The 56900-nt window shown below is 63.5% G+C and carries 54 protein-coding genes; 28 read left to right on the plus strand and 26 right to left on the minus strand.

All coding sequences use genetic code 11. From position 1 onward, the window contains the following. The first annotated feature begins 19 nt into the window (after positions 1-19). Genes U5A67_RS07215 through U5A67_RS07235 form a run of 5 tightly spaced genes read left to right on the plus strand, consistent with a single transcriptional unit; the run spans position 20 to position 4461 of the window. Positions 20-952 (plus strand): VOC family protein, encoded by a 933-nt coding sequence (locus U5A67_RS07215; protein WP_321813525.1) that lies wholly within the window; start codon positions 20-22, stop codon positions 950-952. After that, positions 949-1314 (plus strand): Rieske (2Fe-2S) protein, encoded by a 366-nt coding sequence (locus U5A67_RS07220; RefSeq protein ID WP_321813526.1) that lies wholly within the window; start codon positions 949-951, stop codon positions 1312-1314. The genes U5A67_RS07215 and U5A67_RS07220 overlap by 4 nt, the downstream gene beginning before the upstream one ends. A 12-nt stretch (positions 1315-1326) precedes the next feature. Beyond that, positions 1327-2490 (plus strand): alpha/beta hydrolase family protein, encoded by a 1164-nt coding sequence (locus U5A67_RS07225; RefSeq protein WP_321813527.1) that lies wholly within the window; start codon positions 1327-1329, stop codon positions 2488-2490. A gap of 56 nt (positions 2491-2546) precedes the next feature. Then, positions 2547-3680 carry an FAD-dependent oxidoreductase gene (locus tag U5A67_RS07230; protein ID WP_321813528.1) on the plus strand — a complete coding sequence of 378 codons (1134 nt, stop codon included), beginning with the start codon at positions 2547-2549 and terminating at the stop codon, positions 3678-3680. Between the two features lie 28 nt (positions 3681-3708). Beyond that, positions 3709-4461 carry an SDR family oxidoreductase gene (locus tag U5A67_RS07235; RefSeq protein ID WP_321813529.1) on the plus strand — a complete coding sequence of 251 codons (753 nt, stop codon included), beginning with the start codon at positions 3709-3711 and terminating at the stop codon, positions 4459-4461. A gap of 64 nt (positions 4462-4525) precedes the next feature. Here the strand turns inward: U5A67_RS07235 and U5A67_RS07240 are convergent, their stop codons facing one another. The 3 genes from U5A67_RS07240 to U5A67_RS07250 all read right to left on the minus strand — a co-directional run bounded on the left by U5A67_RS07240 (position 4526) and on the right by U5A67_RS07250 (position 7600). Beyond that, entirely contained in the window at positions 4526-5545 is a 1020-nt protein-coding gene (locus U5A67_RS07240; protein ID WP_321813530.1) for a dihydrodipicolinate synthase family protein, read from the minus strand. Between the two features lie 29 nt (positions 5546-5574). Further along, positions 5575-6585 (minus strand): NAD(P)-binding domain-containing protein, encoded by a 1011-nt coding sequence (locus tag U5A67_RS07245; protein WP_321813531.1) that lies wholly within the window; start codon positions 6583-6585, stop codon positions 5575-5577. Positions 6586-6685: 100 nt separating this feature from the next. Further along, positions 6686-7600, minus strand: a complete 915-nt coding sequence (locus tag U5A67_RS07250; protein WP_321813532.1) for a LysR family transcriptional regulator — start codon at positions 7598-7600, stop codon at positions 6686-6688. Between the two features lie 104 nt (positions 7601-7704). On the opposite strand from U5A67_RS07250, the gene U5A67_RS07255 reads away from it, so the two are divergent. Together U5A67_RS07255 and U5A67_RS07260 are read left to right on the plus strand one after the other, a co-directional pair. Next, positions 7705-8037, plus strand: a complete 333-nt coding sequence (locus tag U5A67_RS07255) for a DUF2322 family protein (RefSeq protein WP_205982939.1) — start codon at positions 7705-7707, stop codon at positions 8035-8037. A 54-nt stretch (positions 8038-8091) separates the two neighbouring features. After that, the gene (locus tag U5A67_RS07260) at positions 8092-8925 is read left to right on the plus strand and encodes an AraC family transcriptional regulator (RefSeq protein WP_321813533.1); all 834 of its coding nucleotides are present in this window, start codon (positions 8092-8094) and stop codon (positions 8923-8925) included. Here the strand turns inward: U5A67_RS07260 and U5A67_RS07265 are convergent. After that, positions 8915-9565 (minus strand): LysE family translocator, encoded by a 651-nt coding sequence (locus U5A67_RS07265; RefSeq protein ID WP_205982941.1) that lies wholly within the window; start codon positions 9563-9565, stop codon positions 8915-8917. The two genes, U5A67_RS07260 and U5A67_RS07265, sit on opposite strands and share 11 nt — an antisense overlap. A 192-nt stretch (positions 9566-9757) precedes the next feature. On the opposite strand from U5A67_RS07265, the gene U5A67_RS07270 reads away from it, so the two are divergent. Beyond that, the gene (locus tag U5A67_RS07270) at positions 9758-10321 is read left to right on the plus strand and encodes a GNAT family N-acetyltransferase (RefSeq protein ID WP_321813534.1); all 564 of its coding nucleotides are present in this window, start codon (positions 9758-9760) and stop codon (positions 10319-10321) included. A 3-nt stretch (positions 10322-10324) separates the two neighbouring features. Here the strand turns inward: U5A67_RS07270 and U5A67_RS07275 are convergent, their stop codons facing one another. Then, entirely contained in the window at positions 10325-12157 is a 1833-nt protein-coding gene (locus U5A67_RS07275; protein WP_321813535.1) for a sulfatase-like hydrolase/transferase, read from the minus strand. A 145-nt stretch (positions 12158-12302) separates the two neighbouring features. Between U5A67_RS07275 and U5A67_RS07280 the strand changes: the two genes are divergently transcribed. Both U5A67_RS07280 and alr read left to right on the plus strand, forming a co-directional pair. Beyond that, positions 12303-13316 carry a LysR family transcriptional regulator gene (locus U5A67_RS07280; protein ID WP_321813536.1) on the plus strand — a complete coding sequence of 338 codons (1014 nt, stop codon included), beginning with the start codon at positions 12303-12305 and terminating at the stop codon, positions 13314-13316. Between the two features lie 146 nt (positions 13317-13462). After that, the gene (gene alr, locus U5A67_RS07285) at positions 13463-14575 is read left to right on the plus strand and encodes an alanine racemase (RefSeq protein ID WP_321813537.1); all 1113 of its coding nucleotides are present in this window, start codon (positions 13463-13465) and stop codon (positions 14573-14575) included. Positions 14576-14633: 58 nt separating this feature from the next. On the opposite strand, the gene U5A67_RS07290 is transcribed toward alr, so the two are convergent. Next, complete coding sequence (locus tag U5A67_RS07290; protein WP_241024052.1) at positions 14634-14975, minus strand: carboxymuconolactone decarboxylase family protein; 342 nt, start codon at positions 14973-14975, stop codon at positions 14634-14636. A 211-nt stretch (positions 14976-15186) separates the two neighbouring features. Beyond that, the gene (locus tag U5A67_RS07295) at positions 15187-16644 is read right to left on the minus strand and encodes a PLP-dependent aminotransferase family protein (RefSeq protein ID WP_205985431.1); all 1458 of its coding nucleotides are present in this window, start codon (positions 16642-16644) and stop codon (positions 15187-15189) included. 217 nt (positions 16645-16861) lie between these two features. On the opposite strand from U5A67_RS07295, the gene U5A67_RS07300 reads away from it, so the two are divergent. The 4 genes from U5A67_RS07300 (at position 16862) to U5A67_RS07315 (ending at position 21388) form a co-directional block, all read left to right on the plus strand. Further along, positions 16862-17992 (plus strand): mandelate racemase/muconate lactonizing enzyme family protein, encoded by a 1131-nt coding sequence (locus U5A67_RS07300; RefSeq protein ID WP_321813538.1) that lies wholly within the window; start codon positions 16862-16864, stop codon positions 17990-17992. Between the two features lie 130 nt (positions 17993-18122). After that, complete coding sequence (locus U5A67_RS07305; protein WP_321813539.1) at positions 18123-19175, plus strand: ABC transporter substrate-binding protein; 1053 nt, start codon at positions 18123-18125, stop codon at positions 19173-19175. A gap of 87 nt (positions 19176-19262) precedes the next feature. Continuing rightward, the gene (locus U5A67_RS07310) at positions 19263-20399 is read left to right on the plus strand and encodes a porin (protein ID WP_321813540.1); all 1137 of its coding nucleotides are present in this window, start codon (positions 19263-19265) and stop codon (positions 20397-20399) included. Between the two features lie 80 nt (positions 20400-20479). Then, on the plus strand, positions 20480-21388 hold the full coding sequence (locus U5A67_RS07315) for a LysR substrate-binding domain-containing protein (protein ID WP_321813541.1): 909 nt from the start codon (positions 20480-20482) through the stop codon (positions 21386-21388). Positions 21389-21437: 49 nt separating this feature from the next. Here the strand turns inward: U5A67_RS07315 and U5A67_RS07320 are convergent, their stop codons facing one another. The 4 genes from U5A67_RS07320 to fae all read right to left on the minus strand — a co-directional run bounded on the left by U5A67_RS07320 (position 21438) and on the right by fae (position 25151). Continuing rightward, a complete protein-coding gene (locus tag U5A67_RS07320) occupies positions 21438-21866 on the minus strand; it encodes a PAAR domain-containing protein (RefSeq protein WP_321813542.1) in 429 nt (142 codons plus the stop codon). Between the two features lie 264 nt (positions 21867-22130). Beyond that, positions 22131-23585 (minus strand): NAD-dependent succinate-semialdehyde dehydrogenase, encoded by a 1455-nt coding sequence (locus U5A67_RS07325; protein ID WP_321813543.1) that lies wholly within the window; start codon positions 23583-23585, stop codon positions 22131-22133. Continuing rightward, positions 23582-24601, minus strand: coding sequence for an aldo/keto reductase (locus U5A67_RS07330; RefSeq protein WP_205985439.1), 1020 nt, complete (start codon positions 24599-24601; stop codon positions 23582-23584). The genes U5A67_RS07325 and U5A67_RS07330 overlap by 4 nt, the downstream gene beginning before the upstream one ends. A gap of 28 nt (positions 24602-24629) precedes the next feature. Continuing rightward, positions 24630-25151 carry a formaldehyde-activating enzyme gene (gene fae, locus U5A67_RS07335; RefSeq protein ID WP_205985440.1) on the minus strand — a complete coding sequence of 174 codons (522 nt, stop codon included), beginning with the start codon at positions 25149-25151 and terminating at the stop codon, positions 24630-24632. A gap of 302 nt (positions 25152-25453) precedes the next feature. Between fae and U5A67_RS07340 the strand changes: the two genes are divergently transcribed. From U5A67_RS07340 to U5A67_RS07360, 5 genes are all read left to right on the plus strand, one after another. Then, positions 25454-26503 (plus strand): ABC transporter substrate-binding protein, encoded by a 1050-nt coding sequence (locus U5A67_RS07340; RefSeq protein ID WP_321813544.1) that lies wholly within the window; start codon positions 25454-25456, stop codon positions 26501-26503. A 45-nt stretch (positions 26504-26548) separates the two neighbouring features. After that, on the plus strand, positions 26549-27514 hold the full coding sequence (locus U5A67_RS07345; protein WP_205985442.1) for an ABC transporter permease: 966 nt from the start codon (positions 26549-26551) through the stop codon (positions 27512-27514). 45 nt (positions 27515-27559) lie between these two features. Further along, positions 27560-28384 carry a betaine/proline/choline family ABC transporter ATP-binding protein gene (locus U5A67_RS07350; RefSeq protein ID WP_321813545.1) on the plus strand — a complete coding sequence of 275 codons (825 nt, stop codon included), beginning with the start codon at positions 27560-27562 and terminating at the stop codon, positions 28382-28384. 7 nt (positions 28385-28391) lie between these two features. Beyond that, positions 28392-29558 carry an MFS transporter gene (locus U5A67_RS07355; RefSeq protein ID WP_321813546.1) on the plus strand — a complete coding sequence of 389 codons (1167 nt, stop codon included), beginning with the start codon at positions 28392-28394 and terminating at the stop codon, positions 29556-29558. Positions 29559-29702: 144 nt separating this feature from the next. Next, on the plus strand, positions 29703-30581 hold the full coding sequence (locus U5A67_RS07360) for a LysR substrate-binding domain-containing protein (protein ID WP_321813680.1): 879 nt from the start codon (positions 29703-29705) through the stop codon (positions 30579-30581). On the opposite strand, the gene U5A67_RS07365 is transcribed toward U5A67_RS07360, so the two are convergent. From U5A67_RS07365 to aldA, 4 genes are all read right to left on the minus strand, one after another. Next, positions 30554-32236, minus strand: coding sequence for a GMC family oxidoreductase (locus U5A67_RS07365; protein ID WP_321813547.1), 1683 nt, complete (start codon positions 32234-32236; stop codon positions 30554-30556). The two genes, U5A67_RS07360 and U5A67_RS07365, sit on opposite strands and share 28 nt — an antisense overlap. An 18-nt stretch (positions 32237-32254) precedes the next feature. Beyond that, entirely contained in the window at positions 32255-33472 is a 1218-nt protein-coding gene (locus U5A67_RS07370) for a mandelate racemase/muconate lactonizing enzyme family protein (protein ID WP_321813548.1), read from the minus strand. 13 nt (positions 33473-33485) lie between these two features. Continuing rightward, positions 33486-34847, minus strand: a complete 1362-nt coding sequence (locus tag U5A67_RS07375) for an MFS transporter (protein WP_415767785.1) — start codon at positions 34845-34847, stop codon at positions 33486-33488. Positions 34848-34962: 115 nt separating this feature from the next. Continuing rightward, complete coding sequence (aldA, locus tag U5A67_RS07380; protein WP_321813549.1) at positions 34963-36384, minus strand: aldehyde dehydrogenase; 1422 nt, start codon at positions 36382-36384, stop codon at positions 34963-34965. A gap of 389 nt (positions 36385-36773) precedes the next feature. On the opposite strand from aldA, the gene U5A67_RS07385 reads away from it, so the two are divergent. The 4 genes from U5A67_RS07385 to U5A67_RS07400 are packed head-to-tail and all read left to right on the plus strand — an operon-like array spanning position 36774 to position 38880. Next, positions 36774-36956 carry a hypothetical protein gene (locus tag U5A67_RS07385; RefSeq protein WP_205985449.1) on the plus strand — a complete coding sequence of 61 codons (183 nt, stop codon included), beginning with the start codon at positions 36774-36776 and terminating at the stop codon, positions 36954-36956. Positions 36957-37015: 59 nt separating this feature from the next. Then, complete coding sequence (locus tag U5A67_RS07390; RefSeq protein WP_415767793.1) at positions 37016-37198, plus strand: DUF6726 family protein; 183 nt, start codon at positions 37016-37018, stop codon at positions 37196-37198. A gap of 13 nt (positions 37199-37211) precedes the next feature. Then, positions 37212-38048, plus strand: coding sequence for a hypothetical protein (locus U5A67_RS07395; RefSeq protein WP_321813550.1), 837 nt, complete (start codon positions 37212-37214; stop codon positions 38046-38048). A 55-nt stretch (positions 38049-38103) separates the two neighbouring features. After that, entirely contained in the window at positions 38104-38880 is a 777-nt protein-coding gene (locus U5A67_RS07400) for a flagellar basal body L-ring protein FlgH (RefSeq protein WP_321813551.1), read from the plus strand. 85 nt (positions 38881-38965) lie between these two features. On the opposite strand, the gene U5A67_RS07405 is transcribed toward U5A67_RS07400, so the two are convergent. Then, a complete protein-coding gene (locus U5A67_RS07405) occupies positions 38966-39757 on the minus strand; it encodes a response regulator (RefSeq protein WP_205985452.1) in 792 nt (263 codons plus the stop codon). A gap of 116 nt (positions 39758-39873) precedes the next feature. Next, positions 39874-40446, minus strand: coding sequence for a hypothetical protein (locus tag U5A67_RS07410; protein ID WP_205985453.1), 573 nt, complete (start codon positions 40444-40446; stop codon positions 39874-39876). A 436-nt stretch (positions 40447-40882) separates the two neighbouring features. On the opposite strand from U5A67_RS07410, the gene U5A67_RS07415 reads away from it, so the two are divergent. From U5A67_RS07415 to U5A67_RS07425, 3 genes are all read left to right on the plus strand, one after another. After that, positions 40883-41692, plus strand: coding sequence for a lysozyme inhibitor LprI family protein (locus tag U5A67_RS07415; protein WP_205985454.1), 810 nt, complete (start codon positions 40883-40885; stop codon positions 41690-41692). Positions 41693-41781: 89 nt separating this feature from the next. Next, on the plus strand, positions 41782-42531 hold the full coding sequence (locus U5A67_RS07420) for a response regulator (RefSeq protein ID WP_205985455.1): 750 nt from the start codon (positions 41782-41784) through the stop codon (positions 42529-42531). Continuing rightward, positions 42528-43793 carry an ATP-binding protein gene (locus tag U5A67_RS07425; RefSeq protein WP_321813552.1) on the plus strand — a complete coding sequence of 422 codons (1266 nt, stop codon included), beginning with the start codon at positions 42528-42530 and terminating at the stop codon, positions 43791-43793. The genes U5A67_RS07420 and U5A67_RS07425 overlap by 4 nt, the downstream gene beginning before the upstream one ends. A 50-nt stretch (positions 43794-43843) precedes the next feature. Here the strand turns inward: U5A67_RS07425 and U5A67_RS07430 are convergent, their stop codons facing one another. Continuing rightward, the gene (locus tag U5A67_RS07430; protein ID WP_321813553.1) at positions 43844-44785 is read right to left on the minus strand and encodes a tyrosine-protein phosphatase; all 942 of its coding nucleotides are present in this window, start codon (positions 44783-44785) and stop codon (positions 43844-43846) included. Positions 44786-45239: 454 nt separating this feature from the next. On the opposite strand from U5A67_RS07430, the gene flhC reads away from it, so the two are divergent. Next, entirely contained in the window at positions 45240-45839 is a 600-nt protein-coding gene (flhC, locus tag U5A67_RS07435) for a flagellar transcriptional regulator FlhC (protein WP_205985458.1), read from the plus strand. A gap of 15 nt (positions 45840-45854) precedes the next feature. On the opposite strand, the gene U5A67_RS07440 is transcribed toward flhC, so the two are convergent. Continuing rightward, a complete protein-coding gene (locus tag U5A67_RS07440; protein ID WP_321813554.1) occupies positions 45855-46154 on the minus strand; it encodes a hypothetical protein in 300 nt (99 codons plus the stop codon). Between the two features lie 214 nt (positions 46155-46368). Between U5A67_RS07440 and U5A67_RS07445 the strand changes: the two genes are divergently transcribed. Next, positions 46369-46869, plus strand: coding sequence for a hypothetical protein (locus U5A67_RS07445; RefSeq protein ID WP_321813555.1), 501 nt, complete (start codon positions 46369-46371; stop codon positions 46867-46869). Between the two features lie 25 nt (positions 46870-46894). Here the strand turns inward: U5A67_RS07445 and U5A67_RS07450 are convergent, their stop codons facing one another. From U5A67_RS07450 to U5A67_RS07480, 7 genes are all read right to left on the minus strand, one after another. After that, positions 46895-47809, minus strand: coding sequence for an ABC transporter ATP-binding protein (locus U5A67_RS07450; protein ID WP_205985461.1), 915 nt, complete (start codon positions 47807-47809; stop codon positions 46895-46897). A gap of 61 nt (positions 47810-47870) precedes the next feature. Continuing rightward, positions 47871-48848, minus strand: coding sequence for an ABC transporter permease (locus U5A67_RS07455; protein WP_321813556.1), 978 nt, complete (start codon positions 48846-48848; stop codon positions 47871-47873). 63 nt (positions 48849-48911) lie between these two features. Further along, positions 48912-49943, minus strand: coding sequence for an ABC transporter substrate-binding protein (locus U5A67_RS07460; protein ID WP_321813557.1), 1032 nt, complete (start codon positions 49941-49943; stop codon positions 48912-48914). A gap of 65 nt (positions 49944-50008) precedes the next feature. Beyond that, positions 50009-51829, minus strand: a complete 1821-nt coding sequence (gene atzF / locus U5A67_RS07465) for an allophanate hydrolase (protein ID WP_321813558.1) — start codon at positions 51827-51829, stop codon at positions 50009-50011. Beyond that, positions 51820-55422, minus strand: coding sequence for a 5-oxoprolinase/urea amidolyase family protein (locus U5A67_RS07470; RefSeq protein WP_321813559.1), 3603 nt, complete (start codon positions 55420-55422; stop codon positions 51820-51822). Before U5A67_RS07470 ends, atzF begins: the two co-directional genes overlap by 10 nt. Then, a complete protein-coding gene (locus tag U5A67_RS07475; RefSeq protein WP_321813560.1) occupies positions 55422-56075 on the minus strand; it encodes an urea amidolyase associated protein UAAP2 in 654 nt (217 codons plus the stop codon). The genes U5A67_RS07470 and U5A67_RS07475 overlap by 1 nt, the downstream gene beginning before the upstream one ends. 9 nt (positions 56076-56084) lie before the next feature. Then, the gene (locus U5A67_RS07480) at positions 56085-56852 is read right to left on the minus strand and encodes an urea amidolyase associated protein UAAP1 (protein WP_321813561.1); all 768 of its coding nucleotides are present in this window, start codon (positions 56850-56852) and stop codon (positions 56085-56087) included. Positions 56853-56900 lie beyond the last annotated feature (48 nt).

The raw sequence follows: 56900 nt of genomic DNA on the forward strand, positions 1-56900 counted from the left end.
ACGAAAAGGATTCCTTATCATGCAGATTGTTGGACTCGAATATCTCGTCTTCGGTATCGACGACATGGCAGGTGCGCGCCAGTACCTGCACGACTACGGCCTGAGCGAAGTCGAATACGATCCCGTACATGGCGGCGTATTCAGCGCGCTCGACGGAACCGGCCTCGTGATGCGTCCCGCCGATGACCCGCGCCTGCCGCCGCTGCCGCCCAAGGCGGCCACGCCAAGCCTGCGCGAAACGGTCTACGGCGTCGACAACGCGGATACGCTCGCCACGATCCGCACGCATCTGGAAGCGGAACGCGACGTGCAGGTGGACGCGGACGGCACCGTGCACTGCATCGACGATGCGGGCTTCGGCGTGGCGTTCGTGGTCACGAAGCGCCGCGCGTACGAAGCGCGTTACCTGGGCTTCAACGTGCCCGGCCAGGCACCGGGCCGCGCGCCCAACGACTGCGCCGCGAACCCCGATGAAGTCATCAAGCCGCGCACGCTCTCGCACGTGGTCTATTTTGTCGAAGACGTGAAGAAAGCCGAAGCGTTCTATGCGCGCCTGGGCTTTATCGTCACGGATAGATTCAATCATCTCGGGCCGTTCATGCGCCCTGCGGGCACGAACGATCACCATACGCTCTTCATGATCGAGAGCCAGAACGATCACATGATCGGCTGCAATCACTTCACCTTCCATCTGGGCTCGCCTGCCGAAGTGCTCCAGCACGGCTGGAACTTCGTGAAGAAAGGCTACAAGAGTTTCTGGGGCCCCGGCCGCCATATTCTGGGCAGCAACTTCTTCTGGTACTTCAACAGCCCGTTCGGCGCGACCATCGAATTCGATGCGGATATGGATCTGCACGACGCGAGCTGGACGCCGCGCGCCGTCGATCCGGGCTCGGACAACTCGCAGATTTTCCTGTTCGACGCCCGCAACAAATGGGCGCCCGGCGAATGAGTGAGCCTGCCGAAGAACGCCTGCTCTGCAAGCTCGACGACCTGCCCGACGGCAGCTCGCGCGGCCTGCTGCGTGAAGGCTTCGACGATCGTCTGTGTGTGGTGCGTCAGGGCGATGAAGTGTTTGTCTGGCTCAACGACTGCCCGCACGAACATCGGCCCATGGAATATCGCCAGGACCGCTTTCTCTCCGGCGACGGCCAGCACATCGTCTGCTACGCGCATTCGGCGCATTTCGATATCCGCACGGGTCTGTGCTTCGCAGGCCCTTGCACCGGCAAATCACTCGTAAAAGTACCCGCGCGCGTCGTCAACGGCGAAGTGTGGATCGCCGCCGACCTGCCCTCGGTCTTCGACATTTAAACGGAAATCACCATGTTCCAGTACTTCCCCACCAATTACGTGTGGAGCCTTTCGACGATGATCGCGCTCACGCACGGCGGCAATATCGGCGAAGTCGATGCGATGTGCGCGCCGCTGCGCGACGCCGCGACGGCCGGCGACGATCCCGGCACGGTTGCATTCTATGAAGCATGGAAGGCCGGCGCGGACCAGCTTTCCGCACTCGCCCATGAAGATCTCGCGCAAGGCCATCAACTCTCTGCAGGCGAGAAATATTCGCGCGCTGGTCTTTATTACGGCGTGGCCGAACGCATGCAGGCACATGGCTTCGAAGCGCGCCTGGCGATCTATCGCCGCTCGCTCGAACAATTCGAACTCGGCCGCACGCTCGGACGCGAGAATTGCGTACGCGTGGAAATCCCGTATGGCAATACGCATCTCGCCGCGCTTTATGTGCGGGCGGAAGGCCTGCAACCCGGCCAGCGTGCGCCGATCGTCGTCGTCATGAACGGTCTCGATTCGACCAAGGAAATGCTGCAAAAGAGCGTGATGGGCACGATGTTCGCGCGGCGCGGCGTTTCCGCATTGTTCGTCGATCAACCGGGCACGGGCGAAGCGCTGCGTCTGCAGGCATTGCCTGCAGTCCACAACACCGAAGTCTGGGCTGCGCCGATTATCGACTGGCTCGAACAGCACGCGGATGTGGACGCGAAGCGCATCGGCGCGCTGGGGGTTTCGCTGGGCGGTTATTACTGCCCGCGCGCAGTCGCCTTCGAGCCGCGTTTCGCGTGCGGCGCGGTCTGGGGCGCGAATCACGACTGGCGCGCGGTGCAGCAGGCCCGCCTGAATCGCGAAGGCGAAAATCCCGTGCCGCACTACTGGAAGCATGTGCAATGGGTCTTCGGCGCGAAAGATCAGAATGAGTTTTTCGCCAAGGCCGAAAACATGCATCTGAACGGCGTGCTCGATCGCATCCGCGTACCGTTTCTCGTCACGCACGGCGAAAACGATCGTCAGATTCCGCTCAAGTACGCGCACGAAACCTTCGAACAACTGATTAATAGTCCGAAGAAAGATTTGTTTATCTTCACGGCGCGCGAAGGCGGCGTCGAACATAGCTCGCTCGACAATCCGCTCAATGCCGGCAACCGCATCGCGGACTGGCTCGCGCAGCAACTGGGCGGCACGCTCGTCTGAGCGCGGCGCACACATACCAACAAGCCAGAACGCAACGATTAAAACAGAGAGACACCATGGCACTCGTCAACAAGGTCCTGATCGTCGGTGGCGGCATCGGCGGCATGTGCGCGGCGCTCATGCTGCGTCGCCAAGGCATTGACGTCGATCTCGTCGAACTCAATCCCCAATGGGCGCCCGACGGCGCGGGCATCACCATCAGCGGGCCGACGCTGCGCGCGCTGCGCGAAATTGGCGTACTCGACGACGTGCTGCGCATTGGCGGCTCGTGGCGCAACGTCGACATCTGCGACGCCAGCGGCCAGCTCACGGCCACCGTGCCGATCGCGCCGGCGCTGGGCGCGGAAGATCTGCCGGGCGCCGCGGGCATCATGCGCAGCGCGCTGGCCGCGATCCTCGCCGAAGCCACGCGCCGTGCAGGCACGAATGTGCGCCTGGGCGTAAGCTTCGAAACGCTCACGCAGGACGCGGACGGCGTGGAGGTCGTGTTCACCGATGGCAGTCGCACGCGCTACGATCTGGTGATCGGCGCGGACGGCGTGAACTCCGTCGTGCGCCGTCACGTGAAGCCCGATTTCGCGGGCCCGCGCTTTACCGGCCAGGGATCGTGGCGCGCCGTGGTGCCGCGCGAGCGCGAGAATTCGACGATCTACATGGGCAAGACCACCAAGGCCGGCATGAACCCGATCAGCGCGACGCAGTGCTATCTGTTCGTGCTCGACAAGCGCGAAGGCATGGATTTCATCACGCCCGACAAATGGCCGCAGATGCTTGCCGAACTGCTCGAAGAATTCGACGGGCCGCTCGCCTCGCTGCGCGAAGGGCTGCTCGACGGCTCGCTCGAAGATCACCGCGTTTTGTACCGGCCGCTGATGGGGCATATGATCGACGGTCCGTGGCATCGCGGGCGCGTCGTGCTGCTCGGCGACGCCGTGCACGCCACCACGCCACATCTGGCTTCGGGCGCGGGCATCGCCGTGGAAGGCGCGCTCGTGCTCGCGGCGGAACTGGCGCGGCGTCACTCGCTCGAAGGCGCGCTGCTGGCCTATGCGGGCCGTCATTACGATCGCGCGCGGCTGGTGGTGTCGTCGTCGGGGCGTCTGGGCGAGATCGAACAGACGGGCGGCTCGCGCGACGAACACACACGCATCATGTTTACCGCGTTGCAGGCGCTGCGCGATCCGATCTGAACCGCAACTTGAATCGATGGAATTCGACATGACCGATTTCTCCGCGAACAACGGCCGCGTCGCGGTCGTCACCGGGGCGGCAGGCGGCCTGGGCGAGGCCTTCGCGCTGCGCCTGGCCGCCAGCGGCCACACGCTCGTGCTGACCGATCGCGCACCCTGCGATGCGCTGGCTACACGCATCGATTCGGCGGGCGGGCGCGCTACCGCCCTGCCCTGCGATCTGGGCGAACCCGACGACATTGCGCACTTCACGAAGCGCGTAATCGACGCGACCGGCCGCGTGGATGTCCTCGTCAACAACGCGGCCTTCATGCCGATGGCGCCGCTCGCGAATATCAGCGCGGCGCTGTGGCGGCAGATCATGACCGTCAATGTGGATGCGCCCTTCCTGCTCGCGCAGGCGTTTTCCGTGGGCATGATCGAGCGTGGCTGGGGGCGCATCGTCAATCTCGCTTCCAGTACCGTGTGGGGACCGCCGCCCGGCATGAGCGCTTACGCGAGCAGCAAGATGGCGGTGATCGGCCTGACGCGCGCGCTGGCTTCGGAACTGGGCACGCATGGCGTGACCGTCAACGCGATCTCGCCTGGCCTGACGCGCCACCCCGGCAGCGCGGCGAACCTGCCGCCCGAAGCCTTCGATGCCGTGCGCGCGCGTCAATTCATTCCGCGCACGGAAGAACCGGACGATCTCACCGGCGCGCTGGCCTTTCTCGTTTCCGACGATGCACGGTTCTACACCGGTCAGGTAATGAATGTCGATGGCGGCGGTTTTGGTTTCTAATCCGATGCCATGGAAACGACGCCTTGGAAACAGGCGTCGCTTCACTGCATTCAGACTGCTTCGATCAGCAAGGATGACGCCCGATCATGAAATCGGCATCCGCATCTGACGTGACCGGCAAACCGGAAGCCGTGAGACCCTGGCGCAGCGACTTCATGAACCGGTCCGGCACGCGCATCGCCGGACCACGCAACGGGCCGCCGTTGAAGCCCGCAAGCCAATCCTGATACTTCCACATCGTACGATTGAGCACGCCCGTCCCGCCCGCATAGGATTGCGCTGCCGCACCATTGGCCGAGCGCGCCGGATTGACTTTCCAGTAGAGCGCCATCGCTTCGTCCCAGCGGCCCGCGCGCGCCAGTTCGAACGCGTTCGGATAGTAATCGCTCATCCACGCCGTATTGCTCGTGCCCGAGAATTGCAGATCCATCAAACTCATTAGCGGAATCGCATCACCTTCAATCGGACAACTAATTACTACGTCATCACGAAAGTGGTGATACATTTCGCACAATCCCGCCGGTAACGGAAAACCCTGCTCCGCCTTGATCGCAGCGATATTCGGGCACGCCTCCAGGATCTGCTTCACGAGTGCAACGGACATCCCCGCCGGATGCACGCGCTCGAAGCCCCAAAGCGGAATCGGAAACAACATCACGGCGAGATTCGTCGCATCGCAGAACGCTTTCGTGTAATCGAAAATCTCCTGTTCCGAAGTCGGCCAGAATTGCGACGGATAGGAAAGCAGCACGATATCCGCGCCCGCTTTTTCCGCGAGTTGCGCGGCTTCGATGTTCTCGGCCAGCGTGCCGAATGCCGCATGAAAGAACAGCCCGAGTCGCGAACCCGCCGTTTCGCGCGCCCACGCCGTAAATTGCGCGTTTTCTTCGGGGCTGATTGCCACCTCGCTGCACAACAGCGTATAGCGGTAGCCCAGTTCGATGGTGCGTTCGATATCGTGGCGAATGCCGTGTTCGTTCAGACGTTTCAGATCGGCGCTATAACTGGGAATGGTTACCGCCGAACAGCCCGTGAGATGCTCGCGCGCCCACTCACGCGCTTCGTGCTTTTGATAAACCGCCATCGTGTGTCTCCTGATGTGAATTGAAGCGATTATTTCGCCACCGGCGCGATGCTGGTCGGCAAGGCAATACCCGCGCCGGCTTCGAGCGCCCGCGCGTAGATCATTTCGGCGATCACCACGTCCTGCAGCGCCGATCCAACCGATTTGTAAAGCACGATGTCGCCCGCCTCGCGGCGCGCGTTCAAGCTGCCCGCCGCAAGTACCGACAGCGGCGCAAGCTTCGTCGAGATGTCGATGCCCGCGCGCGCCGCCGCGATGCCGTCGCCGGTGTCGTGCGCGACTTCGTCGGGCACATCGGCGACGATGCAGGCCGCACGCGCGAGCGTGGTTTCGTCCACTTCGCGTTGCTCCGGCAAGGTCGATCCCAGCGACACCACCGTTGCGCCCGCCGCCAGCCAGGCGCCGTTGAGCACGGGCGTTTCGTCGCGGCTGCGCGCGGCGCAGAGCACCACATCGGCGTCGCGCACGGCGGCTTGCGCGGACTCGGCGGCGGCGATCTCCACGCGCGTCGCGAACGAAGCCGCGAAGCGCTCGCGGCTCGCGGGCGTCGGACTGAATACACGCGCCGACTGCACCGCGCGCACGGCAAGCAGGCAGTCAAGCGCGCCGCGCGCCTCGAATCCCGAGCCGATCACGGCCACACGCAGCGGCCGCGCCGGCGCCAGCAGATCGACCGCGAGCGCGGCCGTCGCGGCAGTGCGCAGGCCCGTCACGCGATTGCCGTCGATCAGCGCGCTGAGCGCCATCGTGTCGCGATCGAACAAGGCAATGAGGTAGCTGGCGAGCCGCGCGCGCGTATTCGCGGCGATGAGCTTGCAGCCCATATGGCGGCCGGAACTGGAGACGGCCGTGAGGCTGCGCAGCCAGATGCCGTCGCCGCGCGCCATGCTGCGCGGCGGCACGGCGGCGGGCGCGACCGGCGAGCCGTAAGCGCGCGCGAGCGCCGCTACGGCCGTGGGCCAGTCGGCGAGCGTGGCGACATCGGCATCGCCTAGAAACAGGGTGGAAGCGGCTGGGAGAGCCGTGGCGGAATCGTGCATGGCGCTGGTATCGGAGTGAATGACCAGCCCACTATAGGGATCGGGCGCGACGCGAGGCAGGCCGCTGGATCGAAAGCAGCTATGCCTGAAATCGATGGATTCAGGCCGCGCCGTCGAGGCTTCCGGCCACGCTCACGATCAGTCTGCGCACCGCCTGGGTGGCGCGCGTGGCGGGCCGCTGCGGCGATTCGGCCAGCACCACGAAGCGCTCGAGCGCAGGATCGACGATGCAGGCGGAGGCCAGCGCCTCGCCCAGTTGCCCCGGCAGCACCGAGGCGATCGCGAAGCCGCCGCCCGCCGCGCACAGCGCGTATTGCAGATCGACGGAATCCGCTTCCACGGCCACGTTCAGCGCGAGCGCATGGTCGGCGGCCAGGCGGTCGAGGCGCGCACGCAGCCGGTGCGGGCGGCTTGGCAGCACGAGCGGCAAACCCGCGAGATGCGCGAGCGGGACGCTCGGCGCATCGAGCAGCGGCTCGCTCTTGCGCCCCACCAGATGCAAAGGCACGCGCGCGAGCACCTGCGCGTCGCGCACTTCCTCCGCGCCTTCGCGCAGCACGAGCGCCATATCGAGCCGCCCTTCGCGCAGATGTTCTTCGAGTTGCGCGCTCGCGCCCTCGCTCAGATGCAGGCGCACGCCGGGAAACTGCTCGCGCGCCGCCGCAAAGAGCGGCCCCGCGTATCGCTTCACCGCGCTCGGCAACAGGCCCACGCGCACTTCGCCGGCGGGCTGTCCCTGAGCGCTGCGGATATCGTCGGCGAGCGCGGCCGCATCGGCCGTCAACTGCGCCACACGCGGCAAGGTCTGCGCACCGAATTCGGTCAGCACGACGCCGCGCCCCGTGCGCCGGAACAGGCGCTGGCCGCATTGTTCCTCCAGTTGGGCGATATTGCGGCTCACCATCGATTGCGGCATATCGAGCGCGCCAGCCGCGCGGCTCAGACTGCCCGTGGACGCCACGCAGAGAAACACCGACCAGCGCGCATCGAGAATACTGAGCGTCGTCGCCGCCATGATTGCCTCATCCGTCCCGCGCGAAAGAAAACCCCAAGTATGAGTGGGTTCGAAGCAATCGACTATACTTTTGCATTCGTTCTCTCTTCGACTTATTCACTGCAATGATTCAACCGGGCACCGTATTCAAGGACAACCTCGCGCAACTCCCCGCAATCGACGGCATCGAGCGTATCGATCTGGTCGACGGCCAGGGCACCGTGGTGTCGACGATCGAAAACAAGCCGGGCAAGCAAGGCTCGCTGGCTGTTTATCACTACCTGAAGCAGGCTTTCGGCTCGCTCGACGCGAAGGCCGCCGAACACGGTCTGGCCGTGTTCGCGGAGCACACCGCCGACGCGCGCAACCGTCCGGGCGCACACCCGAACGTCGATCGTCTGCTGGAAATCGCAGCCGGCGGCGAGGCGCTGCGTATCGACGTGATCGCCGCCGCCTGACGATTCGCGCTTCAAAGCGGCCGCACATTCTGCGGCCGTTTTTACATCGCCATCATGCTGGACACGACGGAGTTCTACCGTAGCGGCGCGCTGGAAGTCGCGCGTATCCGCGCCTCGGGCGCGGCCGCCTTCCCGCGTCACACGCACGCCGAATATGTGATCAGCGCCACGCTGTCCGGCAGCGAGGATGTCTGGCTCGACGGCAAAACGTTCTGCTCGCCCGCAGGCACGTCAACCGTTTACAACCCGTTTGCGATTCAGGCATCGGAATACGATCGCACCGCGGGCACGACCGAATTTATTTCGTTGTACCTGGAAACGCAGCTTCTGGCCGATATCGCCCATGCGAATGGCTGGGTATCGCGTGAGTCTGCGCAGGAAGTGACTCAGGGCGTTTTCGACGATGAAGCGCTGCATCGGCATATCGTCGATGTCTATCTCGCCGCGCGTTCGCTGCACGACGACGGCAACACCAAGCCCGATACGCTCGAATACGACACCGCGCTGACCGAACTGGTTGCGGCTTTGCTCGCCAACGGCCATACGCATACGCCGCATGCGGGCGACGCGCGGCTAAGCGCAACGCGCCTCGACAATGTGCAGGCGTTCATGCGCGAGCGGCTCGACGCGCCGGTCAAACTCGACGAACTCGCCAGCGTCGCCGACGTCAGCAAGTTTCATCTCATACGCGCGTTCAAGGATGCCTTCGGCATGTCGCCGGGCAAATATCATATGCAGTTGCGCCTGATCGAAGCGCGACATCGATTGCGTGCGGGCGCAACGATTGCCGATGTGGCATTCGCGCTGGGCTTCTACGATCAAAGCCACTTTATCAACGCGTTCCGCAAGGCCCTGGGCGTGAGCCCGTTGCGATTTGCTAAGGCATGACGCCCAGAATCAGCGTGCGGTAACCCGACGTCACCACCTGAAACGCGAAGAACGCAAACAGCGCCGCCGACGCGAAATAGCAGAACGACAACCCGCGCGCGCCGAAGCGCTTGCCGCCCTGACGTGCCGCGAAGCACACCGCGACAGTCCACGCCACGCCCGCCGCGAAAAAGCCGCCCAGAAAGCTGCTGGTGGCCTGCCAGCCGTGCACGCCCGATTGCGCGATCAGCGAACCGCCCACCGCCGCGAACCAGACGATCGCGGAAGGCGATGAAAGCGCGAGCAGCACGCCTTTGGCGAACTGCTGAAGCGGCGTGCCATGCGATTCGGATGGTTGTTCTACGCTATTCGAACGCACCGAAGCCAATGCCGAGCGGATCATCTTGAACGCCAGCACCGCCAGCACGACTGTTCCGCCCAGCCACATGCACCATCGCACGCCGGGAAATTGCAGCAAGGCGGTCATGCCGGCGAGCGCGAGCACAGCGTAGATCAGATCGCCGATACACGATCCCAGCCCCAGCCAGAAGCCATTCCAGTAACCGCGCTGCATGGCGAGATTCATCATGGCGATGTTGGCGATGCCGATGTCGAGGCACAGCGAAAGCGAAAGCAGAAAGCCGTTGGTTGCGGGGTTCATTGCGTAAGAAAGGCGCGAGCAAAGTCCCGATCATGCAGCAGGCCGTCTGCGAAGTATTGGAAGAAATTGCTGGGGAAATTTGTCTGCAACCAACCAAGGGCTACACTTGGCCGTGGATATCCACGCCGCACCCGCTCAACGCCTGCGCGACGCGAAACGCCGCGCGCCCCAACACCCATAACGGAGTACAGCATGCCTAGCGATATCGAAGTGCGCCGGCTCGATGCAAACGAAGCGGCCGCCAGCATCCCCGCGCTCGCCGATGTGCTGATCGATTGCGTCGAAGGCGGCGCTTCGGTGAGCTTCATGGCGCCGCTCGCGCGCGAGACCGCGCTCACGTTCTGGCAGCACGTCGCCGATGGCGTGGCCGCGAACGAACGCATTCTGCTCGTCGCAGAAGACGCGCAACGCCGCATCGTCGGCACGGTACAGATCGTCACGGCGCAGCCCGAAAATCAGCCGCATCGCGCCGATGTCGCGAAGATGCTGGTCTTGCAGGAAGCCCGTAAAAAAGGCATCGGGGCGCGTCTGATGCATGCCGTCGACGCCCACGCGCAACAGGCAGGCAAAACCGTGCTGGTGCTCGACACGGTCACGGGCGGCGACGCCGAGCGGCTTTACGCGCGCGCGGGCTGGCAGCGCGCGGGCACGGTGCCGGACTACGCACTCATGCCCGACGGCCAGTTCTGCGCAACCACGTTCTATTACAAGCAACTCGATCCCGCGCGCCGCCCGCTTCAAGCCTCGACAGTTTGAGCCTTAGTGGAAGCCGCGCACCTGCACCTGCACTTTGCCGTCGCGAATCGGCATGACGTCGGGGTTATCGTCGCCGACTTCATTGGCGATGGCGTTGTTCAGCTTGTCGTTCATCGCCAGCAACAATTCGCCGTTGCGCTTGCGGTCCACGGCCAGATTGCGCATCTCGCCAGGATCGCTCGCCACGTCGTATAGCTCGACGTCGTTCTGCACGAACAGCGTTTCCATCGACGTCGGCGTATTGAATTGCAGCGGCGAGAAGTAACGCGTGAATCGATAACGCCCGTCGAATACGCTGCGTATGGTGCCGCGCAAACGGAAGTCAGGCTGCTGCGCCAGCGCGCGGCGGCGCAATTCGTCTTCGGGTACGCCTTTTTCGCGCAGCGTGCCCAGTTCCTTGAGCATCCATTCGCTGTCGTAATAGAGCAGCATCGCGTAGTTGAAGAGCGCCGTATCGCGCACGCTATTGGTCTGCGCTTTCTCGGGCGCGGCCAGCCAGGGCACGAGGTTTTTACCCTTGAGCGCAGGCCCGCCGATGCTCGCGCGGCGCGCGTCGTCGAGACCCGTGAGGCCAAGCAAGGTCGGCGCGACGTCGATATGCGAAGTCAGCGCATTGCATTGCTTGCCGCCCGGATAAGCGGGATGGCGAATCACGAACGGCACATGATTCTGCGGCTGATACGCCGTCGCGCCCTTGCCCACGAGTTGATGCGCGCCCACGTGATCGCCGTGATCGGCGGTCATCACGACGATCGTGCGCTCATCCAGACCGAGCGACTGCAGCGATTGCAGCAGACGCACGACATGCGTATCGCAGTCGCGCAGGCAGTTAAAGTAGTTGTCCTGATAGACACGAATCCGTTCGTCGGTGAACGGATAACGGCCGACCAGATTCGCGTGCGCCGCATTGAACATGCCGTGCGCAGGCGGGCGGCCCGGCTCGTCGTAAGGCTGATGACGCGACGCCGCCAGCGGCACGCGATCCCACTTCTGCTGATAGAGCGCATCTTCGGGCGGATGCGCGTTGCCGAGCATCGGCTTGTTCGCGTCCTGCAGGTTCGAGCCCGCAGGATCGGTATTCACGAACATCACGTCATGCGGGTTCACGAGGTTGACCGCGAGAAACCACGGCTTGTTTTCTTTCGCGAGGCGCGGCGCGTGATTGCGCATCCAGCTCACGGCCGATTCGGTCGTGATGCCGTCGTAGTTATAGCCGCCGCGCACCATGCCGATCAGATCGCCCACGCCGAAATAATCGTCGAAGCCGTATTCCTTGATCGTGTGGTTGTAGTCGGCCACGGGCGCGGTGTAAGGGCTGGCCGTTTCGTGCAGCTTCGAGCTCAGATGCCATTTGCCCAGATAGGCCGCGTAGTAACCGGCGTCGCGCATCATGTCGCCGACCGTGCGAATGTCCGGCGACATATCGGGCTGCCAGGGCACGCCCGCGTTATCGAGCACGCCGGTGTGCTGCGTGTGCTGCCCCGTGTAGATGGTCGAGCGCGAGGGCGAGCACACGCACGAGGCGATCTGGTGATTGCCGAAGGTGATGCCGTCGCGGCGCAGCGCCGAGCGGCCCGGCACCGGGAACGGCCAGGCGTCGAAGTGGCGCTCCTGATCGGTGAGGATGAAGAGGATGTTGTAGCCCGCGGGCGCCTCGCCCGGCGCGGCGGCGGCCTGGCGGAACGCCGGCACGCCTTCCGCGGGCGTGCCCGCAGTGCGCGGCGGCTCGGCCGCCGTAGCGACCGCTGGCGCGGCGGCGCTCACACCCGCTGTCGCCACTGCCGCGCCGGCGGCCTTGAGAAAGTTGCGGCGTCCGTCGTTGGTACGGTCCTTCATCGGCTGTCTCCTTCATGGTGGGCGTGTCGTCGTTGCGCGCACGCCCTTGTTCGCGGGCCTTTTATTATTCGCGGATCGGCGTGAGATTCGATGAAAGATTCCGCATAATCCATAACTGTGGATATATGAATGGAATCGCCCTGTCATGAGTGCTGCAAAAGCTGCTGCCAATACTGCGACCAAGCCGTCTGCCAGTCCACGCGCCGCGCATGACGCCGCGCGCCTGGCCGCCCTGCCGGTTGCACTGCGCCGTTTGCGTCTGCGCGACCTCGAAACGCTCGAATGGCTGGGCCGCTTTCGCAGCTTCGCGCGCACGGCCGAAACCGCGTCGATCTCGCAGCCCGCGCTGTCCAAGTGGCTGCGCGAGCTCGAAGAATCGCTCGGCCTCAAGCTGTTCGAGCGCACCTCGCGGCGCGTCGAACCCACGCTTTACGGCGAGGCGATGCTCGACTGCATCGCACGCATCCTCAACGATCTGCGCGAGATCGAACCCGCTTTCGAAGCACTGCGCCACGGTCTGGGCCAGCCGCTCACCATCGGCCTGCTGCCGAATATGGACGAGCAGTTCCTGCCCAGCGTGCTCGCGTGGCTGCGCGAGCACGACACGCCGATCCAGCTCAACGTGCGCGTCGATACGCTCGATCGCCTGCTGCCGCACGCGCAGCGCCGCGAACTCGATCTGCTGGTGTGCCGCCTGGAAGCGACCGCGCTGGCCTCGGGCCTGCGCGCGGACGAACTGCTGCGCGACGAGGTGGTGGTCGTGGCGGGTCATCGGCATCCGCTGCACCGGCGCACGCGCATCAGCTGGGCCGATACGACCGCGTTCCCGTGGATCGCGCCGCCGCTGGGCTCGCCGATGCGCACCGCTCTGGAAGCCGAATTCGCGCGCGCGGGCCACGCCATGCCGCAAATCCTCATGGAATCGGCCTCGCATCACACCAATCGCGCCGTGGCGCAGCGCATGCCCTGCCTGTTCGTGACCTCGGCCACGCGCGCGGCCCGCAGCGACGCCATGCGCGAATTGCGCACGCTGCCGCTCAAACTCACGACGATTGCGCCCGCCGTCGGCGCGTTGAGTCACGAGCCGCGCAGCGCGGCCGTCGCCACCGTGCTGGAAGCCTTGCGCCACGCGGCGCGCGAGCAGCAGTCATCGGCATAAAGCGGGCCGCGGGACCGCCAGTTCGCATAAACGCAGTCGATAAACCCAAATTCCCAGAAAAATACATTAAAAATAACTGGACGAAAATCAATACGATTGCACAAATTACTGGTCAAGCCAGCCAACCTTCGTCCGCAGGATCGCCTATGCCGCGCCCCATTTCCGTCCGCATCCATCCCGAAGCCGTTCGCCACAATCTCCAGCTCGCCGCGCGCAGCGCCGCGGGCGCGCGCGTGTGGGCCGTCGTCAAGGCCAACGCTTACGGTCACGGCATCGAGCGCATCTATGCGGCGCTCGCGGACGCGGACGGCATCGCCCTGCTCGATCTCGACGAAGCGGTGCGCGTGCGCGAACTCGGCTGGACCAAGCCGATCCTGCTGCTCGAAGGCGTGTTCGATGCCGCCGACGTCGCCACCGTGGTCGCGCATCGCCTGAGCGTCGCCGTGCATTGCGACGAGCAACTGGCGCTGCTCGCGGCCGCGCGCACCATGCAGCCGATCGACATTCAACTGAAGATGAACTCGGGCATGAACCGGCTGGGTTACCGGCCCGACGCCTATCGCGCGGCCTGGGAACGCGCCCGCGCGATTCCGACGATCGGCGCGATCACGCTGATGACCCACTTCGCCAACGCCGACGATGGCGCCATCGACTGGCAGCTCGATCGCTTCGATGCTGCAACCGCCGGCATTCCGGGCGAGCGCACGCTGTCGAATTCGGCCGCGGTGCTCTGGCATCCGCACGCGCACCGCGACTGGGTGCGTCCCGGCACGATCCTCTACGGCGCGTCGCCCACGGGCGCGGCGCGGCATATCGAAGGTGTCGGTCTGCGTGCGGGCATGACGCTGTCGAGCCAGATCATCGGCGTGCAGACGCTCGCGCCGCAGGAAACCATCGGCTATGGCCGCACCTATGCGGTCGAGCAGCCGATGCGCATCGGCGTGGTGGCGTGCGGTTACGCGGACGGCTATCCGCGTCATGCGCCGACGGGCACGCCGATCGTCGTCGATGGCGTACGCACGCGCACGGTCGGCCGCGTGTCGATGGATATGCTGACGGTCGATCTCACGCCTTGTCCGAACGCGGGCATCGGCTCGCACGTCGAGCTGTGGGGCGAACACGTGAAGGTCGATGAAGTGGCGGAGCCGGCGGGCACGATCGGCTATGAGCTGATGTGCGCGGTGGCGCGACGCGTGCCGGTCGTGGTCGACGATCTCGCGACGGTAAGCAGCGCAGCCGAAGAAGGCGTGACGGCCTGAAGCGCGCATTCAGCGCAGACAGTGCGCGACGCTTCGAGCGCCGCGCACTGAATAAAAGTCACTCGGGCAATTCGACGCCCATCTCCGCCAGCACTTCCTTCGCAGCCCGAAACGCTTCGCTCGCCGCGGGCGCGCCCGCATAGATCGCGCTGTGCAGCAGCACTTCGCGAATTTCCACGACACTGGCGCCGTTGTTGATCGCGCCGCGCACGTGGCCTTTGAGTTCGGTGCTACGACCGAGCGCTGCGAGCATCGAGCACGTGCATAGACTGCGCGTCTTGAGATCGAGTCCGTCGCGCAGCCACGTGCTGCCCCATGCGTGTTCGTTGAGCCATTCCTGGAGTGGGCGCGTGAAACCGTCCATCGATCCCATCGCGCGCGCCACGAAGGCTTCGCCCATCACCTGGGTGCGCCTGGCCTTGCCGGCTTCGGCTCCGGTTTGTGCTTTGGATGCTTTGGGCGCTTTGACCTTGCTGCCTTTCGAGGATTTCTTCTTCGAGTCTTTTGCATCGCTCATGATCGCGCTCGCTGACGGTTGAATGACGTCATAGGCTAGCGCGCCAGAATGACGGTGCCTATCGTGTCGCCGCCGTGTCCGCAGTCACGCACCCTCACGCCGAATAAAGCCCCTCCGGCCCATTACGCAGCGTGCGCGCAAGCACTTCCAGCGCATCGCGCAAGGTCTCGTGCGAGCGCGCTCCGCCCAGGCTCAAACGCACCGCATGCGGCGCCGACCCGCGCCCGATCACGAAGCTATCCGCCGTCTTCGCCAGCACGCCCGCCTGGCGCAACGCCGCCGCGAACTCCGCTGCGCGCCACGGTTCCGCGAGCGGCAACCACAAGTGCGGGCTGGCCGGATCGGTCCGATATGTCCAGCCCGACAGCACTTCGGCGGCAATCGCCTGACGCACATCCACGCAGGCGCGCTGCTGCGCGACCAGGCGGTCGATCTCGCCATTGACGATCCAGCGCGCCGCGATTTCCGCGCTCAAAGGCGAAGTCATCCAGCAGTCGCTGCGGATCACCGCGAGAATCTTGCCGACCCAATCCTGCGGCGCCTGCACGTAACCCACGCGCAAACCCGGCGCAACCGCCTTCGACAGACTGCTGATCACGATGCCGTGCTCGGGCAAGCGCGCCGTCAACGGCGCAGGCGGCGCGTCGAGCAGCGCCGCCGGAACCAGGTCTTCGATCACCACCAGGTGGTGACGCACGGCGATCTCGGCGATGGCCGCGCGGCGCGCTTCGGAGAGCGTCGCCGTGGTCGGGTTGTGCAGCGTCGGCACGCAGAACAGCGCGCGCGGCGCGAGCAGCGCGCAGGCACGTTCGAGCGCGGCGGGCACGATGCCCTCTTCGTCGATTTCGATGCCGACCAGGTTCAGCCGCAGTTGCCGCGCCAGCGCGACGATGCCCGGATAGCTCAGCGCCTCCGCGAAAATCGTGTCGCCGGGACGCAGCACCGCGCGCAGCACGCAGGCAAGTCCATGTTGCGCGCCTTGGGTCACAAGCACGCGTTCGGCGGGCACCGTGCAGCCCATGCGCGCAAGCCAGCGCGCGCCGGCTTCGCGATGCGAGCGTCGGCCGCCTTCGGGCTGATACAGCAGCAATTCGCCGGCAAGGCGTTCGTCGGCGGCGAGTTCGCGCAGCGTCTGGGTGAGCAGCAGCGCTTCGTCCGTCGGCATCGGCACGTTCTGGCCGAGATCGACCGGACGCCCCGGCGCGGGCGCAGGCGGCGCGCTGCCCAACGGCGTGCTGGCCGCCGCCTCGCTGTGCTCCGGCGCCTGACGCGTGCGCGCGGGCAGACGTGCGCCATCGGCATCGGGTTCGGCCACATAGGTGCCGTCGCCGACGCGCGCCACCACCATGCCGCAACGCTCAAGCTCGGTATAGGCGCGGCTGACCGTGCCAGTCGTCACATTCAGTTTCTTTGCCAGCAGCCGATGCGCGGGCAATTTCTCGCCGGGCAACATCTGGCCCCCGTTGATTGCCTGTGCGTAAGCGTAGGCAATCGCGCGATATTTCGGTTCGCCGCGCGGTAGCGCGGGCAGCGTGGGCAACCAGCCGTTCATGGGTGTTTTCCCGAAGGTCGAAGCGCGCCGCGCTCCCGCACGGCGGCTGCGTCATTATCGCGCCCAATTCGCGGAATTGAAGGCTGTCATTTACTTCAATTGACTTCATTGAGTGCCACAAATTGACCCTCTAGGATGCCGTAACGCCTGAAGAGGCCAAGGAGACAATCGCCGCCCGCACCGCGTTTCGCGCGCAGCAGGCGGCGCGACACGCGCCATGACAAATCGCATCGCCCGCATCACGATCAGCCAGCATCGTCTGCCGCTCGATCCGCCGTTTCCGGCGTCCTGGGACAGCCGCCCGCGCCGCGCCTTCCCCGCGACCATCGTGCGTGTGGAGGACAGCGAAGGACGTGTCGGCATCGGCTCGGGCGACGCCATGTACGGCTTCGACGATTACCGCGAACTCTTCATCGGCGCCGATCCGCTCGATCTGGCCCGCCACAGCGCCATCCTCGACAATCTCAGCTTCCACGCCGGCCGGCTCTGGCCGCTCGACGTCGCGCTGTGGGATCTGGCCGGCAAGATTCTGGGCGAGCCGTGCTGGCAGATGGCCGGCGCACGCTCGCGCCGGGTGCGCGCTTACGCGTCCTCGGGCGTGCATCGTCCGCTCGATGGGATGGCGCGCTGGGCCGAACACGCCGTCGAACGCGGCTTTCCGGCGCTCAAGGTGCGCTTCGGCCGCGAGCGTCTCGCCGACGATATCGCCGCGCTGGCCGCCGTGCGCGAAGCCGCGGGCGACACCATCGAGATCATGGTCGACTGCAATCAGGGCTGGCGCATGCCCTGGGACACGCAGGCGCCGTGGCGCGTGGAAGAAGCGCTCGCGGTGATTCGCGAGATCGAGCGTTATCGGCCTTATTGGGTGGAAGAGCCGCTGCATCGCGGCGATTACGCGGGTCATGCGCGTCTGCGCCAGTTGACCGAAGTGCGCATTGCCGGCGGCGAGATGACGCGCGAGGCGCACGAATTCGCGGCGCTGCTCGCGCACGATTGCCTCGACGTCTATCAACCCGATGTGGTCTGCTCGCTCGGCATGGAAGGCGCGCGCCGCCTCGCCGCGCAGATCGAAGCCAGCGGCAAGTTCTTCACGCCGCACACCTGGGGCAATGGCATTGGCCTCGCCGCGAATCTGCATGTGGTGGCGGGCGCGGGCAACGCGCCCTTCGTCGAATTCCCCTACGACCCGCCCGAATGGACGCCCGCGCGGCGCGACTATCCGCTCACGCGCGCGATCGAGCCGGATGCGCAAGGCTGGATCGACCTGGGCGACGCGCCGGGTCTCGGTATCGAACTGGACGAAGCGGTGCTGGGTAGCACGCTCGCCAGCGACAGCCGCTACGAATGAATCGTCGACAAAACATCTGAATAAAGCGGGCCAACGCGCAAGCGCCCCGCTCCGGGTGCGCCAGAAAAACGCGAACGACCGGACAAAACCTGAAGCATTCCGAAACAATTCCAATAGAAGGAGACACGTCATGAAAAAACTCACCCGACCGCTGATTGCCGCCCTCCGGGCGGCCCTGCTCGCTGCGCCGCTCGCCATTGCCACGATGCCCGCGCACGCGGCCGGCAACTGGTGCAGCCAGGGCAAGCCGGTGCACTTCGCGGGCGTCACGTGGGAAAGCGGCAACTTCACGAGCGAAGTGCTGCGCTACATCGTCAAGAACGGCTACGGCTGCCAGACCGATACGGTGCCGGGCAGCACGGCCGCCACGGAAACGGCGCTCTCGCGTAACGACCTGCAGGTGTGGTCGGAACAATGGACGGGCCGCTCGGAAATCATCGCAGGCGCCGTGAAGGCCGGTTCGGTGAAGCTCGTGGGCGACACGCTGCCGGGCGGCACGAAGGAAGGCTGGTACGTACCCGACTACGTGATTCACGGCGACCCCAAGCGCGGCATCAAGCCGAGCGCGCCGGGTCTGCAATCCGTGAGCGATCTGCCCAAATACAAAGACCTCTTCACCGACGACGAAGAACCGGATCACGGCCGCTTCCTGAACTGCCCGTCGGGCTGGGATTGCGAGCGCGTGAACACGCGCCTGCTGAAACTGCTCAAGCTCGACGACAGCTATACGAACTTCCGCCCCGGCACGGGCGCGGCGCTCGATGCGGCGATTTCATCGGCCTATGCGCGCGGCAAGCCGATCCTCACTTACTACTGGGAACCGGCCGCGCTGATGGCGAAGTACAAGTTCGTGCAACTCAAGATGCCGCCGTTCAACGAAGCCTGCTGGAAGACGCTGCGCGATGCCGGCAGCACGCAGCCGTGCGCGTCGGCGTATCTGGTTTCGCAACTGAAGATCGGCGTATCGACGCCTTTTTATCAGGCCGAACCGGACGTGATGGCGTTCTTCCAGAAAGTGAATTTCCCGATCGACTTCCTGAACAACACGATTCTCGACATGACCGAGCATAAGGTCGATGCCCAGGCCGAAGCGCTCAAGTTCCTCAAGACGCATCCGGAAATGTGGAAGACGTGGGTCCCCGCCGATGTCGCGACAAAGGTGCAGAAGTCGCTGGGCGCTTGATTCGTCATTTAATTCGTATTACCAGGTAAGTAGCTAACCAGAAATGGGCGCCTCAAAGGCTGAGGCGCCCAACCAAGGAGACTCGGAGTGAAGAAGAAACTTCTCGCGGCGCTGCCGCTCGCGCTCGCCGCAGCAGGCGCTCATGCGCAAAGCAGCGTCACGCTGTACGGCATCATCGATCTGGGCGTGGACTACGCCAATAACGTCGTCAACGGCGCGAACGGCAACCTCGTGCCGGGCAGCGGCGGCCATCTGGTGCAGATGCAAAGCGGCGTGCCGGCGGGCAGCCGCTGGGGCCTGCGCGGTTCGGAAGACCTGGGCGGCGGCTATTCGGCGATCTTCCGCCTGGAAAGCGGCTTCAACGCCGCGACGGGCGCGGCAGGCGGCGGCCTGGCGTTTTCGCGTAACGCTTATGTCGGCCTGAAATCGGAACAATACGGTCAGGTGACGCTGGGCAAACAGTGGGACGCCACCGTCGATCTGATCGAGCCGTACTCGCTGAACGGCAACTATGGCGGCTGGTACTTCGCGCACCCGAACGACATGGACAACCTCGACAACGGGTTCCCGGTCAACAACGCGATCAAGTACATCAGCCCGGTAATCGCAGGCTTCCAGTTCGAAGGCCACTACTCGTTCGGCGGGCAGGCCGGCCAGTTCTCGAACAACGCATCGTATAGCGCGGCAGCGGCATATACGCTGGGGTCGTTCAGCGCGGGCGTCGGCTACCTGCGCATCAACGATCCGATTTCTGCCGTGGCGGGATATGGCAGCGGCGGCGGTTACGTGAACACGATCTACGGCAATGCGCTGGCGAATGCACGCTATCAAGGCATTCTTTCGGCGGGCGCATCGTATGTGCTGGGCAGCCTCAAGCTGATGGCGAACTACTCGAACGTGGACTTCTCTTCGGGTAACGGCAGCCACGATCTGCACTTCCAGAACTACGAGCTTTCGGGCACGTATGCGGTTACGCCGGCCTTCTCGGTGGGCGCGGGCTACACCTTCACGATGGGCCAGGATCATGCCACCGACGGCGATCCGAAATACCATCAGGTCAACCTGATCGCGCAATATGCGCTGTCCAAGCGCACCTCGGTCTACGCGATGGGCTCGTACCAGCACGCGGCAGGCAGCGCGGAAAACGCGCAGATCACCGGCTTCAATCCGTCGAGCACGCAAAACCAGGTGGTCAGCCGCGTGGGTATCACCCACTCCTTCTGACGCACGCAGTCTGAAACGCCGGCGCAAGCCGGCGTTTTCCATTTAGCTATCCGTATCGTTTTGCTTCAAGAGGTTGCAGCATGCGCCGCCTTCCTTCCCTTTCGGCACTGCGTTCATTCGAAGAGGCCAGCCGGACTCTCAGCTTCACCAAGGCGGCGCAGAATCTGCACGTCACACAAGGCGCGATCAGCCGCCAGATCCGCCTGCTCGAAGATTATCTGGGGACGCCGCTGTTCATGCGGCATCATCATCGGCTGGAAATTACGGCGGCGGGCAAGCGCCTGCTGCCAACGCTGCAGGCTGCGTTCGACAGCATCGCGCATACGCTCGATACGATTCGCGCCGATCCTTCGAATAGTCTGCTGAGTCTGAATGCTGCGCCGACGCTGGCCACGCGCTGGCTCACACCGCGCCTGCGCGATTTTCAGACGCGCCACCCCGATCTGCGTATTTCCATCACGAACGAATACGGGCCGCTGCATGGCAGCGAGCGCAACGAGGATTGCCAGATCCGCTTTGGCATGGAGCCGCTACCCGGCGGACAAAGCACGTTGCTGATGCGCGAGCGTCATGTGCTGGTGGGATCGGCGCGCGAGTTCTCAAATGCGCCGGCAAGCACGGACGCATTGCGCGAGGTTCTGGCGCAGCATCCGTGGCTGTATATCCTCGATATCGACCGGCGTTTGCTGGTGTGGGAAGCCTGGCTCGAAGCCGCCGCGCTCGATGTGGCAATGGCACCGCGCGGCGAACTGGAATTCAGCACGCTCGATCAGGTGATTCATGCGGCGGTGGCGGGGCTGGGTATCGCGGTGGCGGACCGGCACATGATCGAGCAGGAACTGGCGAACGGCACACTGGTGCAGTTGAGCGAGATCGAAGTCGATGGACCTTCGGGGTATTGGCTCGATGTGCGGCCGGAAGTGCAGGAAACCGTGCGGGTGAAGAATTTTAGTGGGTGGTTGATCGAGCGGCATGGGGGGAAGCGTTAATCACTTTCGCCGCCAGATCAAATACTTCGCATTCTTTGGGCTCAATGCGCTAACTCTTGTTGGGGGCTGCCATGCCGTCCGGCGGGTCGAGCGACAACTCGGTCTCGCCAGGGAAAGGGGACGCGCCATCCGGCTCGTACGGTGACTGCGCCTTTGGCGATGTCCGGTTCCACAAAGGCTTGCGATACGCACCATCCGCGTCCTTTTTTGATTCGGAAACGTTGAACATCGTCTGGCTGGCGATCAGATGGCTTCCGCAATCGGTCGTCGTGCCCTGAAACGCGATATATCGACCTTCGACCTTGATATCGGACCCCACGCCATTGATCTTGTTGTCCCCATGAGTTGGGCACGACACCATGTCGCCTATGCAGGCAACAGGCTTAAGCCGGAATCGAAGGCTGGAGGATGCGGTAAGGACGGTGCCGCCGTGATCTGTGACATCGCCCAGCACGATAACCGGACTATACCTGGCCATTTCTCGCTCTCCATCGTTTGATGCGCGGCAAAGCCACGACCATTCCATTTTGACGAAGGCTGGGTATCGTTGACGCCGCATGACATACACCTATGCCATGCGGCGCTGACTTCCCTGCCTTGGCTGCTCCCCAACACAAACGGGAGCAAGGCGATGCTATAGCAGTTCAGGCAACGGCTTTTTAAGCGAAAGCAAACTTCGCCGCCGATTTTTGAAGAAAGCGTCCTCGCCAGGACGCCCTCTGAAGCCTGGCGACAGGTCACCTCACCCCAACCCACCCATCATCATGTACTTCGTCTCCAGATACTCATCGAGACCGTACTTCGACCCTTCGCGCCCGAGGCCGGATTCCTTCACGCCACCAAACGGCGCCACTTCGGTGGAGATAATCCCTTCGTTGATGCCCACCATCCCGCTTTCCAGCGCGCCCGCCACCCGCCAGACACGGCCGATATCGCGCGCATAGAAGTAGGCGGAAAGACCAAACTCCGTATCGTTGGCCGCCTGGATGGCCTCCTCTTCGGTCTCGAAGCGGAACACCGCCGCCACCGGCCCGAAGGTTTCTTCATGCGCGAGCATCATGCCGCCGTGCGCGCCGGTGATGATGGTCGGCTCGTAAAACGTGCCGCCCAGCGTATGCGCCTTGCCGCCGCACACGATTTCACCGCCCTTCTCGCGCGCATCGCTCACGTGCGCTTCCACCTTGCGCAGCGCCGCCGCGTTGATAAGCGGCCCTTGCGTCGCGCCTGCCTCCATGCCGTTCGACACACGCAGCGCACGCACCGCAGCCGTGAGCTTTGCGACGAAAGCGTCATGCACGCCAGCCTGCACGTAAAAGCGATTCACGCACACGCAGGTCTGCCCGGTATTGCGGAACTTGGATGCCATCGCGCCTTCCACGGCCGCGTCCAGATCGGCATCGTCGAATACGATGAACGGCGCGTTGCCGCCCAGTTCGAGCGAGACTTTCTTGACGCTGTCCGCAGCCGCACGCATCAGCAGTTTGCCCACGCGCGTCGATCCCGTGAACGAGATCTTGCGCACCGCCTTCGACGCCATCATCGTGTCGCCGATCGCAGGCGCGTCGCCCGTCACCACGTTGAACACGCCGCGCGGAATGCCCGCTTCCTCCGCCAGGACGGCGAGCGCGAAAGCGCTCAGCGGCGTTTCCTCGGACGGCTTGAGCACCATCGTGCAGCCCGCCGCCAGCGCCGGACCGGCCTTGCGCGTGACCATCGCGAGCGGGAAATTCCACGGTGTAATCGCGCCGACCACGCCCACGGCTTCCTTCGTCACGACGATGCGCGCGCCCTTCTTCGGCGCGGGAATCACGTCGCCGTAGGCACGCCGCGCTTCTTCCGCGAACCACGTGAGAAAGCTCGCCGCGTACGCCACTTCGCCGAGCGCTTCCGCGAGCGGCTTGCCCTGCTCCGCCACCATGATGCGCGCGAGGTCTTCGCGATGCGCGAGCATCAGCTCGCCCCAGCGGCGCACCTTCGCGCCGCGCTCCGCCGCCGTGGCGTCGCGCCATGCGGGGAACGCGTGCGAGGCCGCAGCCACCGCCTGCAGCGTTTCGCGCGCCCCTGCACGCGCGACTTCGGCAAGCGGCTTGCCCGTGGCCGGATCGATCACCGCAAACGTGCTGTCACCGGCCACCCATTCGCCGTCGATGAAACTCGACGTGCGCCACAACCGCGCTTCCTTGAGTCCGCCGATCATGCTGCGATCTCCAGACGTCGCGACGCGCGCGGCACGCGCGGAATACGCGACGACACATAATCGTTGATCACATCGCAGGGCGTGTAATTGCGATCGAGTTCATAGAGTTCGTCGGCGTCGAGCTTCGTATCGAGCGCGGCGAGCGCGCTGTCGAATTGCGCAACCGTATCCGCGCCCACCAGCATCGACGTAATGCCCGGACGATTGAGCACCCACGCCTGCGCAATCTGCGCGCACGACACGCCGCGCGCCTGCGCCACTTCGGCGACCGAAATCGCCACGTCACGCGAAACCTGATCGTCGTACATCTGCGTGGTGAAGAAGTCGGTCTGATTGCGCACCGACTTCGCGTCGCCCGAAAGCAGGCCGCGCGCCAGCGGGCTGAACACCGACACGCCCACGCCCTGGTCCTGGCAGAACGGCACCATTTCGCGCTCTTCTTCGCGATACGCGCAGTTCAATTGCAGTTGCATATTGATCGGCCGCGCGAAGTTATAGCGCTCGCAGGCCTGCAGAATCTTCGCGAACTGCCACGTGAACATCGTCGATACGCCGATATAACGTGCCTTGCCCGAGCGCACGATATCGTTGAGCGCATCCATGGTTTCTTCGACCGGCGTATTCACGTCGAAGTAATGCAGCATGTAGACATCGACATAATCGGTCTGCAAACGGCGCAGCGAACCGTCGATGCCATCCATGATGTGCTTGCGCGAATGACCCTGATTATTCACTCCGCCGCCAATCGGATAACCCACCTTGGTGGTCAACACGAGTTCGTCGCGCTTCGCAATGCGCTTGACGATGCGGCCCACCACTTCTTCGCCTACACCCGTCGAATAAAAATCCGCGAGATCGATAAAGTTCACGCCCGCTTCGAGCGCGTGGCGCACGATCGGTTCGCTCTGCTCTTCGTTATAGATCCACGGTTTCCAGTCGGGCGTGCCCATATTCATCGTGCCGAGGCACAGGCGCGACACTTTCAGGCCCGAGCGGCCGAGTTGCACGTATTGCATCGTAGTCACCTGATTGATGTGTCGCGACTCAGGCCGCTTTGGCCTTGGGCGTGTAGAACGGATTGCTGATCTGATCCTTGATCTTCGCAATGTCGTCGAGCTTCGGCAGGCCGTTCATCGCCGCGCGAATCGCCGTCTTGCAGGCGACGTAGTTGTTCTCGTAGACCGCGTCCAGATCGTCGCACGACCAGTTCACCCAGTTCGCGGTGACGACGCACCATTCGTTTTCCGCTTCGGGCGGCAGCGTGCCGTCGAGCATCGCTTCCGTCACGGCCTTCGCGATGGCGGCCTGCGAGGCGCCCCACGTGGCGTTGCCGTGCAGATCGCCGCGAATATCGGCCTTGTTCACATAGAGCGTGGCGGGCTTGACCGGCACGTTGGGTTGCGCCACCACCATGAACGGCACATGACCTTGCGACGGCGACGACAGGCTGTTCGTGAACGCCTGTCCCACCGGGCCGCTGCGCGGGCCGATCATGATGTTGATATGTGCAGCGTTTACGCCTGGTCCAGCAAAACCCTCGCCGATATAGACTTCCATGGCTTTCATATTGACTCCGTCTCCTCGAGTTCCGGTGTTTGATTGGTGCGCCGCAGCGTGCTGTTTTTATCGATGCAGGCTGCGCGTCGAGACGAATTCCAGCACACGCCACGCACGGCAGAAAGCTATGAAATCTCATGGGGGCATGACGCCGGATCATCGGCATGAGATCAGGTAATGCTTCGATGACTTTTCGTTGCTTCGCAACCCAAAATGCTGCCGTTAGACTCTGTTCGCGCCAAATCAAAAGTCCCCTGCCATGCAGAGGGAAACCGGGCGACCCCGATACGACATACGCGAACGGAGGAGACATGAAAGGATGGAAGCTGGCAGGCGTACGCCTTGCCGCCGCACTGGCGCTCACCTGCGCTGCGACCAGCAGCTTTGCAGCAGGCAATTCAAGCGCCAGCTGGTGCCAGTCAGGCAAGACCGTGAAGCTCGCCCAGATCACCTGGGAAAGCGGCGCGCTGATGACCGAAATGGTCCGCACCGTGCTGGAAAAAGGCTACGGCTGCAAAACCGAAGTCGTGCCGGGCGCCACCGCCGCCACGGAAACCGCGCTCACCAACAACGACCTGCAGATCTGGGCCGAACACTGGACCGGCCGCAGCCCCATCATCGCGCGCGGCCTGAAAGACGGCAGCGTCAAACTGGTGGGCGAACTGATTCCCGGCGGCGACAAGGAAGGCTGGTACGTGCCCGACTACGTCATCAACGGCGACGCCAAACGCGGCATCAAGCCGCTCGCGCCGCAACTGCGCTCGATCGCGCAACTGCCGCAATACAAGGATCTTTTCAGCGACGACGAAGAACCCGGCAAGGGCCGCTTCTACAACTGCCCGGCCGGCTGGGATTGCGAGCGCTTCAATAATCGTCTGATGTCCGCCTACAAGCTCGGCGACGATTACACCAACTTCCGCCCCGGCACCGGCGGCGCGCTCGACGCGGCGATCGCCTCGGCCTACGAGCGCGGCAAGCCCATCCTGTTCTACTACTGGCAACCGGCCGGTCTGATGGCGAAATATCACTTCGTGCAGCTTGCGGGCGCGCCGTATTCGGACGCCTGCTGGAGCACCATCGCCGATCCGAAAGGCACGCCGTGCGCTTCCGCGTTCAAGGTTTCGCATCTGAAGGTCGCGCTCTCCACGCCCTTCTTCGACGCCGAACCTGGCGCCCTGTCCTTCTTCGAAAAAGTGAGCCTGCCGCTCACGCTCGACGAACAACTGGTGCAACAGATGCACGACAAGAAGCTCGACGCCTCGACCGTCGCGCGCAGCTTCTTCGAGCAGCACCCGGAAATCTGGAAACAATGGCTCACGCCGGATGTCGCGGCGCGCGTGCAGGCGGGTCTGAAGACCTGATCGGCACCTGGCGCAACACATGTCACACGCAGAATGAGGCTCACCATGGGATCACCCTTTCTTCACCTGTCGATCGCCGATTGGGTCAACGATCAGGTCACCGCGTTCGTGCAGCAATACGGCGACGCGTTCCACAACTTCAGCGTGCTGATGCTGCGCGACGTGCTCGTGCCGCTCGAAGGCCTGCTGCGCGCGATGCCGCCGCTGCTCGTGCTCGCGCTCGTCGGCTTGCTGAGCTGGCATGCGTCGCGCCGCGTGGGCGTGGCGCTGCTGTTCGTCGGGCTGCTCTGGCTGATCGGCTGCTTCGGGCTGTGGGACAAGCTCATGCAGACCTTCGCGCTAATGGTCGTCGCCACCGTGATCTCCGTGGCGCTGGGCGTGCCGCTGGGCATTCTCGCCGCCGGTAGCGCCACGCTGCGCCGCATTCTGCTGCCCGTGCTCGACGTGATGCAGACCTTGCCGAGCTTCGTCTACCTGATTCCGGTGCTGATGCTGTTCGGCCTCGGCAAGGTGCCGGCGATTCTCGCCACCGTGGTGTACGCGCTGCCGCCGCTGATTCGTCTGACCGATCTGGGCATCCGTCACGTCGATGGCGAGATCGTCGAAGCGGCGCGCGCCTTTGGCACCACGCGCGCGCAACTGCTGTTCGGCGTGCAGTTGCCGCTCGCACGTCCGAGCATCATGGCCGGTATCAACCAGACCACGATGATGGCGCTGTCGATGGTGGTGATCGCTTCGATGATCGGTTCGCGCGGTCTCGGCGAAGACGTGCTCGCCGGTATCCAGACGCTCGACGTGGGCAAGGGCACGCAGGCCGGCATCGCCATCGTGATTCTCGCGATCGTGATCGACCGCATCAGCCAGGGCTACGGCCAGGGGCGCCGCACGCGCGGCCTCGCGCGCCAGGGCAAGCAGCCGTCGCGCATTCCGTTTCGCCGCGCCCGCAATCAGGCCGACAGCAACGCCGAGGCGGCCAAGGCCAGCGACCTGAGCGGCCAGCCGGCCAAGTAAGGCGCTTGCGCCCAGCACACCCGAATTCGCACAGAGGTAACGAATATGAGCGGCATCGAAGTCAAACACGTGTACAAGATCTTTGGCGCGCGCGACGCGAGCGAGCGCGCGCTGGCAATGCTGCGCAGCGGCGCGGACAAAACCGAAGTACTGGAAAAGACCCGCTGCAATGTGGGCCTGAACGACGTGAGCCTGTCGATCGGCTCGGGGCAGATCTTCGTCATCATGGGGCTGTCGGGTTCCGGCAAATCCACGCTGGTGCGCCACTTCAATCGCCTGATCGAGCCGACCGTCGGCGAAATCCTGATCGACGGCAAGGACGTGCTCAAGCTGTCCGATAACGGCCTGCGCGAGCTGCGCCGCTACGGCGTGAGCATGGTGTTCCAGAGCTTCGGGCTTCTGCCGCATCAGACCGTGCTCAATAACGCGGCCTACGCGCTCGTCACGCGCGGCGAGAAAAAAGCCGCCGCGCTGGAGAGCGCACGCGAATGGCTCGGCAAGGTGGGGCTCGGCAATTACTGCGATCACTATCCCGACGAACTCTCGGGCGGCATGCGCCAGCGCGTGGGTCTGGCCCGCGCGCTGGCCGCCGATACCGACGTCCTGCTGATGGACGAAGCGTTTTCCGCACTCGATCCGCTGATCCGCACCGAAATGCAGGACCAGTTGCTCGAACTGCAAAAGACGCTGAAGAAGACGATTGTGTTCATCACGCACGATCTGGACGAGGCGCTGCGCATCGGCAACCAGATTGCGATCCTGCGCGATGGCCGTCTGATCCAGTGCGGCACGCCCGACGACATCCTCGATCGTCCCGCCGACGACTACGTGCGCCGCTTCGTCGAGCGCCGCAGCGGCACGCCCCACTAAGCCACGCATGCGGGCGCTCTACGGCCTGCTGGGCGGCTACACGATACTCGTCTGCGGCAACAGCCTGCTCACCACGCTGATCTCATTGCGCATGCTCGAGGCGGCGCATGGTGCGCTCGGTGTCGGCCTCGTGCAGTCGTGCTATTACGTCGGCTTTATCGTGGGCGCGCTGGGGCTCGGGCCGCTGGTCGGGCGCATCGGGCCGCAGCGCGCCTTTATCGGCTTTGGCGCGCTCACGGCGCTGGCCGCGCTCGGCTATCTCTCCTTCGATTCACCCGATGCCTGGGCCGCGCTGCGGCTCGTCACGGGCTTCAGCATGGTCGGCATCTTCACGTCGATCGAAAGCGGCGTGAACGGCGCGGTCGCCAATGCGCAGCGCGGGCGCGCCTTCGCGCTCTATCTCGTGCTCACCTATCTGGGCGTGAGCGCCGGACAGTTCCTGCTGGGCGTGGCCGCGCCGGGCAGCAATGTCGAGCACGCGCTCGTCAACGGTCTTTACGTGGCCGCGCTGATTCCCGTCGCGCTGATCGGCGACTGGCAGCAGAGCGTGCCGCCGCCCGTGACCGAAGCCGCCGCGCGCGCTTCGCCGCTCGCCACGCCCAAGCGCCCGACGCTGCTGCTCGACGGTCTGCGCGAACTCGCGCGCGTCGCGCCGCGCAGCGTGCCGGCGTGCATCGGCGCGGGGCTGCTGTCCAGCGCGTTCTATGCGCTCACGCCGGTCTATCTCGCGCGCATCGGCTTTCCGGCCAGCGATATTTCGCACGCCATGGGCATCGTGCTGATCGGCGCGCTGCTCTCGCAGTGGCCGGTGGGCCGGCTTTCGGACCGGCTCGGGCGGCGCGCGACGCTGGGCGCGATTTCGCTGGCCGCGGCCGTCGCGGCGGCCGCGCTGATTGTCGTGCGCGTGCCGTGGCTCGTGGACACGCTGCTGTTTCTTTACGTCGCGCTCACCTTCACGCTTTACGGCGTGATCGTCTCGGACGTCAACGATCACGTCGATCAAACCCGCCGCGTGCAGACCAGCGCCACATTGCTGCTGGTGTTTTCGCTGGGCGGCGCGGCCGGGCCGACGCTCGCTTCGCTTTTCATGCGTCTGCTGGGGCCGGGCGGCCTTTATGTGTTCGCGCTCGCCATCGCGCTCGGGCTGGCGGCGCTGTCGCGGGCGCGCCGCTAGATGGGCCGGCATCGCCAGGACGGCCAACGCGGCCAACGCGCCAAAAGCGCGCCCAGGCCCAACCCGCCCGGTATACTCCGTCGTTTTGGCGCCGCGTCTTTTCAAGATGGCGCCGATCGCGAGGAGACAACCTTGAAGCGAAAGATGCCGGCGCTCAACGCCCTGAAGGCGTTCGAGGCGGCAGGCACGAGCGGCAGCTTCACCCGCGCCGCCGAGCAGCTGAACGTGACGCAGAGCGCGGTCAGCCGCCAGGTGCGCCAGCTCGAAGAACAGCTCGGCGAAACGCTGCTGGAACGCCACCATCATCGGCTCGAACTGACCGAGGCCGGGCGCGCGCTGCTGCGCACGCTCCAGCAATCGTTCGACCGCATCGAGCTGACGGTGCGCACGATCCAGCAGAAAAGCGATCTGAACCGCCTGCGCGTGAACGCGCCGCCTACCTTTGCGAGCCGCTGGCTGGTGCCGCGCCTCACGCGCCTGCACGCGCGCCATCCGTCGCTCGAATTGAGCCTGACCACGCAGCTACAGGACAGTCTCGCCGATTCGACGGCGCTCGACTGTGCGATCCGTTTCGGCGATGGCGAATGGGATGGGCTGGAAAGCTCGCTGCTGATGCACGAGTCGCATATCGCCGTGTGCTCGCCCGCGCTGCTCGCGAACGGTCCAGTCGATCTGACGCAGCAGACGCTGCTCCATGTGCTGGCTGCGGAAAACCAGCGCTATCTGACGTGGCGGCACTGGCTGGACGCCGCGCGGATCGAGGATGTGGACACCTCGGGCGGCTATGAATTCGATCTGCTCGACCATGCGATTCGCGCCGCCATCGAAGGGCTGGGCGTGACGATGGCCGATCGCAACATGATCGGGCGCGAACTGGCCGATGGCCTGCTCGCGCCGGTGCGCGACATCCATGTGGATGGGCGGCAATCCTACTGGTTCGTGGTGCGGCCCGAACAGAAAGCGTCCAGGCCGCTCCAGCTTTTCAGGCAGTGGCTTCAGGAAGAGATCGCGACAGCACGCTGAACGTTATCTGCGAGACCGCGCGCGGCGATCGTGCGGTCCGCGTCTTCCAGAATCAGATCCGCGCCCTTTTCCGCCACCATCATGGTCGGCGCATTGGTATTGCCGGACGTGATGTTCGGGAAGATCGACGCATCGACCACCCGCAGGCTGTCAATCCCATGCACGCGCAGGCGCGCATCCACCACCGAGGTGCGCGGGTCCGGACCCATCGCGCAGGTGCCGCACAGGTGATAGATCGAGCCGCTCTGCTCGCGGAAGAACTTGAGCATGCTGGCGTCGTCGGTGACTTCGCCTGCGGGCGTGACTTCTTCCACGGTGATGTCCTTGAGCGCTTTCGCCTGCATCAGCTTGCGCACCAGACGGCTGCCCTTGATCGCTTCGTCGCGGTCTTTCTGCGTCGACAGATAATTGCCGCGAATCTTCGGCGCATCGGCCACATCGTTCGAAGCGATCTCGATCGAGCCACGGCTGGTCGGACGGCACGGATTGAAGCAGACGAGAAAACCCGAGTACGGTTCCGGCGTCAACTGCGCACGATTGGATTTAGGAATCCGATACGAAAGCGGATTGAAATACACCTGCATATCGGGATGCGCTTCATCGGCAGACGTGCGGAAGAAGCCGCCCGACTGGTTCACGCTCATCGAGAACGGCCCCTTGCGCTGGAACAGATACTGCATGCCGAACTTGAGCTTGCTGGCCCAGCTACTGAACGCGTCGTTGAGCGTTTTCACGCGCGAACGATAGTAGAAACTCACGCACAGGTGGTCCTGCAGATTCTGCCCGACCGCCGGCAATTCATGCACCATGCCGATACCGTGCTGCTTGAGCAACGGCGCCGCGCCAACACCCGAAAGTTGCAGCAGCTTGGGCGAATCCACCGCGCCCGCCGCCACGATCACTTCGCGGTTCGCACGCACGGTGCGCTTCGCGCCCTGCTGCATGAATTCCACGCCATTCGCGCGCGGTGTTGCGCCGCTCGTATCGAACAGCACGCGCATTGCCTGCGCATGGTGCTCGATCTTGAGATTCGCACGTGCCCCGGCGCGATGCAGATACGCGAAGCTGCTCGACGCACGTTGCCCGTCGCGCGTATTCACATCGTAAATACCCACGCCTTCGAGCTTCGCGCCGTTGAAGTCGTCGTTACGCGCATAGCCCAACTGCTCGCAACCTTCGAGGAAGGTCTGGCAGATCGGATGCGCGCCGTCCTTCATCGGCGAAATGCGCACGGGGCCATTCGCGCCATGCCATGCAGTGTCGCCCAGCGGATGCGATTCGAGCTTGCGGAAATACGGCAGCACATCCTGGTACGACCAGCCGGGATTGCCGGCCGCCGCCCAGTCGTCGAAATCGCGCGCGACGCCGCGCACGTAGATCATCGCGTTGATCGAGCCCGAACCGCCCTGCACTTTGCCGCGCGGCGCGTAGATCTGGCGGCCCGCGAGTTCGGCTTCCGGCTCGCTGTAATACATCCAGTTGTGCTGCTTGTTGTAGTACAGCTTGGCAAAGCCAATCGGAATCTTGAACCAGAACGAATTGTCCGGGCCGCCCGCTTCGAGCAGCAGCACCGAATGGCGTCCCGAAGCCGAAAGGCGTTCAGCGAGAATGCAGCCCGCCGAACCCGCCCCGACGATGATGTAGTCGTAATTCATCGCAATGCTCCCGCGTATTTATCCACGCGCCGGTGCGGTATCGCGCACATCGGCCGGCTGGCTCGCCATCTGCAGATGCAGGCGCTTGCCCGTATAAGGCGAATGCGCGCGCACGACGTCCATATTCAGTTCGACGCCCAGACCCGGCGCCTTCGACGGAATGATGTAGCCGTCTTCCCACTGGATCGGCTGCTTGAGCACTTCCGCGTGGAAACCGCCCCACGTGCCGATGCTTTCCTGAATCAGGAAGTTCGGCGTGCAGGCCGCAAGCTGGATGCTCGCCGCTGCGCCAATCGGACCGTTGTAGAGATGCGGCGCGATCTGCGCGTAATAGACTTCCGCGAGCGTCGCCACTTTCTTGGCTTCAAGCAGACCGCCCACGCGCGCCACGTTCAACTGGATGATCGAGGCCGCGCCCGCTTCCAGCAGCTTGTGGAATTCGTATTTCGTGGTCAGGCGCTCGCCGGCCGAAATCGGAATGCTGGTGTGCTTCGCGACTTCGGCCATGGCGTCGGGCTGGCCCGGCGGCACCGGTTCTTCGAACCACAGCGGGTCGTATTTTTCGAGGCGCTTTGCCAGGCGAATGGCCGACGACGGCACCATCTGCCCGTGCGTGCCGAACAGAATATCGGCCTTGTTGCCGACAGCTTCGCGCACCTTGCGGCAGAACGTTTCGCAACGATCGAGCACTTCGAGCGAAAGCTGATGGCCCGAATACGCCGTGTACGGACCCGCCGGATCGAACTTCACCGCGGAGAAGCCCATCTCGACCATCTGCGCTGCGCATTCGGCGGCGAGATCGGGATCGTCGTAGTCGTACTCGCCCTTCGCGTTCTTCGGATACAGGTAGGTGTACGAACGAAGCCGCTCGTTCACCATGCCGCCCAGCAGTTCGTACACGGGCTTGTTCGCCGCCTTGCCGATGATGTCCCAGCAGGCCATTTCCAGACCGCTGACGATACCCATCATCGTGAGATCGGGGCGCTGCGTGAAGCCGCTCGAATACGCTTCGCGCCACAGACGCTCAACATGATGCGGATCGCGGTCGAGCAGATAGCGCGAGAACGCGTCTTCGATCGCCGGCACCATCACATCGGGATGGAAGGTGGCCGCGTAGATTTCACCCACACCCTGGATGCCACAATCGGTTTCCAGCGTGACGAAGATCCAGTACATACCGCCGAGGTGCGGAGGAGGCACCGCAACGACGTGCGTTTGCATTGCAACGACTTTCATGGTTCGAGCGTATTCAGGCAGTTTGTGAAGAGGAATGGCGATACGACATGCGCTTGAGCGCGAGCGCCGCGACACCGCCGAGCGTGCCGATCGCGGCAACGTAGGCGAAATAGAACTGATAGCCGAGCATGCCTGCGTAATGCTCCGTGAAATAACCGTTCAGGAGCGGCAGGAAAATGTCCGACGAATAACCGATCAGCGAAACCAGACCGATGGCGAGGCCCGTAATGCGCATGGGAATCGCGCAGTAATCGAGCAGCGTCCAGTAGAGGCCGCGAATCGCGTAAGTCATCAGGCCGATAAAGAGCACGACCGCGCCGAGCACTGCCATATTGCGCAGCGCAGGCAGGAAGATCAGGCCGAGCAGACCGGCAACCGCCAGGAACAGCGCCCAGATCAGCACGCGCAGATTCGAAAAGCGGTCGCCCAGATAACCGCCGCCGATGCCGCCCAGCGGACGCATCCAGAGCTTGAGCGTGGTGACCATGCCGGCCGCCACGACCGTCATATGCATCTCGCCCTGTTGCAGATACGCGGAGAAGCTATAGGTCGCCCAGAAGATCTGATAACCGCAGAACACGACGGCGGCCACGAGCCAGAGTTGCGGAATCGAGGCGAGCGTCATCAGATCGCGCCACAGCGCGCCGCGTGTATCGCCCTGCTTTTCAGCGCTGGCGCTGGCTGCTTCGGCTTTCGCGTCCTTGAAGAAACTCATGACCGCGCCAATGCCGATACACGTGAACGAATACATATAGATCACGTGGCGCAGGCCTGCAGCTTCGCCGCGTCCCGAGTTGGTCGCGGCGGCGAAGAGCGCGAGCGCGGCGGTCGCGAGCAGCGCTTCAATCAGGCCGCGTCCGCCATCGAGCAGACCAAAGAAGCGGCCCTGTTCATTCGCCCCCGCGATCATGCGCACGCGCTTGAGCACCGATGCCCAGAACGTCAGCCCGGTCGTCAGGCCCCAGCAGCAGAAGATCACCAGCAGCGCGTGAAACGACGGCGCGGTCGAATACCACAGCCCCAGCGCGCCCGTGGCGATCAGCGAAAAGCAGATCAGCAGACGCGGCGCGACGCGATCGGCCAGCCAGCCGCTCGGCAGATAGGACAGAAAGAAAATGATGCCGAGCACCGAATACAGGTAGCCCAGTTGCGCATTGTCGATGTGAAACACATCGAGCATGGTGGTCTGGTAGACCTGACGCAGATAGAGAATCGGGTAGATGGCGCCCGCAGCCAGCACGAGCAGAAACAGCTGGCCGTAGCGCTGCATCTTGCCCGAGGCAGTATTGATGGACGAGGCGTCGGCGCGCGGCGAGGCGGCCGGCGCAACGGGTGCGACCGGTTTGGCGATGGACTTCTGCAAGATTGTCTCCATACCGCTGGCTCGCTTGCATCGATGCAGCGGCCGGCGTTTCTTCAAGCGGGCATCCGTTGCAGCGGATACCCTTCACACGATTCGTTCAGTGATCCGAACGAATAAATCCGATAACCTAGAACGGCATGACGACGAGGCGCGTCTGCGTGAATTCGAGCATGCCGTGTTTGCCGTCGTCGCCGCCCAGACCCGAACGCTTCCAGCCTGCGTGATAGCCCTGATACGGATCGGCCGGCGTGCGGTTGACGTAAAGCTCGCCCGATTCGATTTCGTTGGCCACGCGCATCGCCGAGCGATAACGCTCCGTGTAAAGCACGGACGACAAGCCGAACTGATGGTCGTTGGCCATGCGCAGCGCGTCGTCGAGCGTCTCGTACGACAGCACCGGCAGCACCGGCCCGAAAATCTCGTCCTGCACGATCTCCATGTTCTGGCGGCAGGCGCTCAGCAGCGTGGGCGGATAGAAGTGGCCCGGGCCTTCTGGCAGGAAACCGCCCGTTTCGATCACGGCGCCATCGGCGACGGCGCGCTCGACCATCGCATGGATCGCGGCGCGCGCCTGGGCGCTCACTAGCGGCCCCATGCGTGCGGCGTCCTCGGCGCGGTCGCCGAAACTCACCGCCTGCATCTTTTCGCGCAGCAGTTCGACAAAGCGGGCGTGCACGGAAGCCTGCACATAGACGCGCTCGATGGCGGTGCAAAGCTGGCCGCAGTGCGTGGTCTTGGAGCGCACGATCGCCGCGGCGGCGGCTTCGAGATCGGCGTCGGCTTCGACGATGGCCGGCGTCTTGCCGCCCAGTTCGAGCGACGGCTTCGCGATGTTTTCCTTGCAGTAGTCCAGCACCTTGCGGCCGGCCGTCACGCTGCCCGTGAGCGTGATCATGCCGACTTCACGATGCGTGCAGAGCACCGCAGCCGTGTCGTGATCCATCGCCAGCACGTTGAACAGGCCCGGCGGCAGCTGCGCTTCCTGAGCGGCGCGCGCCACGTCGAACGCCGAGCACGGCGTGTTGTTGCTCGGACGCACCACCACCGCATTGCCGGTGATGAGCGCCGGGGCGATCTTGCGCAGCAGCGTGTAGATCGGGAAATTGAAAGGAATCAGGCACGCGGCGACGCCGATCGGCTCGCGCATGAGGATGAGGTTTTCGTTGGCGCTGTCGCTCTGGATCACTTCGCCTTCGATACGGCGCGCCCATTGCGCGTGGTAGCGCAGGATTTCGGCGGCGTAATGCGCTTCGGCGGTGGCGTCGGCGACGCTCTTGCCCGATTCGGCGGCCAGCACCGCGCCGATCACCGGCGAACGCGCGTCGATGACATCGGCAAAACGGGTCAGGATCGCGCCGCGCTCGGCGGCCGGGACGCGGCGCCAGCTGCGTTGCGCGGCGGCGGCGGCTTCGACGGCGCGGGCCGCGTCGGCGGCGCTCGCGGCGCTCACATGGCCGATCAGTTCGGCCGTTGCGGGGTTATGAACGGCGATGCGCTGCGCGTCCGTTTCGAGAAATGTCCCGTTAATGAAATTGTAATCTGCTCGCATGATGTGATGCCTGATCGTCGCCACGTCTGAGGTGGGCGCAGTATCACGCCGTCGCGAATCGGCGAAAAACGATTAATTGTCGAGGGAAGCATGCGTAAAACGCATGCTTCCCAAACGCCCGTCCAGCAAGGATTTGCCCTTACCGGCCGCAAGGATGCGCAACATTTCCCACGTCGCCATGCGGGTTTGACGGGGGCATTTGTATACACGTGGAAGGACTCGTAAGGCTTCAGGAATTCGCTGCTTTGATTGTTGCTTCATGCCAGGACGCTTGCCGCGAAGATTCCCTCGCCGCCACGGAACCTGCTTGCCCGTGGCGCGACGCCTGGGGCGGCCGCTGCGGCGGCGCGCGCCCTCCTCTTCGTTTCATTGTGCCAAGGAGGCCCCACATGACCAGCTCTATCGGCTCCAGTAACCTCAGCCAGAACGCGGCGCTTGCGCCACTGGCCAACAACCGCAACTCGAAACCCAGCGTGCTGCAACAACCGGCAGGCAATCTGGGCCAGCCGGCGGTCGCGCAACCCACCGCGCCGGTCGGCCCGCTCGGCCACAACATCAACACCACTGCATGACCCTCGTGTCGACTGCTGTGTCGTACTCCAAAGTATTGTTCAGGCTGATTGCAATGCGTATTTCCAGTGGTTTCGCGCGTATCGCGTCAGCGCTCGTGCTCGCCGGCCTTGTGCTTCCGCTCGACGGTTGCGCAGTGGTGGCATTTCCTTGCCGTGTGGCTTCGGCAACGCTGAAGATCGTGCCCGTCGTCGGTCATCCCGCGGCGATCCCGTTCGACGCGTGCGCAGCGGCAGTCGACTAAACGGAGTTGCACCATGAAACGGGCGTCGAGGTTCGTCTATGCGGCTGGTGCCATCGGCGCACTCTGCGCCGGCTTGACCGCCATGCCGGTTTGCGCCGAAGCGCCGGGCAAGACTTCGACAGTCGTGTCCGGTACGGTGATCGTCGCCAGACCGGCGGCTACGCAAAACGCGCCTAAAGTCGACCTCGAGCCCGTCCTGCCGAAAACGGCCACGCCGTCCACGGTAGCCGCTGCCCCCCATGCGCCGCAACGCCGCGCGCCTGTCGTGCGGGCACGCGCCCGCGCCGCCGTGCAGGACGATACGCCGTTCTCGTTTCGCGGCATCTCGCTGGGCATTACGCTCACCGCGCTGCGCGAAGCGAACATGATCCGCGCCACGCCGCACGAGAGCACGCTGCTTTGCGAAACCGACGTGGCCGGCGGCGATATCGGCATGATGCTCAAGAGCTATGCCAGTGCCAATGTGGCCTGCCGCTGGGCGCATCGCACCTCGAACGGCTGGGAGCCCTCGCTCGCCGTCGTGGCTGGCGCGCCCGCCGTGGATCACGTGCTGCGTTTCGCGCACGACGCGCCAGGTGAGCCGCTGCGGCTCTATGAAATGTCTTTCGTGGTGGACAGCATGACGGCTTTCGACCTGCGCGACCTGCTCGCTGCACGTTATGGCAAGCCGCACATGCATGGCAACGCCAATGTGCCGCTACTCGAATGGGACAACGCCTCCAGCACGATCACGATCTGCATGCTGCCGGATGGCGGACGTGCCACGCTGACTTATCTGTTGAAACCACCCATGCCGCGCCCCAAGGGCTTCGAGCGCGCGTTGAAGGTCAGCCAGTTCGACGAAGGCTGATCTGCCAGGCCACCAGGATAGCCACTCCAGCGAGCCCGCCACTACGCGTATCCCGATGAATATGATGAAATCTTACCGCCCTCAACACCTTCCGATTAAATCGGAATCCTTACTTTCCGGGAAGAACTGGAAAGCATTCAGCCTTTCGCGCCCCAGCCTTTCGCGGCCCGGCCTCGGCGGCCTGCTCGCCTGCGCGGCGATCGTCCTGCCGCTCGCCGGTTGCGCCACCAACGATTCGATCGTCGAAACGCCGATGACGCCGCCGCTCGCCGAAGCGCCGCTCAACGTCAACACGAGCGGCTCGATCTATCAGGCCGGCACGTCGCTCGCGCTTTACGAAACGCCGCGCGCGCAGCGCATTGGCGAAGTGCTGACGATCCGCCTGTCCGAAACGTATAGCGGCAACGACACCGCCACCGCCGCCGCCAAACGTTCGAGCGACATCACGGCCACGGCCGCCGATCAATCGACCGGCACGGCCGCACGTCTCGCGCGTCTGTTCAACATCGGTTCGGCATCGACGACCTTCAACGGCAGCGGCAATCACACGCTTTCGAGCGGCATGACCGGCACGCTGGCCGTCACCATCATCAGCAAGACGCCGACTGGCAATCTGGTGGTGTCCGGCGAAAAGATCATCGCGATGAGCGGCGAACACCAGCGCCTGCGTCTGTCCGGCATCGTCAATCCGAACGATGTCGAAGCGGACAATTTCGTGGATTCGAGCAAGATCGCCAATGCGCGTATCGAGCAGGTCGGCCACGGCATGCTCAACGATGCGACCACCGTGGGCTGGCTGCAGCGCATGTTCCTGAGCGTGCTGACGTTCTAAGGCGAACGCTGGGCGCGTTGAAGGCTGCTGGCAAGACAGATGGAAAAAGGGCGGTGCGTCGATTAAAACGCACCGCCCTTTCTATTTACTCTGCGTCGCCTTCGAGATCGGCGGCATATTCGCCTTTCTTGTGCTCGCCTTTATATTCGCTGTAGCGCTCGGCCACGCCCACTTCGCCGTCGGGCACGAATACATAGCCGTGACCCCAGACCGTCTGCAGATAACGCGGCTCGGAAGGATCGGTTTCGATCAGCCGGCGCAAACGCCAGATCGCCACGTCCAGGCTGCGATTGCGATAACGCCCCGCTTCGCCGTAGACGATTTCGATGATCTGCTCGCGCGAAAGAATCGTCATCGCGTGATTGACGAACAGCTTCAGAAACGCGAACTCGCTCGAACGCAGCGGAATACGCTCTTCGTCGCGGAACAGTTCGCGCGAGCGGAAGTCCAGTTCGAACGGCCCGAAGCTGAACGAGGCGCGGCTTTCCGGCGCGCCCGTTGCGCTCGCCACGCTGCGGCGGCGCATGACCGTGCGGATGCGCGCGGCCAGCTCGCCCGGATCGAACGGTTTGCCCACGTAATCGTCGGCGCCGAACTCCAGGCCGAGCACGCGATCGATCACCTCGTTGCGCGCCGTCAACATGATCACCGGCAGATCGTCGCCGCTCGCGCGCAGTTCGCGCAAGGCGCTGATGCCATCGACCTCCGGCATCATGATGTCGAGCACGACAACCTGAGGCCGTTCGGTACGCAGCTTCTGCTGCAGGGCGCGCGCCGACGGCAGCGCGGTAACGGTAAAGCCGCGCATCTGGAGATATTCGGCCGTGACGTCGCGCACGACGGGATCGTCGTCGACGAGAAAAACGTTATTGGTCATGCGCAGATCGTAAGGGACACTGCCACGCGCGGGAAAGGCCCCTTACCTTCCCAATCCTTTCCGAAACTCTTTCCGGAAATACGTGACACGAAAGATTGTGGAGAAATGATGGACGATTACTGCCCGGCCGATGCCGAGTCGAACGTGCTGGCGAGGCGCGTCTGATCGACCACCATGCTGTCGATCAGACCCTGCAGTTTCACCGCGGCGCTGGAATAGCGGTCGGTGCTCAGGCCATGCACTTCGTAGCGCGCCGTGACCGCAATACGGTTGTGCATGAAGATCGTCATATTGATGGTCGACAGATAAGCCTTGCTGTCGTCGCTGAAAGTCGGGCGGCCGAATTCGATCGACGCGTTATAGACCAGCCGGCCCTCGCAATTGGACGGCTCCGTGCCCGGGCTATAGAGATCTGAGCGCACGCCGCGCCGCGACAGCGCGTATTGCAGCGACGGCACGAAATCGGCCGCCGTGACCATCGGATTGATTTCGATGCAGACGTCGCTCAGATTCACAGGCCGGCCCGTCACGAATTTCGGCGACGAGTAATTCGACGCAACGGCATAACCGGCCTGAATCACGGAGCCGGTGGCGTCGGCGGCCGTGATCAGCGTCCACGCGCAGCCGTTGAGTGCGAGCGGCGCAGCGAGCGCCGCCGCGCAAAATAAGGAGCGGATAACGTTGGGCATGGAAGCGAAGGACAGAACGCGTCGATAGGCTGCACCGCGGACATCGCGGCAGGCTGCGCGCCGCGCGCAACCGGCTGGGCCGGATTGCACGGACGGCAGGACTCGACATGCATCATCGCGGCAAAGCGCGCTGTGCGATGGCGCGGACATCGGCCAATGTTGAAAGTGGCTTTCCAGTCCTTCGCAAATCTCCCTGCCGGTAAGCACTTTTGTGCAGCACCTGCGCCGGATGGCCGCAGATGCGTCGTGCGCGCAGTCAATCTCTTACCTCGCGCGCTCCATTTGAAATGTTTTGTAAGCGGCCTGGCAATCGCCCCGTTGAGCGAGGCTTTGCGCACAGGACGCTGCGCTATCGTTTCCTTGCGGCGAAATATGCCGTGGCGACGCCGGACGAGCCGCCTGTCGTCCCTGTCAATTCAACATCATCGTGCCTGACATGAACCGAGAAACGAAAACCCGCCGCGCTGACTTCACCCTGCATCGCGGCCTTGGCGCCGCCGCGCTCGCGCTCTTCGCTACGCTCGCCGTTTCGACGACAGCGCAGGCGGCGAGCTTCCATTGCCCGCACAACGCCTCGGCGTCGGAACGCATCGTCTGCACCGACCCGGCGCTGTCCGCGCTCGACGACAAGCTGGCCGCGCTCTATCGCAGCGCCGTCGACGCGACGCCCGACGCCACCGCGCTCGAAGCCGACCGCGTGCACCAGTGGCAGTGGCGCCAGCACAACTGTAAAGACAAGGCTTGCGTGACGGACTGGTACAACCGCCGTATCGCCGAGCTCGAAGGCGACTACCGTCACGGCCAGCAGGCCACCGCGCAACGCGTGAAGGACGGTGTCGTCGACCAGCATCTGGCCCCGACCGCTCAGGACGCCGTGCTGCAGATGAAGGGTATCGAACAGGCGCCGGTCAAGAGCACGGACACGAAGCACGACGACGCACAGGCCAGCGCCGAATCGCTGCGCCTGCGCAAGATGCCGAGCGGCGTGGTTGCCGATGCACGTTCCAAGCGCCTCGGCGATGCGATGGCCAAGCACATCCCCGCTGCCGCACCGGCTTCGAAGGCCGAAGCGAACGCGGATTCGGGCAAGGCTGTGGCAAACGCCGCGAGCATCGCTTCGATCGACGACGTGATCGCCAAGGCCGCGAAGCAGCCGGCCAAGCCAGCCGCAGCGAAGGCTTCTGATCAGACGAATGCGAAGACCGCGCAGACGGCGGTTCAGGAAGCGGCTGTCGCCGTCAAGTAAGCCGGGTTGAACCCCGCTTGTAAGTAAAGGTAAGAATTAGTCACACCGGGGCTATTCATCGAAACGTCGACATCAAATAAAATTTCACGATGAGTCCACACGTTCTCATCGTCGACGACGATCCGGTCGTGCGCGATCTTCTTTCCCGCTTCCTGCGGACCCACGGCTTCCAGACATCCGTACTGCACGAGGGCACGCACCTCGCGCGTCGGCTCGAGCGCGAGCGACCTTCGGTCATCGTGCTCGACGTCATGATGCCGGGTACCGACGGCTTGCGCACGCTGGCTGCATTGCGTGCGCAGGGCGACGACATCCCGGTCATCTTCGCATCCGCGCGTGGCGCGGTGACCGACCGCATCGCCGGGCTTACGCTCGGCGCGGACGATTATGTCGCGAAGCCGTTCGACCCGCAGGAACTGCTGCTGCGTATCCAGACTGTGTTGCGCCGTCATGGCGCCGTGCCGCCCAGCGCGCCCGAAGCGCGCGAGCGCTGCCAGTTCGGACCGTTCGAGCTCGACTTCGCCACGCGTTCGCTGCTGCGCGAAGGCGAGCGCGTGCCGCTGCGCGACAGCATATTCGCGCTCCTGAAGATCTTCGCGCGACACCCCTACCGCGTGCTTTCGCGCGTATTGATTCATGATCTGCTGCGCGAAGACGGCGAGCCGTTCAACGACCGCAGCCTGGACGTGCCGATCTGGCGTCTGCGCCGCGTGATCGAAGACGACCCGGCCCAACCGCGTTTCGTGCAGACCGTGCGAGGCAAGGGCTATGTTTTCGTGCCGCTGCGCGAAGACGAAATCGATGGCACTGCCGCCGCCGATGCCGACGCCGGTTCATGAACAATCCGCTGAACACGCTGTTTGGCCGCATGGCCTTGATGTCGGCGCTCGTGCTCTTCGTGGTGCAGGCGTGCTGGTTCGTCATCTTCGCGCCGCAGCCGCGCCGCCATGAAGTCGAGGGCTTCGAGCGCGGGCTGCTGCTGATGCTGCACGCGGCCAACGGCTCGATGCCCAACGAAGTCGAACTGGCGCCCGCGCTGCGCGTGCATCTGGTGCCGACCTGGAACATGCCGGCCGATGTGAAGCTGGCCGTGCCCACGCACGAACCGCTCGCCGATCTGCGCAAGCAGTTGCTGCGCGATCTGCCCGCAGGCACCGAAATTCTCGCCGATCAGCATCTGCGGCGCGCCGCGCTCTGGGTGCGCTTCGCAGGCCATCCCACGTGGATCGTCGCGCCCATCGATTTGCCGCCGCCGCCCAATCTGCTGCCGCAGGCCGCCGGCCTGCTCGCCATGTCGCTGCTCGTCGCGCTGCTGGCGATGTGGCAGATGCAACGTCCGCTCTCCATCATCTCGCAGGCCGCCCGTGCATTCGGCAGCGGCCATCGGCCCGCGCCCGTGAAGGAACGCGGCCCGCGCGAACTGCGCGACCTGATCGGCTCGTTCAATCGCATGATGAAGCAGCTCAACGAAGCCGACGACGATCAGGCCGTCATGCTCGCGGGCGTGGCGCACGATCTGAAATCGCCGCTGACGCGCCTCAAATTACGCGCCTCGATGCTGGGCTCGGACCGCGAGCGCCAGCAGCTTTATCGCGAAGTCGATTCGCTCAACGACATCGTCCAGCAGTTTCTGGAGTTCGCGCGCCAGAAGCCCGAATCCGGCCCGGAAGTGGAAGTGGATGCGCTGCTGCGCGAGCAATATTTCTCGGACACCGGCAGCGAAGAAGACACGCTTTTCAGGCTCGATCTGGGCGCTGGCCCGGCATTCAAGCTGCCGCGCACGCTGCTGGACCGGCTGATGTCGAATATCGTCGACAACGCGCTCGAACATGGCGAGCCGCCTGTGGAGATCGCCACGCGCCGCGAAGGCACGCAATGGCTGATCGAAGTGCGCGATCACGGCCAGGGCATTCCCGCCGACCGCGTAGCCGCGGCGATCAAGCCCTTCGTGCGGCTCGACGAAGCGCGCGGCGGCGAAGGTCATTGCGGACTGGGACTGGCGATCGTCACGCGCCTCGTGCGCAATCAGGGTGGTCAGTGCACCCTGTCCAACCATCCCGAAGGCGGGCTGCGCATCCAGATCGCGCTGCCCGTGATCTAAGGCTCAATTAGCCAAGACTCGATGGCCGCGTCAATTTGACGCGCGCCGATTTACACCACGAGACGCGCACGCAGGCGATCGACCGTTACCGAGGCCAGACCCAGGCCACTCTCCAGGTAACGGTTGATATCGCCATAGGAGCGCTGCAAAGCGTCGCAGGCGGCCTGCAGATAGCTGGCCTGTACGGGTGGCGTGAGATTGTCCGCGTCGATCGTGGTCGAGCGCCACGCGTTCGTCAGCAAAAAATCCTGCACGACGATTTCGAGCGGCACATTGGCGATCAGCAGCAGCAGCGCCGAAGCCCAGCCCGCCACGTCCACCGCACTACTTCCCACGATCAATTGCGGCCCCGGCGCCTCGGCGATATGTTCGAGCAGCGCGCCATAGGCGATGCACTGCATGCGGCCGGTCACGAATTCGCGCCACTGCGCCTGCATCGCTGCATCCAGATCGCCTGCCGTATAGCCCGCGAACGAGCGCGGTCCCGGCGTGCCGAGCACGTTGAGCGATACGCGGTTGGCGCTCGTCAGCACCGTATCGGGCGTCATGTCGTTTTCGGCGGGCGTACGCAGGTCGTAGACGCACGCGAAGGCCATGCGCTCCAGCGTGACGGCATCCACCGTGTTGGGCGTGAGCGCGTCGCTGCGGTATAACAGCGCACGTCGCACGTGGGCGCCGTCACTGGTCGAATAACCCGGCGCCGCGCCGCCGACATCGCGGAAGTTGGTCACCGAATTTACTACCGGCGAAGGCGCGAACTGCGGGCCAGTGCCGTCCGAATACTCCCCGCCACAGGCGCTCAACAAGGTGCTCGCGCAACCGCCGAGTGCCAGCACACTCATCGTGCCCTTTAGCAGCGCACGCCGCGGCGGGCTGGCAAGCCCGCCGCTTGCGCCGCGCGCCGCATGGGCGACACCGCCGGATACGGCACCCGGCAAACGCTTGCGCACTTGCCTGAACGAAGAAGAACAGGCGGAGAAAGGAAGAATCATCGATAGAAAGCGAGTAATGGTGCTCGCGTTCCGGCGAGCCCGCGGCGGCGAATTGATGCCGCGCGCGTAAAAAATGGAAAGTTGAAGTTTACCGGCAGATCGCCAGAAATGGGTTACGTCGCAAGACTCAGTAATAATCTGTATTACCTGGTATTGCATGACACGCGATGGCGACGCCATCATGCCCCGCCGAAAACGCCACGTCACGGACGTTTTCCGCCACAAATCTTTCCTTATCTTTCCAATTCAACATAGCTGGAAAGATCGTATGAAACCCCATTTTTCATCGCGCCTTTGCCGGCGCGGGGCGCGGCGAAAAGCCCTTGATTTCATTAACGAAACTTCCAATTACTTCCAAAATATTATTCTTGACGCTCAATCTCCCGCTTCTATAATCGCCCGTGAATTCAGGCATGGACGCCACGCTGTCTGATGCTCATGGGAGTGCAACGTCATGTACAAAGGCAGTGTCACCGAAGAGGCGCGCGAGGTCATGCGCGCAATCGAACTGATCCAGCTCGGCGCACGTATGCCCGTGCTGGAGAAAGAACTGAATCTCTCGAGAAACCGCCTGATCCGGCTTTATCGCGAACTGAAGGACGCCTCGCCCCCCAAGGGCATGCTGCCGTTCTCCGCGGACTGGTACTTCACGTGGCTGCCGAATATCCACGCTTCGCTGTTCTACAACGTCTTTCTGTATCTCAAGGACGAAGCGAAGTGCAGCCGGCTCGATGCGCTGACACGCGCTTACCGGCTCTATATCGAACATTGCGATTGCGCGGAAATCGAGCGCGTGCTCAGCTTCACGCGCGCCTGGACGCTGCTGCGCTTTTTCGAAGGCGGTCTGCTGACGCTGACGCGTTGCGGCACCTGCACGGGCCGCTTCGTGCGCCCGATTCGCGACGCCAATAAACCCTATACCTGCTGTGTCTGTGCGCCGCCCTCGCGCGCCGGTGTCACGCGCGCCGTACTGGAAAGCCGTAACCAGGAAAATAATGCCCTGTCGCGTTTTGCCGCAGGCGCAAACGTTGTCCCCGCACCCTTCGCAGCCTGAAAGCGCAGCGACGCCTTATGCGTCGTCGCTTTCGGCCTGTTCGAGCATGGCGCGAATATCGCCGGCGCAAAGCCGGCACGCTGCTTTGCTTTCCTGATTAAAATGCGCGGCCTGGCGCTGCTCGCAAATCTGTGCGGCCATTTCCAGCGCGTGCGTGTGCGCCGCCTGCCAGATTTCCCATGCAATCTGCGGGCCGCTTTGGGCGTATTCGTTATTGAGGTCGCGCTCGAGCGCTTCGGGCAGACGTGCATGACCCTGCACATACGCCGCGCGATACAGCGCCTCGAAAACCTTACGGCGCGAAGGCCGTTTCACACCCAGCTCTCTTTCTGTTGCACCGGCTTGCGGATGCGTAAGGGCTTATTCGACATTGGGCGTAGCGGCGTAACCATTCATACCGACATTCTGCCGCTACGCGCGCGCGAACGGGTCCCGGAATATCGCGCATTTCTCCGCGCTATTCGATAAGAGGATTGACACGCCGACGTGGGAACATGCCACCGTCGCGATAAAGTTTAACGAGGGGAATATGGATATCGGCAGTTTGGCGACGACGGCGGGCGACGGCGCCGCGTACGCCCGCAAGAGTCAGGCGGACGTCACGGCCACGGACAATAACGCAACCACCAGCAAGAATACGGGCGATAGCGCTACGCCGGCTTCGCAGGACGAAGCGGTGCAGATTTCGCCGCTGGGCTATGCCGCTGCATCGAAGACGGCGCCGGCTGCTACGGCAAAGGCGGCAACAGCGACGGCTGCATCGGACGACACATCGGCGGATAGCTCCGACGATGCCTCGACCGACGACGCCACCACGCCTTCGAGCGCAACGGTAAGCGACGCGCAGAACGACACCGGCGTGACCGAAAGCAGCAGCGATGCCGATGCAAAACCGCTGCAATCCGTGGTGTATGGCGCACTTGGACTCGGACGGCCCGACCTGCCGCCCGATTCGAACCATGCCTACACGCTGGGCCGATGGCTGGCCGCCGGCATCACCATCGGCGGGCTGATTTCGCTGTTTATCTGAAGCACGCCACGGTGCGCGCGCGAGTTTATTCGACCGAGTCGTGAATATCGGTTAGCCGGATCATATGCGGCTGCGCGCTCGACTCTTCGTCGGCATCATTTGGCGTGGGCGGATGAATGAGTGCGTCCAGCCGCGCGCGCGTGGCCAGAAATTCCGGTGAATTGAACTGCGCGTAACTGCGCGGTCGCGGCACCGGCACTTCGATCAATTCCTGCACCTCGCCGGGATTGGCCTTGAGCACCAGAATACGGTCGGCCAGAAAGATCGCTTCGTCGAGATCGTGCGTAATGAAGAAGATCGTGATATCGACATTACGCCAGATATCGAGCAGATGACGCTGCATCTTCGCGCGCGACTGCGCATCGAGCGCGCCGAACGGTTCGTCCATCAGCAGGATGCCGGGCCGGTTCGCCAGTGCGCGCGCAATCGCCACGCGCTGCTTCATGCCACCCGATAGCTGATGCGGATACGCATTGGCAAACTTCTCCAGCCCCACCAGATCGAGCCATTGCAGCGCTTCGCGTTCGGCTTCGGCAGCGCCTTGCCCACTCATACGGAGTCCGAACATCACGTTCTTTTTCACGGTCAGCCACGGAAACAGCGTGTAGCCCTGAAACACCATGCCGCGATCGACGCCAGGCCCGCGCACAGCCTTGCCATTCACGCGTACTTCGCCCGATGTTTGCGTTTCCAGCCCCGCGAGAATACGGATCAAGGTGGATTTACCGCAACCGGAAGGACCGATCACGCAGACAAACTCACGCCGATGCGTGGTGAAGCTGACATTGGAGAGCGCCGTATGTTCGCCTTGCGGCGAGGAAAAACGCTTCGTGAGGTTACGCACTTCGAGCAGGGGCGCACGCGCCTTGAGCCGCGCGAAGCGTTCGCGCACGGCATCGGACTGCAGAAGATAGTCGGGGACCGGCTGCGGATTGAACATGATGGCGTCCTTGAAAATAAAAGCGTGATGCAGGCGAAACGCGTGAAGCGCAATCACGCCTTCAACGGCCAGCGGCCAACGTGCGATCCCACGGAAAGAGCTTGCGCCCGAAAAATGCCAGCACGATATCCGTGCCCAGCCCAATGATGCCGATCATCATGATCGCGGCATACACGTTATCGAAATGCTGATAACGCGCCTGCTGCGTGATGTACCAGGTGATGCCCGAACTCGTGCCCACCAGTTCCGCAACGATCAGATAGGTCCACGCCCAGCCGAGCAGAATGCGCTGATCGCGATAGAGATCGGGCAAAATGCCGGGCACCACCACATGCGTGAGCAGTTTCAGGCGCGTAGTGCCCAGCGTCATGGCCGCCTCCAGCAAGCCGAATTCCAGCTTGCGCGTGGTGTTCGCGATAATCAACACCTGCTGGAACAGCGTGCCGATCACGATAATCGCAATCTTCGGCGCATCGTAAATGCCGAGTACCGCCACCATCAGCGCGCCGAATGCAGGTGCGGGCAAATAGCGGAAGAACTCAAAAAACGGCTCCTGCAGCCGCGCCAGCGCGCTATAGGTACCGCACACAATGCCCAGCGGCACGCCAAATAACGACGAAACCAGAAAGCCCCAGAAAATGATCTGGATGCTGTGCCAGAGGCTTTGATGCAGCCACACGCCGTCAGCCGACGCAGGCGGCGTCGTGAACGCCGTATAGAACGCGCGCAGCACTTCATGCGGCGCGGGCAGATACACGGGGTTCGCGGGCACGCCTGCGGGCAGCGCAGCGTTCGTCTCGCGCGCATGCGCCAGTTCATCGGCGAAAATGGCTTTGTCGATCCGCATGCCCGGCTGAAAATAATCGACACTGCCGGGCTGCGTGATCAACATCTGCGAGTGCCAGACGAAGGGCACATAACTCACCACGCACCATATGAGGAGCGGCACCAGAAACGAGCCGAGTCCCAACATCCATTTGCCGCGCGGCGTAAGCTCGCGGCGTACTGCAAACATACCGGTCTGGCTGATTTCGGCCATGGTGCTCTCCTCTTTTACTGCGCTCTCTTTTACTGCGCTCTCTTTTACTGCGCTTCGTCCGCTTTATTTCAGGGCGCCCGTGAGCGACGGGTCCACATAGGCGCTGATATCCTGCGGCGTCTTGTAGACCTGATACTTCACGTTGAAGGCGTCGGCGGTACGGCTTGAACCGTAAAGCGATTTAAAGCCATCGGCCTTCACATACGCCTGCTGCGCTTCCGGCAGCGTGAGCAGCTTCGTGCCTTTGAGCAGCGGCAGATATTGCGCGGGCGTCAGTCCCACGCGCGCCGACATGATCTTCACCGCATCGCCCTGCGTAGCCGGATCTTCGATGTAATGCACCACGCGATACCAGACTTTCGCGAGCTTTTCGTAATCGGCCTTATGCGCGGCGAGACTCACCGGGTTGACCGCGAGCACGTCGTAAATCAGGCCCGGTTCGTCGGCCGAGGTGAACACCGGTCGCGCGCCCGGCACCGCGCGCTGCGCTTCGCCCGCATTCGGCTGCCACGCCGCGATCGCCGCCACATCCGAAGACGCCAGCACTTGCGGCGTTTCCGTTGTCTTGGCGTTCACGAGCGTCACGTCACCCTCTTTCATGCCCGCGCGCTGCAGCGCGTCGAGCAGCAGCAGGTGATCGACCACGCCGAATTCCACGCCGATCTTCTTGCCCTTCAAGTCCTGAATCTTGCGCGCGGGCGGCTTGGCAATCACCATGTCGTTGCCGTTCGAATAGTCCGTGATCAGCGCCATCACGTTCTTCGCGCCATTCGCGCCCATCGTCAGCGCGTCGCCGTTCGTCACGAGTACGGCGTCGAGCTTGTTGGCGGAGAATGCGTCCATCGAGGCCGCGTAGTCGAACCAGTCGAACTTCACGTCGAGGCCTGCTTCCTTGAGCCAGCCCTTGTCGATGGCGACCTGCCAGGCCACCCAGCCCGGCCAGTCGCTATAGCCGATACGCAGCGGCGCGGCGTTCGCGGCCTGGCTCAGCGACGTGAACAGACCGGCGGCGAGCGCAGCGCCCGCGACGATACGAGCGGCCCAACGGCGCTTGGGCGTGGCGCCCTGAGCGAGCGTGAAGTGCGTGGTCTTCATGGCAGATCTCCAGGTATTGAATCGTGCAGCGGTGGGTTTTAAATCCGGTCTTATGGAATGCTTCATCAGGATTCCTGCTTTTCTTTCAACGTCTCGTTCGTAGCTGAATCGCGCTGCAACCACCTGCGCCAACCGCCGAACACGCTGATATCGGTCGCGCCCTGCAAGGCAACGCTTTCGCAGAGAAAGCCGTGCACGCCGCGGCCATCGTCGAGCAGCAAAGTGCCGATGCCGAGCGGCGCGGGAATCAGCGCGACGAACGAACCGAACTGCGTTGCAGGCATCTCCCATACTTCGACTTCGATCGCCGTGCCGCCCTCTGCCACGCGCACGAGACCGGGCTTTGCGCTTTCGGGCAGCGCGTAGAGCCGATAGGCCGGCGCCGTTTGCGTCGTTTCGACAAGGCGCGCGCCACGCGATGTCAGTTGGCCGTTGAGCGGTTGGCCGCTCAAATGCGCGCCCACGACGGCAACGCATACGTTTTCACTCGTTTCGCACGACACATCCGGCGCAATTTCGCCCAGCCATGCGCGGGCAATGGCGAGCAGTTTTGCATCCTCGTTGGCGCGGGCAACGAACGTGATCCCGAATGGTTTTCCCTCGTGCTTTCCGGTCTCGCACAGGCCCGCAGGCACGGCAAGCGCCGAGAGATCGAGCAGGTTCACGAAGTTCGTGTAATAGCCAAACTTCGCATTCACGCCGATAGGATCGGCCTCCAGTTCCGCCACGGTCGAGGTTGTCGGCGAAGTGGGCGTGAGCAGCGCATCGATATGCGGCCAGACACGCTCGGACGCCATCTTCAGGGTGGCCAGGCGGTCGAATGCCGCGAAGGTATCGGCGGCGCTCCAGCGTGTCGCACCGCCAATGATCGCGCGCGTGACCGGATGCAAGGCATCGGGATTCGATTCGTAGAACGGGCGGATTGCGGCCAGGCGCTCCGCCACGAATGGCCCTTCGTAGAGCAGGCGCGCGGTGTCCAGAAAGGGTTCGAAATCCACTTCGACGATCTGCGCTCCTTGCGCCCGCAACTTGTCGAGCGTGGTCTCGAAAGCATGCGCGTAAGACGCGTCGCCATAAAATTCGCGCTGTGCCGCGCGCGGCACGCCCAGGCGCAGGCCGCGCAGTGAAACGGCTTGCACGGGCACGCCTTCCCACGTGCGGGCGTAGGGATCGCCTTGCGCCGCGCCACGCGCAGATTCGAATACCGTCTGCGCGTCGTTCGCCGTGTGCGCGAAGATCGATACGCAATCGAGCGAGCGGCACGCAGGCACGACGCCTTGCGTGCTCAGCACGCCTTTGGTCGGCTTGAGTCCTATGAGGCCGTGGAAAGCCGCGGGAACGCGTCCTGAGCCTGCTGTATCGGTGCCAAGCGCGAATGCGGCCAGTCCCATCGCGACAGAGACCGACGAGCCCGAACTCGATCCACCCGAAGCATAGTCAGGGTCGAGCGCGTTTCTGCACGCGCCATAGGGCGACCGTTGCCCGGATAGCCCCGTGGCGAACTGATCGAGATTGGTCTTGCCGATGGGAATCGCGCCAGCCGCGATCAAACGCGCCACCACCGGCGCGCTTGTTTCCGGCGTGTATGCGTACTCGGGGCATGCCGCCGTGGTCGGCACGCCTGCGAGATCGATGTTGTCCTTGATCGCAAAGGGAATGCCGTAAAGCGGCAGCGTGGCCGGATCGCGGCCCGCGAGCGCATCGGCATAACGCATCATTTCTTCATGCGTCAGCGCACGAATCCAGATGTGATGCGGATCGTCACCTGCAGTGCGTTGCGCAATCTGCGCGACGAGTTGTGCAGGCGTCAGGCTGCCGTCGAGATAGCGCGCACGTAAGGCGGCAATCGTCATATCGGAGATCGTTGTGAGCGCGTTCATTGGCATGCGGCCTCCTCGCCGCCGACATCTTCGATTGAGGAAACGCACGCGATGGTTTCATCGGCGTCGACACGAATCACCATCAGACGCTGGCCTGCGGTAACGGCATCGCCTTCGGCGCAAGCAAGCGACTCGACCACGCCGCCGATCAGTGCCGACACGGTGACTTCCATCTTCATCGATTCGAGAATGGCGACGTCCTCGCCTTCCTCCACGCGATCGCCAGCCGCGACCAGCAATTTCCACACGCTGCCCGAGACATCGGCGCCAATTGCACGGCAATCCTCTGCGAGCGTGTCGTCTGCGTCCGCATGGCTCGCATCCTGCGCACCGGCTTCGCCTACGTATTCCGCCTGGCCCGCAACGCGCCAGCGTTCGCGCTCCGCATCGAACGCGGCTTGTTGCGTCGATTTAAACGCCGCAATCGAAGCGGATTCATCGTGCAGAAAGCGCTGGTATTCGCCAAGATCGAAGACCGATTCCTCGATACGCAATGCGCGCCGCCCCGCGATAAATTCACTGCGCCATTCCGCGAGTTCGGCTTCGCTCACTTCAAAAAAGCGGATTTCGTCGAAGAAGCGCAGCAGCCATGGCTGTCCTGGCGCGAACTCCGCCGTCGAGCGATAGCGATTCCACATCTGCACCGTGCGGCCCACGAACTGGTAGCCGCCGGGGCCTTCCATGCCATAGACGCACATATAGGCGCCGCCAATGCCCACGGCGTTTTCAGGCGTCCAGGTGCGCGCCGGGTTGTACTTCGTCGTCACCAGCCGATGACGCGGATCGACCGGCGTGGCCACCGGCGCGCCCAGATAGACATCGCCGAGACCCAGCACCAGATAACGCGCGTCGAATACGATGCGCTTCACGTCGTCGATACTATCGAGACCGTTGATGCGGCGAATGAACTCGATATTGCTCGGGCACCAGGGCGCATCCGGCCGCACGCTCTGCATATAGCGTTCGATCGCGATACGCGTCGAAGGATCGTCCCAGGACAACGGCAGATGCACGATGCGATTCGGCACACGCATGGCATCGATGGCGGGCAATTGCGCTTCCGCGCCTTTCAGATGGTCGATCAGTTTTTCCGGCGAGAGCAATGCCGGATCGAAATGCACCTGCAATGAACGAATGCCAGGCGTCAAATCGACAATGCCCGGTACGCGATGATCTGCGAGCCAATTCATCAACGCATGAACGCGAAAACGCAGTTTCAGATCGAGTACCGGCGGACCGTATTCGATCAGCAGATTGCGATCGCCCGAGCGGCGATAGACCACGGCCACGCCTTCATTTTCAGGCTCGCTGCGATAAAGCACGCATTCGTGGGAATCGGCTTGCACATCGTTGCGCGCGGGCACGAAACGTACGGTATCGCCCGGACGCAATTGACCGAGTTTCCAGAGTTCCTCGCCCACTACCGTGACCGGGCACACGAAGCCACCGAGACTCGGGCCATCCGGGCCGAGTATCACCGGCATATCGCCCGTGAAATCGACCGCGCCGATTGCATAGGCATTGTCGTGAATATTCGACGGATGCAAACCCGCCTCGCCGCCGTCCGTGCGCGCCCATTGCGGCTTCGGGCCAATCAACCGCACTCCCGTACGGCTGGAGTTGTAGTGGACGGTCCAGCGCGCTTCGTACAGCATGGCGATATCGTCGCGCGTGAGGAAATCAGGCGCGCCGTGCGGGCCGTCGAGTACCGCGAGTTCCCATGCGTGCGTCAGCGCCGGAATACGCGCCGCTGGCAGTGTCGCGCCCGCATCGCCCTTGGCCGCGCCTGGCGCGAGATGCAGCACATCGCCCTTACGCAGCGCACGGCCCGCATGACCGCCGAATTGCCCGAGCGTAAAGGTGGCCTTGCTGCCCAGATAGTCCGGCACCTGCAAGCCGCCTTTGACCGCGAGACAGGCGCGCACGCCAGCACCCGTCACGCCGCCGAGCTTCAACACACTGCCCGCGGTCGCGCGGGTGACCTGCCAGAACGGTACGGTCTGGCCATCGAGCGTGGCGGCGAGCGGCGCACCGCCCAAAACGAATAGTGTCTCGCAGTTAAAGCGCAGCGTTGCGCCGACCATCGTGAATTCCATCCCGGCTGCGTCTTCTGGATTGCCGATTAATTCATTAGCAAGACTGAATGAAAGATCATCCATCGGCCCCGAAGGCGGCACGCCCACATCCCAATAGCCAAGTCGCCCAAGCGTTTGCTGCACGGTGGTCTGCACACCGCCATCCATGACGTCGATGGTGTGCGGCGCGAACAGGAAGCGGCCCAGAAAGCCCGTCGTCTGCTCGCCGGCCGTGAAGGTGGACGATCCCACCACCGCGCGCAGATAGTCGAGATTGGTTTCGATGCCATAGAGTTGCGTGCGTTCGAGCGCGCTCGCGAGTTTCGCCAGCGCCGCTTCGCGCGTGCTGTCGGTGGCGATGATCTTGGCGACGAGCGGATCGTAGAAAGCGCTCACTTCGGTGCCCGCATCGACCCAGGTATCCACGCGCACATCGTCAGGGAAATCGACATGCGTGAGCAGACCGGAACTCGGCTGGAACTGCCGGTTAGGATCTTCAGCGTAGACGCGCACCTGAATGCTCGCGCCTTGCGGTTCGGTCACGAGTGAATCGAGCGGCGCAAGCGTGCCCTCCGCCTGCCGGATCATCCACTCGACGAGATCGACGCCGTAGACCTGTTCGGTTACGCCATGCTCGACCTGAAGCCGCGTGTTGACCTCAAGGAAATAGAACGCACGCGCGCGCGCATCGAACACGAATTCCACCGTGCCCGCATTTGCGTAATTCACCGCACGCGCAAGACGGATTGCGGTTTCGTGCAGCGATCGACGCTCTGCTGCGTTCAAGCCCGGCGCGGGCGTTTCTTCGATCACCTTTTGATTGCGCCGTTGAACCGAGCAATCGCGCTCGCCTAGCGCAATCACATCGCCCGCGCCATCGCCGAAAATCTGCACCTCGATATGGCGTGCATGCTCGACAAACTTCTCGAGGTAAACACCCGCGTTAGCGAAATTGCTTTGCCCAAGCCGCGCAACCGACGCGAAAGCCGATTCAAGTTGCGCAGCGTCGCGGCACAACGACATGCCGATACCACCGCCGCCCGCCGTGCTCTTGAGCATCACGGGATAACCAAGCGACGATGCCGCTTCGAGCGCTGCCTGCGCATCGGCCAGCAAGCCCGTTCCCGGCAATAGCGCAACACCATTCGCCTGCGCAATTTCGCGCGCCGTGTGCTTGAGCCCGAATGCCGTCATCTGATCTGCTCGCGGACCGATAAAGACAATACCGGCCTCTTCGCAGGCACGCGCAAACGCGGCGTTTTCGGAAAGAAAGCCGTAGCCCGGATGCACTGCTTGTGCGCCAGTGCGGCGCGCAGCATCGAGAATTGCCGCGGCATTCAAATAGCTTTGCGCAACGGGCGCGGGGCCAATGCAGACGGCTTCATCGGCGAGCATGACGTGCATTGCGTGACGATCGGCTTCCGAATAGACCGCCACCGACGCAATACCCAAACGCTTGAGCGTGCGGATCACGCGGCACGCGATTTCGCCGCGATTGGCAATAAGAATCTTGTCGAACGCCATTACGCCTCCCACACAAGCAGGTGCACCGGCGTGGGGTTATAGCCGTTGCAGGGATTGTTCAATTGCGGACAGTTCGAGATTAGTACAGTGACATCTTCTTCCGCGCGTACTTCGACATATTTCCCCGGCGCGGAAATACCATCTTCGAACGTGAGTTTCCCTAGCGGCGTCACCGGCACGTTCATAAAGAAGTTGATATTGCTGACGAGATCGCGTTTGCCTAACAGCGCGGCTGCGCCACAGGTGCAATGCGCGAGTGCGTTGAGATAACTATCGCGGCAGCTATGCATATGACGCTTGTCGAGCGCATAGCGCACCGTGTTGCTTTCGGCCGCACAGGCGCCACCGAGCGTGTCATGACGCCCGCAGGTATCCGCGATGATCGTCAGCATGGGACGACCGAGATTCGACATCAGCACGCTGCCCGCGCTCAGATAAAGATTGCGCTGCGCGCGAATGGTGTCCTGCGCGCTATAGCGTTCGGCCGGATCATCGCTGCGATAGAACAGCGTATCGACAGCCTGATTGCCTTCGAGATCGATAATGCGCAGCGTCTGGCCGCGCTTGAGGTCATACAGCCACGGCTCGCCGGCAGGCAGCGTGACATCGTGATGGGCATGGCGCTCGTCGAGCGCGCTTTCGATAATCGGCATGGCGGCTCCTCAGGCGAACAGGCGGTCGGTGTTGACGAATGCGCGGCCGTTTTCGGCACTGGACGTGCGGCAAAAATCGTCGGCGGGCGCGCAGGCATCGGCGTCATATGCGCGCCATGCAATGAGTTTCACCGGCTTCGGCGCATAGTCGCCTTGCGGATCGAGCGGATGCGGCGCCGTAGAAAACGCCGCGAGCGTATTCATTTCGAAACGCAGATCGATGGCCGCGCCAGCATGCGAATGGTGCGGAATGTATTCGAGCGCGCCATCGTCGCCCACCGCGACCTTGCTGAAGAAATTCACATTGGCGACGAGATCGCGCGCACTCAAACCATATTTCGCGAGTTCGAGAATGAGGCTGTCACGGCCGTTGCGAATCATGGCATTGCGATGATCCTGATAGCGTTTTTCGCCGTATTTGCGCGCGAAAAGCGCCGCATCGCCAACGCCGCCGAGCGGATCGTGCCAGCCCAGCGTATCGCCCGTGATGGACGCAATGACGCGACCCATATCGGTATGCAATGCGTGGCCGCGCGTGAGATGGGCGGTGTGCTGTGCCTTGAGCGTGTCCGCCATGTTGTAGCGTTCGAGCGGATCTTCCTGACGATGAAACACAGCGGCGAGATTCGCACCGCCTTCGATATCGACGATACGCAGCGTGAGACCGCGGCGCAGAATGCCGGACCAATGTGTGCCCGCAGGAATCACAGCTTCCCAGAGCGGTTCCTGAGCGGGTAATTGAGTCGGCGCGACTTCAGCGTGGAGGCTGGACGGCATGGAGGCTCCTGATGGCGAAGGGAATAAGCGTGAGAGGGCGATCAGACG

It is taken from the genome of Paraburkholderia sp. J69-1 (assembly GCF_905220255.1).
In the GTDB taxonomy this organism is placed as follows: Bacteria; Pseudomonadota; Gammaproteobacteria; order Burkholderiales; family Burkholderiaceae; genus Paraburkholderia.

Bases quoted from the DNA above. Each gene is read 5' to 3' on its own strand.
- U5A67_RS07475 (WP_321813560.1), bottom strand. From the start codon at position 56,075: ATGCCGATTATCGAAAGCGCGCTCGACGAGCGCCATGCCCATCACGAT.
- U5A67_RS07275 (WP_321813535.1), bottom strand. From the start codon at position 12,157: ATGAAGGACCGTACCAACGACGGACGCCGCAACTTTCTCAAGGCCGCC.
- U5A67_RS07280 (WP_321813536.1), top strand. From the start codon at position 12,303: ATGAGTGCTGCAAAAGCTGCTGCCAATACTGCGACCAAGCCGTCTGCC.
- U5A67_RS07220 (WP_321813526.1), top strand. From the start codon at position 949: ATGAGTGAGCCTGCCGAAGAACGCCTGCTCTGCAAGCTCGACGACCTG.
- U5A67_RS07430 (WP_321813553.1), bottom strand. From the start codon at position 44,785: ATGATTCTTCCTTTCTCCGCCTGTTCTTCTTCGTTCAGGCAAGTGCGC.
- U5A67_RS07470 (WP_321813559.1), bottom strand. From the start codon at position 55,422: ATGGCGTTCGACAAGATTCTTATTGCCAATCGCGGCGAAATCGCGTGC.
- U5A67_RS07245 (WP_321813531.1), bottom strand. From the start codon at position 6,585: ATGCACGATTCCGCCACGGCTCTCCCAGCCGCTTCCACCCTGTTTCTA.
- U5A67_RS07215 (WP_321813525.1), top strand. From the start codon at position 20: ATGCAGATTGTTGGACTCGAATATCTCGTCTTCGGTATCGACGACATG.
- alr (WP_321813537.1), top strand. From the start codon at position 13,463: ATGCCGCGCCCCATTTCCGTCCGCATCCATCCCGAAGCCGTTCGCCAC.
- U5A67_RS07415 (WP_205985454.1), top strand. From the start codon at position 40,883: ATGAACCGAGAAACGAAAACCCGCCGCGCTGACTTCACCCTGCATCGC.
- flhC (WP_205985458.1), top strand. From the start codon at position 45,240: ATGTACAAAGGCAGTGTCACCGAAGAGGCGCGCGAGGTCATGCGCGCA.
- U5A67_RS07350 (WP_321813545.1), top strand. From the start codon at position 27,560: ATGAGCGGCATCGAAGTCAAACACGTGTACAAGATCTTTGGCGCGCGC.
- fae (WP_205985440.1), bottom strand. From the start codon at position 25,151: ATGAAAGCCATGGAAGTCTATATCGGCGAGGGTTTTGCTGGACCAGGC.
- atzF (WP_321813558.1), bottom strand. From the start codon at position 51,829: ATGCCAATGAACGCGCTCACAACGATCTCCGATATGACGATTGCCGCC.
- U5A67_RS07240 (WP_321813530.1), bottom strand. From the start codon at position 5,545: ATGGCGGTTTATCAAAAGCACGAAGCGCGTGAGTGGGCGCGCGAGCAT.
- U5A67_RS07235 (WP_321813529.1), top strand. From the start codon at position 3,709: ATGACCGATTTCTCCGCGAACAACGGCCGCGTCGCGGTCGTCACCGGG.
- U5A67_RS07420 (WP_205985455.1), top strand. From the start codon at position 41,782: ATGAGTCCACACGTTCTCATCGTCGACGACGATCCGGTCGTGCGCGAT.
- U5A67_RS07320 (WP_321813542.1), bottom strand. From the start codon at position 21,866: ATGGCCAGGTATAGTCCGGTTATCGTGCTGGGCGATGTCACAGATCAC.
- U5A67_RS07385 (WP_205985449.1), top strand. From the start codon at position 36,774: ATGACCAGCTCTATCGGCTCCAGTAACCTCAGCCAGAACGCGGCGCTT.
- U5A67_RS07400 (WP_321813551.1), top strand. From the start codon at position 38,104: ATGAATATGATGAAATCTTACCGCCCTCAACACCTTCCGATTAAATCG.
- U5A67_RS07480 (WP_321813561.1), bottom strand. From the start codon at position 56,852: ATGCCGTCCAGCCTCCACGCTGAAGTCGCGCCGACTCAATTACCCGCT.
- U5A67_RS07325 (WP_321813543.1), bottom strand. From the start codon at position 23,585: ATGATCGGCGGACTCAAGGAAGCGCGGTTGTGGCGCACGTCGAGTTTC.
- U5A67_RS07260 (WP_321813533.1), top strand. From the start codon at position 8,092: ATGCTGGACACGACGGAGTTCTACCGTAGCGGCGCGCTGGAAGTCGCG.
- U5A67_RS07360 (WP_321813680.1), top strand. From the start codon at position 29,703: ATGCCGGCGCTCAACGCCCTGAAGGCGTTCGAGGCGGCAGGCACGAGC.
- U5A67_RS07355 (WP_321813546.1), top strand. From the start codon at position 28,392: ATGCGGGCGCTCTACGGCCTGCTGGGCGGCTACACGATACTCGTCTGC.
- U5A67_RS07455 (WP_321813556.1), bottom strand. From the start codon at position 48,848: ATGGCCGAAATCAGCCAGACCGGTATGTTTGCAGTACGCCGCGAGCTT.
- U5A67_RS07395 (WP_321813550.1), top strand. From the start codon at position 37,212: ATGAAACGGGCGTCGAGGTTCGTCTATGCGGCTGGTGCCATCGGCGCA.
- U5A67_RS07315 (WP_321813541.1), top strand. From the start codon at position 20,480: ATGCGCCGCCTTCCTTCCCTTTCGGCACTGCGTTCATTCGAAGAGGCC.
- U5A67_RS07330 (WP_205985439.1), bottom strand. From the start codon at position 24,601: ATGCAATACGTGCAACTCGGCCGCTCGGGCCTGAAAGTGTCGCGCCTG.
- U5A67_RS07300 (WP_321813538.1), top strand. From the start codon at position 16,862: ATGACAAATCGCATCGCCCGCATCACGATCAGCCAGCATCGTCTGCCG.
- U5A67_RS07295 (WP_205985431.1), bottom strand. From the start codon at position 16,644: ATGAACGGCTGGTTGCCCACGCTGCCCGCGCTACCGCGCGGCGAACCG.
- U5A67_RS07250 (WP_321813532.1), bottom strand. From the start codon at position 7,600: ATGGCGGCGACGACGCTCAGTATTCTCGATGCGCGCTGGTCGGTGTTT.
- U5A67_RS07290 (WP_241024052.1), bottom strand. From the start codon at position 14,975: ATGGGCGAAGCCTTCGTGGCGCGCGCGATGGGATCGATGGACGGTTTC.
- U5A67_RS07445 (WP_321813555.1), top strand. From the start codon at position 46,369: ATGGATATCGGCAGTTTGGCGACGACGGCGGGCGACGGCGCCGCGTAC.
- U5A67_RS07305 (WP_321813539.1), top strand. From the start codon at position 18,123: ATGAAAAAACTCACCCGACCGCTGATTGCCGCCCTCCGGGCGGCCCTG.
- U5A67_RS07270 (WP_321813534.1), top strand. From the start codon at position 9,758: ATGCCTAGCGATATCGAAGTGCGCCGGCTCGATGCAAACGAAGCGGCC.
- U5A67_RS07365 (WP_321813547.1), bottom strand. From the start codon at position 32,236: ATGAATTACGACTACATCATCGTCGGGGCGGGTTCGGCGGGCTGCATT.
- U5A67_RS07375 (WP_415767785.1), bottom strand. From the start codon at position 34,847: ATGGAGACAATCTTGCAGAAGTCCATCGCCAAACCGGTCGCACCCGTT.
- U5A67_RS07410 (WP_205985453.1), bottom strand. From the start codon at position 40,446: ATGCCCAACGTTATCCGCTCCTTATTTTGCGCGGCGGCGCTCGCTGCG.
- U5A67_RS07425 (WP_321813552.1), top strand. From the start codon at position 42,528: ATGAACAATCCGCTGAACACGCTGTTTGGCCGCATGGCCTTGATGTCG.
- U5A67_RS07340 (WP_321813544.1), top strand. From the start codon at position 25,454: ATGAAAGGATGGAAGCTGGCAGGCGTACGCCTTGCCGCCGCACTGGCG.
- U5A67_RS07405 (WP_205985452.1), bottom strand. From the start codon at position 39,757: ATGACCAATAACGTTTTTCTCGTCGACGACGATCCCGTCGTGCGCGAC.
- U5A67_RS07370 (WP_321813548.1), bottom strand. From the start codon at position 33,472: ATGAAAGTCGTTGCAATGCAAACGCACGTCGTTGCGGTGCCTCCTCCG.
- aldA (WP_321813549.1), bottom strand. From the start codon at position 36,384: ATGCGAGCAGATTACAATTTCATTAACGGGACATTTCTCGAAACGGAC.
- U5A67_RS07345 (WP_205985442.1), top strand. From the start codon at position 26,549: ATGGGATCACCCTTTCTTCACCTGTCGATCGCCGATTGGGTCAACGAT.
- U5A67_RS07255 (WP_205982939.1), top strand. From the start codon at position 7,705: ATGATTCAACCGGGCACCGTATTCAAGGACAACCTCGCGCAACTCCCC.
- U5A67_RS07460 (WP_321813557.1), bottom strand. From the start codon at position 49,943: ATGAAGACCACGCACTTCACGCTCGCTCAGGGCGCCACGCCCAAGCGC.
- U5A67_RS07450 (WP_205985461.1), bottom strand. From the start codon at position 47,809: ATGTTCAATCCGCAGCCGGTCCCCGACTATCTTCTGCAGTCCGATGCC.
- U5A67_RS07230 (WP_321813528.1), top strand. From the start codon at position 2,547: ATGGCACTCGTCAACAAGGTCCTGATCGTCGGTGGCGGCATCGGCGGC.
- U5A67_RS07265 (WP_205982941.1), bottom strand. From the start codon at position 9,565: ATGAACCCCGCAACCAACGGCTTTCTGCTTTCGCTTTCGCTGTGCCTC.
- U5A67_RS07225 (WP_321813527.1), top strand. From the start codon at position 1,327: ATGTTCCAGTACTTCCCCACCAATTACGTGTGGAGCCTTTCGACGATG.